At 44.1% G+C, this 57,671-nt stretch carries 53 protein-coding genes (2 of these 53 cut by a window edge); 6 read left to right on the forward strand and 47 right to left on the reverse strand.

Features of this window, described 5'->3' with window-relative positions:
- Both AC0TWI_RS15210 and corA read right to left on the reverse strand, forming a co-directional pair.
- Positions 1 to 117 carry the beginning of a MarR family winged helix-turn-helix transcriptional regulator gene (locus tag AC0TWI_RS15210; protein ID WP_488127183.1) on the reverse strand. 351 nt of this gene lie to the left of the window's left edge, so only the first 117 of its 468 coding nucleotides appear in the window; it begins with the start codon at positions 115 to 117; its stop codon lies beyond the left edge, outside the window.
- Between the two features lie 97 nt (positions 118 to 214).
- Positions 215 to 1,171, reverse strand: a complete 957-nt coding sequence (gene corA / locus AC0TWI_RS15215) for a magnesium/cobalt transporter CorA (protein WP_488127184.1) — start codon at positions 1,169 to 1,171, stop codon at positions 215 to 217.
- Positions 1,172 to 1,431: 260 nt separating this feature from the next.
- Here corA and AC0TWI_RS15220 point away from each other — a divergent pair, with 260 nt between their 5' ends.
- The gene (locus AC0TWI_RS15220) at positions 1,432 to 2,805 is read left to right on the forward strand and encodes a vWA domain-containing protein (RefSeq protein WP_488127185.1); all 1,374 of its coding nucleotides are present in this window, start codon (positions 1,432 to 1,434) and stop codon (positions 2,803 to 2,805) included.
- A 96-nt stretch (positions 2,806 to 2,901) separates the two neighbouring features.
- On the opposite strand, the gene AC0TWI_RS15225 is transcribed toward AC0TWI_RS15220, so the two are convergent.
- On the reverse strand, positions 2,902 to 3,567 hold the full coding sequence (locus AC0TWI_RS15225; RefSeq protein ID WP_488127186.1) for a hypothetical protein: 666 nt from the start codon (positions 3,565 to 3,567) through the stop codon (positions 2,902 to 2,904).
- Between the two features lie 19 nt (positions 3,568 to 3,586).
- Positions 3,587 to 4,408, reverse strand: coding sequence for a hypothetical protein (locus AC0TWI_RS15230; protein WP_488127187.1), 822 nt, complete (start codon positions 4,406 to 4,408; stop codon positions 3,587 to 3,589).
- Positions 4,409 to 4,661: 253 nt separating this feature from the next.
- Between AC0TWI_RS15230 and AC0TWI_RS15235 the strand changes: the two genes are divergently transcribed.
- Genes AC0TWI_RS15235 through AC0TWI_RS15245 form a run of 3 tightly spaced genes read left to right on the forward strand, consistent with a single transcriptional unit; the run spans position 4,662 to position 6,405 of the window.
- Complete coding sequence (locus tag AC0TWI_RS15235) at positions 4,662 to 5,147, forward strand: sigma-70 family RNA polymerase sigma factor (protein ID WP_488127188.1); 486 nt, start codon at positions 4,662 to 4,664, stop codon at positions 5,145 to 5,147.
- Positions 5,147 to 6,130 carry an anti-sigma factor gene (locus tag AC0TWI_RS15240; RefSeq protein ID WP_488127189.1) on the forward strand — a complete coding sequence of 328 codons (984 nt, stop codon included), beginning with the start codon at positions 5,147 to 5,149 and terminating at the stop codon, positions 6,128 to 6,130. The genes AC0TWI_RS15235 and AC0TWI_RS15240 overlap by 1 nt, the downstream gene beginning before the upstream one ends.
- A complete protein-coding gene (locus AC0TWI_RS15245) occupies positions 6,112 to 6,405 on the forward strand; it encodes a hypothetical protein (protein WP_488127190.1) in 294 nt (97 codons plus the stop codon). Before AC0TWI_RS15240 ends, AC0TWI_RS15245 begins: the two co-directional genes overlap by 19 nt.
- Positions 6,406 to 6,616: 211 nt before the next feature.
- On the opposite strand, the gene AC0TWI_RS15250 is transcribed toward AC0TWI_RS15245, so the two are convergent.
- The 9 genes from AC0TWI_RS15250 to AC0TWI_RS15290 form a co-directional block, all read right to left on the reverse strand.
- Positions 6,617 to 7,672 (reverse strand): sugar ABC transporter substrate-binding protein, encoded by a 1,056-nt coding sequence (locus AC0TWI_RS15250; protein ID WP_488127191.1) that lies wholly within the window; start codon positions 7,670 to 7,672, stop codon positions 6,617 to 6,619.
- A gap of 24 nt (positions 7,673 to 7,696) precedes the next feature.
- Positions 7,697 to 9,403 carry a methyl-accepting chemotaxis protein gene (locus tag AC0TWI_RS15255; RefSeq protein ID WP_488127192.1) on the reverse strand — a complete coding sequence of 569 codons (1,707 nt, stop codon included), beginning with the start codon at positions 9,401 to 9,403 and terminating at the stop codon, positions 7,697 to 7,699.
- Positions 9,404 to 9,501: 98 nt separating this feature from the next.
- A complete protein-coding gene (locus AC0TWI_RS15260; RefSeq protein WP_488127193.1) occupies positions 9,502 to 10,677 on the reverse strand; it encodes a sugar ABC transporter permease in 1,176 nt (391 codons plus the stop codon).
- Positions 10,678 to 10,688: 11 nt separating this feature from the next.
- Positions 10,689 to 12,209: an ATP-binding cassette domain-containing protein gene (locus AC0TWI_RS15265; RefSeq protein ID WP_488127194.1), complete on the reverse strand. Its 1,521-nt coding sequence runs from the start codon at positions 12,207 to 12,209 to the stop codon at positions 10,689 to 10,691.
- A gap of 81 nt (positions 12,210 to 12,290) precedes the next feature.
- The gene (locus tag AC0TWI_RS15270; protein WP_488127195.1) at positions 12,291 to 13,430 is read right to left on the reverse strand and encodes a sugar ABC transporter substrate-binding protein; all 1,140 of its coding nucleotides are present in this window, start codon (positions 13,428 to 13,430) and stop codon (positions 12,291 to 12,293) included.
- A gap of 293 nt (positions 13,431 to 13,723) precedes the next feature.
- The gene (locus AC0TWI_RS15275; protein ID WP_488127196.1) at positions 13,724 to 14,821 is read right to left on the reverse strand and encodes a sugar ABC transporter substrate-binding protein; all 1,098 of its coding nucleotides are present in this window, start codon (positions 14,819 to 14,821) and stop codon (positions 13,724 to 13,726) included.
- Positions 14,822 to 14,845: 24 nt separating this feature from the next.
- Entirely contained in the window at positions 14,846 to 16,378 is a 1,533-nt protein-coding gene (locus tag AC0TWI_RS15280; RefSeq protein WP_488127197.1) for a response regulator, read from the reverse strand.
- Positions 16,356 to 17,816: a sensor histidine kinase gene (locus AC0TWI_RS15285; protein WP_488127198.1), complete on the reverse strand. Its 1,461-nt coding sequence runs from the start codon at positions 17,814 to 17,816 to the stop codon at positions 16,356 to 16,358. The genes AC0TWI_RS15280 and AC0TWI_RS15285 overlap by 23 nt, the downstream gene beginning before the upstream one ends.
- On the reverse strand, positions 17,813 to 18,790 hold the full coding sequence (locus tag AC0TWI_RS15290) for a sugar ABC transporter substrate-binding protein (RefSeq protein ID WP_488127199.1): 978 nt from the start codon (positions 18,788 to 18,790) through the stop codon (positions 17,813 to 17,815). The genes AC0TWI_RS15285 and AC0TWI_RS15290 overlap by 4 nt, the downstream gene beginning before the upstream one ends.
- 360 nt (positions 18,791 to 19,150) lie before the next feature.
- Here AC0TWI_RS15290 and AC0TWI_RS15295 point away from each other — a divergent pair, with 360 nt between their 5' ends.
- Complete coding sequence (locus AC0TWI_RS15295; RefSeq protein ID WP_488127200.1) at positions 19,151 to 21,787, forward strand: glycoside hydrolase family 3 N-terminal domain-containing protein; 2,637 nt, start codon at positions 19,151 to 19,153, stop codon at positions 21,785 to 21,787.
- A 254-nt stretch (positions 21,788 to 22,041) separates the two neighbouring features.
- On the opposite strand, the gene AC0TWI_RS15300 is transcribed toward AC0TWI_RS15295, so the two are convergent.
- The 32 genes from AC0TWI_RS15300 to AC0TWI_RS15455 form a co-directional block, all read right to left on the reverse strand.
- The gene (locus AC0TWI_RS15300) at positions 22,042 to 22,239 is read right to left on the reverse strand and encodes a DUF4177 domain-containing protein (protein ID WP_488127201.1); all 198 of its coding nucleotides are present in this window, start codon (positions 22,237 to 22,239) and stop codon (positions 22,042 to 22,044) included.
- Positions 22,240 to 22,383: 144 nt separating this feature from the next.
- Positions 22,384 to 23,061, reverse strand: a complete 678-nt coding sequence (locus AC0TWI_RS15305; RefSeq protein ID WP_488127202.1) for an ABC transporter ATP-binding protein — start codon at positions 23,059 to 23,061, stop codon at positions 22,384 to 22,386.
- Between the two features lies 1 nt (position 23,062).
- Positions 23,063 to 24,097 (reverse strand): ABC transporter permease, encoded by a 1,035-nt coding sequence (locus AC0TWI_RS15310; RefSeq protein ID WP_488127203.1) that lies wholly within the window; start codon positions 24,095 to 24,097, stop codon positions 23,063 to 23,065.
- A 148-nt stretch (positions 24,098 to 24,245) separates the two neighbouring features.
- Positions 24,246 to 24,401: a hypothetical protein gene (locus AC0TWI_RS15315; protein ID WP_488127204.1), complete on the reverse strand. Its 156-nt coding sequence runs from the start codon at positions 24,399 to 24,401 to the stop codon at positions 24,246 to 24,248.
- A gap of 159 nt (positions 24,402 to 24,560) precedes the next feature.
- On the reverse strand, positions 24,561 to 25,712 hold the full coding sequence (tnpB, locus tag AC0TWI_RS15320) for an IS200/IS605 family element RNA-guided endonuclease TnpB (RefSeq protein WP_488127205.1): 1,152 nt from the start codon (positions 25,710 to 25,712) through the stop codon (positions 24,561 to 24,563).
- Between the two features lie 85 nt (positions 25,713 to 25,797).
- Positions 25,798 to 26,028 (reverse strand): hypothetical protein, encoded by a 231-nt coding sequence (locus AC0TWI_RS15325; RefSeq protein WP_488127249.1) that lies wholly within the window; start codon positions 26,026 to 26,028, stop codon positions 25,798 to 25,800.
- A gap of 94 nt (positions 26,029 to 26,122) precedes the next feature.
- On the reverse strand, positions 26,123 to 27,493 hold the full coding sequence (locus AC0TWI_RS15330) for a sensor histidine kinase (RefSeq protein WP_488127206.1): 1,371 nt from the start codon (positions 27,491 to 27,493) through the stop codon (positions 26,123 to 26,125).
- Positions 27,490 to 28,164 (reverse strand): response regulator transcription factor, encoded by a 675-nt coding sequence (locus AC0TWI_RS15335; protein WP_488127207.1) that lies wholly within the window; start codon positions 28,162 to 28,164, stop codon positions 27,490 to 27,492. The genes AC0TWI_RS15330 and AC0TWI_RS15335 overlap by 4 nt, the downstream gene beginning before the upstream one ends.
- 170 nt (positions 28,165 to 28,334) lie before the next feature.
- Complete coding sequence (locus tag AC0TWI_RS15340) at positions 28,335 to 29,123, reverse strand: sugar phosphate isomerase/epimerase family protein (protein ID WP_488127208.1); 789 nt, start codon at positions 29,121 to 29,123, stop codon at positions 28,335 to 28,337.
- A complete protein-coding gene (locus AC0TWI_RS15345; RefSeq protein WP_488127209.1) occupies positions 29,120 to 30,085 on the reverse strand; it encodes an aldo/keto reductase in 966 nt (321 codons plus the stop codon). Before AC0TWI_RS15345 ends, AC0TWI_RS15340 begins: the two co-directional genes overlap by 4 nt.
- Before the next feature lie 16 nt (positions 30,086 to 30,101).
- Positions 30,102 to 31,406: a PTS sugar transporter subunit IIC gene (locus AC0TWI_RS15350; protein ID WP_488127210.1), complete on the reverse strand. Its 1,305-nt coding sequence runs from the start codon at positions 31,404 to 31,406 to the stop codon at positions 30,102 to 30,104.
- Between the two features lie 18 nt (positions 31,407 to 31,424).
- Complete coding sequence (locus AC0TWI_RS15355; protein ID WP_488127211.1) at positions 31,425 to 31,760, reverse strand: PTS sugar transporter subunit IIB; 336 nt, start codon at positions 31,758 to 31,760, stop codon at positions 31,425 to 31,427.
- Positions 31,757 to 32,080, reverse strand: coding sequence for a PTS sugar transporter subunit IIA (locus tag AC0TWI_RS15360; protein WP_488127212.1), 324 nt, complete (start codon positions 32,078 to 32,080; stop codon positions 31,757 to 31,759). Before AC0TWI_RS15360 ends, AC0TWI_RS15355 begins: the two co-directional genes overlap by 4 nt.
- A gap of 12 nt (positions 32,081 to 32,092) precedes the next feature.
- On the reverse strand, positions 32,093 to 34,126 hold the full coding sequence (locus AC0TWI_RS15365; RefSeq protein ID WP_488127213.1) for a PTS sugar transporter subunit IIA: 2,034 nt from the start codon (positions 34,124 to 34,126) through the stop codon (positions 32,093 to 32,095).
- 181 nt (positions 34,127 to 34,307) lie between these two features.
- A complete protein-coding gene (locus AC0TWI_RS15370) occupies positions 34,308 to 37,418 on the reverse strand; it encodes an alpha-mannosidase (RefSeq protein ID WP_488127214.1) in 3,111 nt (1,036 codons plus the stop codon).
- Between the two features lie 52 nt (positions 37,419 to 37,470).
- A complete protein-coding gene (locus tag AC0TWI_RS15375) occupies positions 37,471 to 38,064 on the reverse strand; it encodes a DUF624 domain-containing protein (RefSeq protein ID WP_488127215.1) in 594 nt (197 codons plus the stop codon).
- Positions 38,065 to 38,091: 27 nt separating this feature from the next.
- Positions 38,092 to 38,919: a carbohydrate ABC transporter permease gene (locus tag AC0TWI_RS15380; RefSeq protein WP_488127216.1), complete on the reverse strand. Its 828-nt coding sequence runs from the start codon at positions 38,917 to 38,919 to the stop codon at positions 38,092 to 38,094.
- Entirely contained in the window at positions 38,919 to 39,857 is a 939-nt protein-coding gene (locus tag AC0TWI_RS15385) for a carbohydrate ABC transporter permease (RefSeq protein WP_488127217.1), read from the reverse strand. Before AC0TWI_RS15385 ends, AC0TWI_RS15380 begins: the two co-directional genes overlap by 1 nt.
- A gap of 100 nt (positions 39,858 to 39,957) precedes the next feature.
- On the reverse strand, positions 39,958 to 41,223 hold the full coding sequence (locus tag AC0TWI_RS15390) for an ABC transporter substrate-binding protein (RefSeq protein ID WP_488127218.1): 1,266 nt from the start codon (positions 41,221 to 41,223) through the stop codon (positions 39,958 to 39,960).
- A gap of 179 nt (positions 41,224 to 41,402) precedes the next feature.
- Positions 41,403 to 42,668 carry a glycoside hydrolase family 125 protein gene (locus AC0TWI_RS15395; protein ID WP_488127219.1) on the reverse strand — a complete coding sequence of 422 codons (1,266 nt, stop codon included), beginning with the start codon at positions 42,666 to 42,668 and terminating at the stop codon, positions 41,403 to 41,405.
- A gap of 65 nt (positions 42,669 to 42,733) precedes the next feature.
- The gene (locus AC0TWI_RS15400) at positions 42,734 to 43,735 is read right to left on the reverse strand and encodes a histidinol phosphate phosphatase domain-containing protein (protein WP_488127220.1); all 1,002 of its coding nucleotides are present in this window, start codon (positions 43,733 to 43,735) and stop codon (positions 42,734 to 42,736) included.
- A 16-nt stretch (positions 43,736 to 43,751) separates the two neighbouring features.
- Positions 43,752 to 44,633, reverse strand: a complete 882-nt coding sequence (locus tag AC0TWI_RS15405) for a metallophosphoesterase family protein (protein ID WP_488127221.1) — start codon at positions 44,631 to 44,633, stop codon at positions 43,752 to 43,754.
- Between the two features lie 131 nt (positions 44,634 to 44,764).
- Complete coding sequence (locus AC0TWI_RS15410) at positions 44,765 to 45,565, reverse strand: endonuclease/exonuclease/phosphatase family protein (protein ID WP_488127222.1); 801 nt, start codon at positions 45,563 to 45,565, stop codon at positions 44,765 to 44,767.
- Between the two features lie 211 nt (positions 45,566 to 45,776).
- On the reverse strand, positions 45,777 to 46,667 hold the full coding sequence (locus AC0TWI_RS15415) for a sugar phosphate isomerase/epimerase family protein (protein ID WP_488127223.1): 891 nt from the start codon (positions 46,665 to 46,667) through the stop codon (positions 45,777 to 45,779).
- A 23-nt stretch (positions 46,668 to 46,690) separates the two neighbouring features.
- On the reverse strand, positions 46,691 to 47,518 hold the full coding sequence (locus tag AC0TWI_RS15420) for an inositol monophosphatase family protein (protein ID WP_488127224.1): 828 nt from the start codon (positions 47,516 to 47,518) through the stop codon (positions 46,691 to 46,693).
- Between the two features lie 14 nt (positions 47,519 to 47,532).
- A complete protein-coding gene (locus AC0TWI_RS15425) occupies positions 47,533 to 48,351 on the reverse strand; it encodes a Cof-type HAD-IIB family hydrolase (protein ID WP_488127225.1) in 819 nt (272 codons plus the stop codon).
- A gap of 20 nt (positions 48,352 to 48,371) precedes the next feature.
- A complete protein-coding gene (locus AC0TWI_RS15430; RefSeq protein WP_488127247.1) occupies positions 48,372 to 49,082 on the reverse strand; it encodes an MgtC/SapB family protein in 711 nt (236 codons plus the stop codon).
- Between the two features lie 58 nt (positions 49,083 to 49,140).
- Positions 49,141 to 50,265 carry an ABC transporter ATP-binding protein gene (locus AC0TWI_RS15435; RefSeq protein ID WP_488127226.1) on the reverse strand — a complete coding sequence of 375 codons (1,125 nt, stop codon included), beginning with the start codon at positions 50,263 to 50,265 and terminating at the stop codon, positions 49,141 to 49,143.
- A 6-nt stretch (positions 50,266 to 50,271) separates the two neighbouring features.
- Complete coding sequence (locus AC0TWI_RS15440; RefSeq protein WP_488127227.1) at positions 50,272 to 52,110, reverse strand: ABC transporter permease; 1,839 nt, start codon at positions 52,108 to 52,110, stop codon at positions 50,272 to 50,274.
- A gap of 88 nt (positions 52,111 to 52,198) precedes the next feature.
- Positions 52,199 to 53,386, reverse strand: coding sequence for an ABC transporter substrate-binding protein (locus tag AC0TWI_RS15445; protein ID WP_488127228.1), 1,188 nt, complete (start codon positions 53,384 to 53,386; stop codon positions 52,199 to 52,201).
- A 43-nt stretch (positions 53,387 to 53,429) separates the two neighbouring features.
- Positions 53,430 to 54,599 (reverse strand): ABC transporter substrate-binding protein, encoded by a 1,170-nt coding sequence (locus tag AC0TWI_RS15450; protein ID WP_488127229.1) that lies wholly within the window; start codon positions 54,597 to 54,599, stop codon positions 53,430 to 53,432.
- Positions 54,600 to 54,774: 175 nt separating this feature from the next.
- Positions 54,775 to 55,791: a LacI family DNA-binding transcriptional regulator gene (locus AC0TWI_RS15455; RefSeq protein WP_488127230.1), complete on the reverse strand. Its 1,017-nt coding sequence runs from the start codon at positions 55,789 to 55,791 to the stop codon at positions 54,775 to 54,777.
- A 322-nt stretch (positions 55,792 to 56,113) separates the two neighbouring features.
- Between AC0TWI_RS15455 and AC0TWI_RS15460 the strand changes: the two genes are divergently transcribed.
- Complete coding sequence (locus AC0TWI_RS15460) at positions 56,114 to 56,869, forward strand: DeoR/GlpR family DNA-binding transcription regulator (protein WP_488127231.1); 756 nt, start codon at positions 56,114 to 56,116, stop codon at positions 56,867 to 56,869.
- Positions 56,870 to 56,976: 107 nt separating this feature from the next.
- On the opposite strand, the gene AC0TWI_RS15465 is transcribed toward AC0TWI_RS15460, so the two are convergent.
- Positions 56,977 to 57,366 carry a tautomerase family protein gene (locus AC0TWI_RS15465; protein ID WP_488127232.1) on the reverse strand — a complete coding sequence of 130 codons (390 nt, stop codon included), beginning with the start codon at positions 57,364 to 57,366 and terminating at the stop codon, positions 56,977 to 56,979.
- Positions 57,367 to 57,377: 11 nt separating this feature from the next.
- Positions 57,378 to 57,671 carry the final stretch of an inositol 2-dehydrogenase gene (iolG, locus tag AC0TWI_RS15470; RefSeq protein ID WP_488127233.1) on the reverse strand. Its footprint extends 744 nt past the window's final position, so 294 of the gene's 1,038 nt are visible here — the last part of the coding sequence; its start codon lies off the right edge, out of view; its stop codon occupies positions 57,378 to 57,380.

Consider the following 57,671-nt stretch of genomic DNA (forward strand, 5'->3'; position numbering starts at 1 on the left):
GAGGGACCTAATATCTTCTTCCACCCGCTTTTTGATGGAATCCAATGCCCGTGTCAGAACAACAAACAGCTTCAATGATAATTCTTCATCTTGCTGGTTGTGTTTCTGTATATCCATTTCATCATCCTTCTAATTTATCTCGGTTTCGAGATAATTATAATACAGTGCTATTTTGTTTGTCAAGGATTTGGCGAAAGTGCGGGAGCAGGAAGTGCTATTTGAACCAGCCGCGCCGCTTAAAATACAGAGCCATCGCCCCGCCAATGACAGCCATTATAACGAGGGAGAGAGCATAACCGAATCTCCAGTGAAGTTCCGGCATATGATCAAAATTCATCCCATATATACCGGCGATCAGTGTCAGCGGAGCGAAAATCGATGTGATGATCGTAAGGACCTTCATCACATTGTTTGTCTGATGCGAATTAAAGGAAAGATAGCTGTCTCTGATATCAGCTGTAATTTCCCTTGTAGACATCACCATTTCGGATAATTTCAGCAAATGATCATGTATATCTGCGAAGTATTCTTTCCGGTCCCTGACACCTTTGAGATGATGGGAGTTAAGCATCCGGTACAGCAAGTCGCGCATCGGGTTTACAGTATGCCTCAATTTGATCAGCACGTACCGGGTGTCAAACAGCTCTTCCATCAAGGTATTCATTGATTTGTTTTTTGTATTGTCCTCAATTTCGTCAAGCTCATCCTCAATTTTGTACATAATCGGAAAATAATTGTCGACGATTTTATCAAGTATCGAATAAAACACATAGAACGGATCCCACTTCTTAAGGTTATTCCCTTCCTCCAGTCGTTCCCATACGGATGAAACTTCAGGTGATGGCTGACGGTGGAAACTTACAATGAAGTGATCCCCGATGAAGAAGTCGATTTCTTCTGCAATCAACTCCATCTCTTCTTCTCTAACCGTATGGACGACATAAAAAGCATAGTCTCCATAATAATCAAGCTTTGGCCGTTGAAGTCTGTGTACGCAGTCCTCAATTGCGAGCGGATGGAATTGAAAAGTATCCGAAAGATGTGCAATTTCACTTTCTGAAGCATCGGCAAAATCGGCCCAGAACCATTTATAACGGGAAAAATCAATGCTGCTGATCGAGATCCCCGTTTCCAATTCATTTTTTCGTGTAACGCCAATAAAGTTAATCATGTATAACCCTCTTATCCGATTGCTTTCGTGCTATCTTTCTTCCCTATTCTCAGAGCGAATATCCGCAATCCGTATTTTTGCATGATGCTCCCAGATGCAAAAAAAAGGTGAAGAGCTTCACGGGCCATGAGTCTTACATTACAAAAGTCTCATTTTTCCACTCTCTGCCTGCCGCCCGTAAAATCGCTGTAAGTCTTATGCTACGATAAGTGTGAGACTGTTCATACGATTATTTAGGGAGCTCCAAAGGAGGAATAAGCATGAAAAGACGATGGCTGATGCTCGCTTCTTTTGCAGTGCTAGTACTTGCCAGCGCCTGCTCCGGAGGCGAAAAAGAAGAGACCGCCCCAGTAATAGCGGATAAGCCGAAACAAACGGCAGCAAACGAGAAAGATACTGAAAAGGAAAATGCGAAGGAACCTGTCGATGACACCGATTACAGCAAGTATCAGACTGAAGAAGCAGAAGAGCGTGTGCAGTTGGAGCCCGGCAAATACAGCGGAGATAACTATGATGAGGAAAAGGTAAAAAGTGCGATTGACCAATTTCCTGAAGGCAAGACAGCCGAAGAGTATTATTATCGCATGCTCGCCCTGATGGCTGAAGATTACCGCCCCTTCTATGAAACGTTCAATTCGATGGATACCTCCTATGAGGATGCGAGTGCCGAGCCCGGAGAGATGAATCAGCCGGAAGGGAAAGAATTGAATGTCCAGATTTTATTTGATGCGAGCGGCAGTATGGCAGCTCAAATCGGTGGAGAACAGATGATGAAGCTAGCGAAGGACGCAGTAAAGGACTTTGCATCGGGCCTGCCCGAGAACACGAATGTATCACTGCGGGTATACGGACATAAAGGGACGGGCAGCGATGCCGATAAAGAATTATCCTGCAGCAGCACAGAGGAAGTCTATCCATTCAGCCCGTACAATGAGACCGAATTCATGAAAGCATTGGATCAATTCTCGCCTGCAGGCTGGACTCCGCTCGGCGCTTCTCTTGAATCTGCTTATGATGATCTGCTCAGCCGGTCAGGGGAAAATGTCGAGAACATTGTCTATGTCGTTAGTGATGGAGTTGAGACATGCGACGGTGATCCAGTCGCCGCAGCGAAAAAACTGAATGAATCTGACATCAAGGCGATGGTGAATATTATCGGCTTCGATGTCGATAATGAAGGCCAGCAAGCTTTGAAAAAGGTGGCAGAAGCAGGAAAAGGGAAATACTCAACCGTCCGGAGCAAACAGGAATTCGCTGATTTTTTCAGAAAGGAAAAATCCCGCCTCCTGAATGAGTGGTATGCTTGGCAGTCAGAGAATGTGAACAAAAACTACGATTCACAAGGCAAAAGAGTGGACTTGATGTATGAAACGGAAAGAGAAATGATTGCCCTCGTCCACGCTGAGGAAGGACGTTTGCTCGACTTATCCGGGCCTGTCGCTGAGAAATATGAAGTGGATATGTATGATATACGGAGACTGATTCGGGATAACGGGTACGCGCTCAGGGAATACGCAAGAAAAACCGCTTATCACTACCGTGACGAACTGCGGACAAAAGGCTATGAAAATCGGGAAGAAATCCGAGATAAAGGATATGAAGAGCGGCAAAAATTACGAGGCCGCCGCGAGTAAAACAGAAGATTCCTCCTCTAATCATTGGGGGAGGAATTTTGTTTTCATACAACTCTATGTGACTGAGAGATGGTACGTCTTCTTATTCGTGGATCCTCAATTCTCAAATCTTACAGACTTCATAATTCTCCAAAAGTGACCCCGGATACTGTCTGTATCGGCTTTGCAGTTTGTCGTCCAGTCACTGCAGTTGTGTCCGTAGATGAGGCGCAGCGACTTATTGCTCTCTTTGTCCTTGATAAAGCCAAGATAGGAATAGTCTGGTATCTTTTCTTCCCCAACCTCTGTGATCATGCTGCCAAAATAATCGACGTGCTTGTTATCCTCTGTCCGTTCATAATCCCCATCGTATTTCATATGCCGCGTCAACTGGCGGAGGCCTGCTTCCTCTGCATCATGGCGATCCTCAAACTGGCCGAAGATGCCGTATGAAATATTCTCCTTTTCATCGATCCAGTCATAAAGGAATTGTTCCCAGGATTTCTGCCGCTTGTGGTAGTACACCTCATCCAGCGTTGCAGCGGCTGGTATCCAAAGAGAATAGGCATCTGTCCAAGTGCGCATTTCATAATGCCCAACAGCCACTTCTTTATCAGAGACGAGAAAGGATCGGGTATAGGAGTCCTCGATTGCTGCATGATTTGCTGCCTGTGCGGGCGATTCTTCCTCGGAAATTTGGGCAGGTGAAGCCTTGGAGCATGCACCTAACAGAAAAACGAGACACAGCAATTGCATATACCACCAGCCAACTTGTTTTTTCATCCAGATTCCCTCCACCTGCTCATTTCAATAACGGATACAAAGGATATTCCCATTTATGTGTGCATTCCTCAAGCATATAATAGCCCTGCTCCTCGTCACGGATCATCCGGGAACACTGCTGTCTCGGAATCGGTCCGTTATCCTGCGGGCTGTCCACTTCTATCCAGCTCTCTCCGGAAGCTTGATCAACCTCCACTTCCAATCGGTTTCCATAGACGACAATCGACTTCCCTCTCTTTTCATTAGCCGCTTCCTCCATAAACGCTTCGATGTCAGCGGCTTTCTTCTCTTTGGAGGCATGAGGAGCCAAATAGACGTCTCTCATACCTTTCCATGTTGAAAAACGGACGAGGGTATCCGTCAGCCAATCAGCGTGATCCATTCCCAATGCTTCTTCGGCTCCCTGGCCAGGCACACGCTCCGCTCGAACAATTAAACTGATGGACTGATCGTCCAGCAATCTGCCGATCAATCCGTACTTCGTTTGATAAAAAGTATACGAATATGTCGTCTCCCCCAGTGTAAAATCCCGGTACTGTATGAAAAGAGCCTGTTTTCCGGAAGGAGATTGAATTCTTTCATAGCTGTATTCCCCAAACCATATCAACAGGCTGTAGAAAAGCACGATCGGCAGGCTGAAAAGGATGAGAGCAACCGACCAGCCACGATGAAGCCGGGTTGAACGAAAGCCAATCACTGCCAGAACCGAAATATTCATAACTAGCGGGATTAAGTAACCTGTTGGTTTTAGAAAAAGAAAGTAATAACCAAAGTGATGCATGACGGCTAGAATCAGATCCATTACTGCCAGCGAAAGAATCGCCCATATACCTTTTTTCATGGCAGTCCCTCGCTTTCCTTTGCCAAAAATTCGATGGATATCCAACGAGCTACCATATAAGAGGATTCTTTTTCATTTATCGTAGCATGCAAAAATTCCGTTATCAATTTATTCTGATATGTCCACCTGAAACCATGTTATGGTTATGATTGTGGTGGTGAAAAGAGAATTTAACCGCATTTCAAAAAATAAAAACAAAAACATGCAACTTTCTAAGAAACTCATACGTGGATAGGATGAAAGGCGGGAAGCGATGGACCTTGAGGAAATCTATTTAATGCACTTTAATGACTTATACCGATATCTATATTCCTTAACCCGCAGCCACGCAGATACTGAGGATTTGATTCAGGAAACTTTTACAAAGGCACACATCGTCTTGCTTACAGGGGAGATTAGAGAATTAAAGCCATGGCTTTTCAAGGTGGGGTACAACACATTCATTGATTGGGCACGGAAACGAAAACATGACATAGTGACAGATGAGTTTTCCTGCAATGACCCTGACCTCGCTACGCCGGAAGCCATCCTTGTTGAAAAGGATTCCTGTTTGGAATTACTGAGTTATTTGGATCGGATCAACCCCCCGGAAAAGCAAGCTATCCTACTGTGCGATGTTCACGATTGGACAAATGAACAGGCTGCAAATATTTTAAACATCAAAACAAATACGTTAAAAAGCCATTTGGCGCGGGGGAGAAAGAAGCTGCGGAACATTTTACAAGAGGAGAAGATGTAATGGATCCATACGATAAATTAATCCGGCAAGCGAAAGAAACCAGTATTCGAAAAGAGCCCTATGGACCGAAAAAATTGAAAATGGCCATTAAATCTTCCAGGTGGAAACTGATACTGAGTACCATGACGGTCCTCCTTCTCATTGTTCCAACCTGCTATGTACTCACCTTTATGTATTATGCATTCGGAACAAAATCCACCACGTTAATGGACGCCGCCAGCAAGACGCTGTACATTACCGAGCCGAATACAACCTTGGAAGAAATGGAGTTTGATATGGAGTTTTCTTTGTTTTCCATGTCCCTCGGGTTTGATCAGTACAAGCAAATTGGAGATGATGTTTATCCAGCAAAACACTATGATTTAACCTTCTTGCTGGACAAACTGGTAAAAACGGAGTCTGACTCAAAATTGGAGAAAGTCTATCCAAAAAATCCGACTCAAACGAATCAATGGCTCGCACATCCAGCAAACACTGTGGAGTTTAACAGCGATAAAGAGTGGAAAACCCTCTCCGGCTTGCCGGAAGGAACGGTCGCCGAGGCATATATGTCTCTAAACGACTTGTATGCTGTGGATGAAGTGGTGAAAAGTATGAAAAACGTCGATGTAACTTGGGCCGCCATTTATACCGGGACTGAAAAAGAGATGGTCAGCTCTGACGGCGATCTGATTTCGCCAATCGGCTATCCAGTACAGCTGGACCAGACATATTGGTCCCCGTTCCGAGATTCTTCCTCGCATGAGCAAACGTTTCTGGAGATGTTAAAAGAAATCGAGCCGTATGAAGAGATTGCAGTCAAGGTTTCGTCTCATAAGAATCTTGATTTGGCAGAGCGGATTGCCTATCTCCAGAACAACGGGTTCAAGACATACGGCGTCGTCGTAACGGGACCGAAAGCGGAAATTGAAAAGCTTAAAGATTTGGAGATGGTACGCTATATGAAAGTAGGAGAGGTGAAGTTATGGAACTGGGGACGATAAAGCAAAAAGTTTTCTTGTCACTCGGCTGGCTCAGTGTGATCATTGGTCTTTCAGGCCTGGCACTCCTCAATATTTTTCTTTTGTTGAACTACGAACTGCCGATTATAAACAATATCTTTTCATGGAATATGCTCGCTATTGTGTTTGGGTTTTTGGCCTTCTTTCAAAGAGACAGCCGGCCCCTTGGCTTTTGGGGGTTCGGTTTAGGTATCTTTATCTACTTTTTCGCCATGGTCATGTTTTTCTTAGGTTGGATGGTTAACCCGTTTCCTTGAGGGTTCAAGAAAGGAGGAGCAGCCCAAATATGCTGCTCCTCTTATTTGCATACCAGGATCATTTCTTTTTCGTGGCCATTACATTTTTTAAGAACCATTCCTAGCAGCCTGCCTGGCAAAACATCTGCCCGGCTCGAAGGTTCGCCCAGCACACTCGCTCTGCGCCCGGCATGCATGTCCATATTATTCATGCGAGCGACCAAAAGACAAATTACTTATATACCTCTTCTTCAGCCAAATACCCATCCTTGATGACAGTATCCCGGATATTGTCCTTTGTCACGGCTACCGGCTCCAGCAGGACAGAAGGAACATCAATTTTACCATTGTTTATTACATGTTCCGTCTCAACCTCTTCGCCGCTTCCGATTTTGAGTGCCATATCCGCTGCTTGAGTCGACAGTGCCTGGATCGGTTTGTAGACGGTCATCGTTTGGGTGCCATCCATGATTCTTCGGATAGCGGCCAGTTCTGCGTCTTGTCCTGTGACCGGCACTTTGCCCTCCAGGCCGGCTGTTGATAGAGCTTTTACGGCACCGCCTGCAGTGCCGTCATTCGCAGCGACCACCGCTTGAATCTGGTTGCCTGTTGTTTTCAGTGCCTCTAGCATGTTTGCTTCGGCTACCGTCGGTTCCCACTCTTCCGTATACTGATCATACACTAAGCTGATTTCTCCGTTATCCAGATAAGGCTTCAGTATTTTCATGGCTCCTTGCCGAAAAAGGATAGCGTTATTATCCGTTTCTGCGCCTCCGATATAGGCAAAGTTACCGGAGGATACTTGACTTAGTATGGATGTCGCTTGTATTTCTCCGACTTTTTCATTATCAAAAGAAATATAATAGTCCACATCGGCATTTTTGATCAGCCGGTCATAAGATAGCACCTTTATACCTGCCTTATGAGCGAGCTCGACAATGGCTGCTGACACTTCGGCATCATGGGGAACGACCACGAGTACGTCGACTCCCTCTTCAATTAACAATTCAGCCTGTTTAATTTGAATATCGTCCAGTCCATTAGCAGCCAATGTCTTTACATTTCCACCCTGATTGATGATTTGAGCTTCGAACAATTCTTTATCCTTATACCAGCGTTCGTCCTTTAAAGTGTCTAGAACAAACCCGACATACACTTTTTCTTCCTCCGTTGTAAGCTTAACGTCTTGGATCCGTGCAGCAGGCTGTTCGGTAGTGCTGACTGTACATCCCGCAGTCAAAATCAAGAACGCCAGCAGAAAAATTGCCGTCCCATATTTCTTCCCCATCCTCTATCCCTCCCCTCGAAAAACTTAGAGTTGAAACTTCCTGATCATTTCATTCATTCGCTCTACCATTTCGGTCAGCGCTTTGGCACTTTTCGAAATATGGCTGACTGCTTCACTCTGCTCATGGACAGTAGCAGAAATCTCCTCAGTACCAGCTGCAGCTTCCTCTGAAGTCGCAGCAACATTCTCAATAGATTCATTGATTTCCTGACTCGACTTCTGGATAACTGTGAAGATCGCCGAAACGTTTCTGATTTTCCCCGACATTTCAGCAACCTTATTATTGATATCGATAAATTGCGTGCTGGACAACTCGATTTGCTCCGTACCTTTGTTTACCTCTGTATAGCCATCCGTCAGCTCGCTTGCAATGCTTGTCGTTTCTTCTTTTATACTGAAAGCAATGGACGCGATGTTTTCTATAGAGCGTGTCACTTCTTCGGCCAATTTTCTGATCTCAGAGGCGACAACGGCAAATCCCTTACCTGCTTCACCAGCCCTTGCTGCTTCAATTGAGGCATTTAAAGCAAGAAGATTCGTTTGATCCGCAATCGTTTTGATGACGTTGACAATTTGAGCAATAGATTGTGTTTTGCCCTCTAATGTTTTGATGTTGCCGACGGTGCTCTGGAAGATTCCATTGATCCGTTTCATTTGCTCCAGTGACTCTTGCATCTGCTTGCTTCCGCTTGTAGAAACTTCGAGAACCTCACTGGAGAACTCAACCAGTTCATGACTATGTTGATTCACTGCTAAAATTTGATCAGCTAAGCCTTGTGTATTCCGTGAAATGTTGATTGAATTCTCGGATTGGGAAGCTGTTCCAGCTGCTAGTTGTTCTACCGTAACAGCTACTTGTTCACTTCCGCTTCTTACTGTTTCAGAAGCTTTATAAAGCAGACTGCTTTGCTGGTCAACCTCCGCCGATAGCTCTGATATATTACCGATCATTTCCCGAAGGCTATGCCCCATATGGTTGATAGAGTTGGACAGTTGCCCTATTTCATCATTCCCAGCATATTGCAGGTCATTTGCATTCAATTTACCGGCCGCAATGTCCTCACTTTGATTGATAATGTTGGTGAGATGATTTTTAATGCTTCTGCTCATAAAGATGATGAAGAATAGGGATATGAGAATCGAGCCAATAGCTGAAACAAGCAGCACCAGATTCACTATTTTCAATTCTTCCTGAGTACTGTTGAGAGCCGTTCTGCTGGAATCAGATGCCCAATCTTTCAGTTGCTCCCCAAGAGCGATCGTCTCATTCTTCAACTTATTGGTTTCCTGGTGCAAAGCCTCAAACTCATTTACGTTGATCTGCTGAACATTCGGAACAACTGTACTGAAGAAATATTGATCCAGCTTATTATTATTTTCGATAATCTTATCAAACGTGTTTAACTGATTTTTTGGCAAGTTTTGCTTTAAAGCTTTTGCGGTCGCAACGAAGTCTTTACTGTGTTCCAAGTAATCGTTTAACTTATCATCCTTCGAAAGAATAATATATTCCGGGATAAGCAAATACTTTTCATGATAAAGAGCGACCAAATCACTGGCTTGTGCAGACATTTCATTCTTTTGAATGGTGGAATCCATGTATTTTCTCGAATCGTTCAAAAATGAATGGGTAATAAAGATGGAAGCGAGAAACGCAAAAGCGATAATCAAAAAAACGACGGCATATTTACCGCCTATCCTGATGTTTCTCCATTTCAATATGCTTTGCATAGGGCACTCTCCTAATCAATCATCTTGCTAAAGGCAGCTCATGTTATTAGAAAAGCCAACTATGCATATAGCTGGCTTTCCTGCAGTAAAACATACCCCTATGCCCTTTGCTTTCGGGTGAACACGTCGAAAATAACAGCCAGGGCCAGAACACCGCCGCGGATGATATACTGAGGGGCAATTCCCACGCCCATCAGGTTCATGCCGTTTGTCAAAGTCGCCATTACCAAGGCCCCGATGACCGCTCCTGTCACCTTTCCGACACCGCCCGCCGCAGAAACACCGCCGACAAAGGCTGCAGCTATCGCATCAAGCTCAAACAATGTACCTGCGGTCGTCGTCGCCGATTGCAAGCGGGATGTAAACAAAATACCAGAAAGTGCAGCGAGCATGCCCATTGAGCCAAATACAAGGAATGTAATTTTGCTTACGCTTATTCCGCTTAAATGAGCGGCTTCCGGATTGCTTCCCACCGCATAAATATGTCGTCCCACCACTGTCTTCGTTGTAATAAAATGATAAATCATGACTACAAGCAGCATAATGATCACTGTCCAGGACAATCCATTATAGCTAGCCAGGACCCAAGTAATGTAACCGATGATCGCCGAGACAAAAACCAGCTGGACAGCAAAAATTTCTTTGGAGACGACCTCGAAGTTGTATTTGATCTTCTTTCTCCGATTTGCTACTGTACTATAAATGTAAAATACGATCGCCAATGCCCCGATGATCAAAGACAGCAGATGAACACCGTTGATTGTTGCCAGAGATGGAATATATCCATTGCCAATTGCATTGAACGCATCATTGTTGATAATGATCGTACCTGACTTTTCTGTCGCAAGCAGTATCGCCCCGCGATAAATCAGCCAGCCGGCCAATGTTGCAACAAAAGCGGGAATGCCTACTTTTGCGACCAAAAAACCTGTAATCGAGCCAGCAAGAATACCGAGGATCAAAATGATAGGGATAACGACATAGACCGGCCATCCGACATGCATCAGCAATATGGCTGCAACTGCACCCAAAAATCCTGCCAAGAAACCGATCGACAAGTCAATATGCCTGATTACAATAACGAGCATGACCCCTACCGCCAATACAGCAATATAACCGGCGGAATCCAGCAAGTTGCTAATATTTCTGGACGACATAAACAGGCCATCCGTCAAAATTGAAAATGTCACCATGATGACGATCAAAGCGATGTACATCCCATAATCCCGGATATTCGTTTTAATTAAGTGCTTTGCTTCATTCAGCAATTTCATCTTTCTTCCCCCTATTGCGTAGCAAGCTCCATGATTTTTTCTTGGTCAGCATCCTCCGCTGACAGCTCACCTTTGATTTCTCCTTCAGCCATCACATAGATGCGGTCACTCATCCCCAGCACCTCGCCAAGTTCTGATGAAATCATGATAATGCTCATTCCTTGCTCTATCAGTTCATTCATGACTGAATAAATTTCAAATTTGGCGCCGACATCAATTCCCCTCGTCGGTTCATCCAAGATCAGCAATTTCGGATTGACGAACAACCATTTGCCCAAGGATACTTTTTGCTGATTGCCGCCGCTTAAATTGCCGACCAGCTGCTGCAGCGATGAAGCTTTGATGCCTAGGGAACTTTTATAATGCTCCGCTACATTGATCTCCTCATTGACATTAATAACGCCATTGGGGGAGATGCTGTTCAAATTGGCCGCGGAAATATTGTCCTTGATATCCTGCAGCAAAAACAGGCCGTCCCCTTTCCTATCTTCTGTAACATATGCTATTCCAGCCTTGATTGCCTGACTTGTATGCTTGAACTGGACGGGCTGCCCCTCAACGAATAGATCTCCTTGGAGCTTGTAAGACTTGGAGTTGCCGAAAATACCGAGAGCCAGTTCGGTCCGGCCTGACCCCATTAATCCGGCTATCCCAATAATTTCACCTTTCCTGACATAGAGATTGATGCCTTTGGATACGTACCGTCCTGCTTGGGGATCATATGCAGTCCAATTCGACAACTCCAAAACCTTCTCCCCAAAAACCTTGTTCTCACGTTTTGGATATATATCCTCAATTTCACGCCCGACCATATTTTTAATGATTGCGCCTTCGGTAATCTCGCCTTTTGCACCGTCAAGCGTACAAATCGTTTTTCCATCCCGGATAACAGTTGCTTTATCTGCAATGGAGATGACCTCTTTCAGCTTGTGGGAGATCATGATACATGTGATGCCTTGCTTTTTAAGCTCGCGGAGAAGATCTAGCAAATTTTCACTGTCGTCTTCGTTCAGGGCTGCGGTCGGTTCATCCAAAATCAGCAGCTTCACATCTTTGCTTAGTGCTTTCGCTATTTCAATCAGCTGCTGCTTTCCGACTCCCAAGTCTTTGATCAATGTTTCCGGGTTCACCCTCAGGTTTACCTTTTCAAGCAGTCTCTTAGATTCCACAATCGTTTTATTAAAATCCAGTACTCCGCCATGGTTGACCTCGTTGCCGATAAATATATTTTCATAGACAGAGAGATCCGGAAATAAAGCAAGCTCCTGATAGATGATGACAATCCCTGTCTCGACACTGTCATTGATTTTGTTAAATTGCTGGACCTCTCCGCCGAACACGATATCCCCTTCATAGGTTCCATAGGGATATACGCCGCTGAGGATTTTCATAAGCGTCGATTTCCCTGCCCCGTTTTCTCCCACAAGGCAGTGGATTTCGCCTTTTTTCACTTTGAAATTCACGTCGCTGAGCGCCTTGACTCCTGTAAACTCCTTTGTGATGTCTCTCATTTCCAGAATATATTCGCTCACTCTTATTCCTCCTCACCAATACCGGCTACTACTGTAAGGGATAGGGATAGACTTTCATCTATCCCTATCCCCAAAGTGATCCTATAGTCCGCTAAACTCGCTTTCTTCGTAATAGCCGGAGTCAATGAGTTCAGCCTTTACATTGTCTTGATCGACAACAATGACATCCGTTTGCTTTGCCGGTATTTCAGCAGCACCGTTGTCATACGAGCCGGTTGTTTCAGGTTTTTTTCCATCCAGAACATCCACTGCCATTCCAATTGCGTCTTTTACAAGAGTACGGACATCCTTAAACACAGTCATTGATTGTTTGCCGTCGATTACGTATTGAATAGAAGCCTTCTCCGCATCTTGGCCGGTAATGGTGTAGTTGGAAACATCCGGGTCAGAACCGAAAACATCTGCAATGGAGCGGGATGTTCCGTCATTTGGCGCAAGAATGGCCACATCGCCTTTCAAGTCGGCGCTGGCGGCCGTCAAGTGTGTCTGTGCTTTGTTCTTTGCTTCATTTGGATCCCAGTTTGTCGTCACTTGTCCAAGCACTTTGCCCAGTTCATCACGTGAAAGCTCCGCTTTATCCTTCAAACCATCTGCCGCGCTTGAATTGGCAATAACGAAAGTGCCATCAGCAATTTTGGGCTGGAGGACTTTCCATGATCCTTCAAAAAACAAAAATGCATTATTGTCTGACGCTGCCCCAGCATACAAGTAAAGGGGAATATCTTTACCGTCACCTGCATGATCGATCAAGTATTGGCCTTGTGCCGCTCCAACAGCAACACTGTCAAATGTCACATAATAGTCGACTGCATCTGTGTCGGTAATCAGTCGGTCATAAGCAATGACCGTTACACCATCCTTTTTCGCCGATTCCACCGCTGCACCTGCTGCTGCTCCATCATGCGGAGCGATAATCAAAACATCAATTCCCTTGCTCACCAGCGTTTCCACGTTCTCTTTCTCTTTAGCTGAGGAACCTTGGCTGAACAAAATTTCTGTCGTGTAATCTGAGTCTTTTAACGCATCCTTGAAACGAGTTTCATCCTGCACCCATCTCGGTTCATCCTTTGTCGGCAAAACGATCCCTACGTTGACTTTGCCGCCGGATTTTTTTCCGCCGCCTTCACTTTTCCCTCCAGAACTGTCGCTGCTGCAACCTGTTGCCACGAATGCCATCAGCATCACAACGAGAAAAATGGAAATTGCTTTAAACCTCTTCATATTGAAACCCCTTTCCCTCTTCATTATTTTTCTGCAACTTCAATATATCAGCTCTACACCATCGATAAAGCGCTTACTTGTAGTATTTTTTTACTATCATCTGTATTTTTTTAATATTCGATTCCTTTGTTTCTTTAAAGGTTAGCCATCCCAGGAAGGGTAGAAGGAAACGGGATGGGATAGCAGGATTCTTTTTAGAGGAAGGCAGGCGTCATACTTGTTTCAAGCGAGGTAAGAGCAGGATTTTCATTTTTGACATAACTAATGCCCGCGGGAAACCCGCGGGCAAAGAACTATTTCTTCTCGCTGCTGTATACATCTTGTTCAGAATGGAATCCGTCCTTGATGATCGTCTCATTTATATTATTTTTATCAACGGCTATTGGGGATAGAAGTATGGAAGGGACTTCCCATTTACCGTTATGGATCATTGTCTCTCCTTCTACCTTTTCCCCTCTTGCAAGCTTGATGGCCAGCTCTGCAGCCTTTTCTGTAAGCGCACTCAAAGGTTTATAGATGGTCATCGTCTGAGTATCCCCAACAATCCGCTGTGCAGCTGCTAAATCGGCATCCTGTCCTGCAACCGGTATTTTTCCTGAAAGCCCATACTCCTCCATAGCCCGTATTACTTGCCCGGCTGTTGCATCATTCGCAGAAATGACAGCATCAATCCGATCATGATTGGCTGTTAAAGCCTCTTTCATATTGGCGTTTGCATATTCGGGAATCCAATCCTTTGTCCACTGGTCGTAAACAATTTTAATTTCCCCTCTGTCAATAATGGGCTTGAGAATATTGAAGACCCCTTTTTTTAATAAATGAGCGTTATAGTCCGTTTCAGCCCCGCCTATATAAACGTAATTGCCTTTGGGGACGAGTTTCGTGATGGCCTTTGCCTGAAGTTCTCCCACCATTACATTATCGTAAGAGACATAGAAATCAATTTCGGAATTTCGTACCAAACGATCATAGGAGAGGACCTTAATCCCTTCCGCGTGTGCTTTTTTCACGATCATCGCGGTCGACTCTGCATTATGCGGAACAATGACCAACACATCAATACCTTCATTGATCAGCTTTTCCGCCTGTAATATTTGCAGGGCATCATCCCCTCTGGAGGCAAGGATTTTCACTTCGGCTCCCATTTCTTCTGCTGCTTTTCTAAAAAGCTCCCGGTCTCTTTCCCATCTTTCTTCCGCTAGCGTATCCATGGCAAAACCGATCGTGATTTTTTCTTCCTCTTGCACCGGAAGTTCACGGGTTTTTTCACCGGCAGATAAACCACGCTCCGATGTTTGTCCTGATTGGGCTTCCATCTGTTCGCATCCAGATAAGATACAAGTCAAAAGGATGATGAAAACCAGTAAAGCATATTCTCTTGCAGGCTTCATCCTCTCTCCCCCTAGCTTTGTTTATTATGCTTTGGCCCCCAACAATGTTTTCCTATACTCCGTCGGAGAAGAGCCATACATCTTTTTAAACACTCTGCTGAAATAATTAGGGTCCTGGTAGCCGATATCAAACGTAATCTCCTTTAAGCTTTTCTCGGGATCCAGCATTAATTTCTTTGCTTTTTCCAGCCGGCACTCCGTCAGAAACGCAATATAATTGATTCCCAGCTGCTCTTTGAACAGCTTGCTGATATAGATCGGGCTCAGTTTGAATTTTTGGGCAATCCATTCCAAAGAGATTTCTTCATGGGAGTTTTCTGTAATGTATTGCTTTATCTGCTGAATGACATCCCCTTCAATCCCTTTATGGCGTTCATTAAAGGATTTCCACATCTTGTTCAGCAACTTGTTTGTTTCCGTCCGCAGCTGTTTAAAATCCTGCAGTTGGATTGAAAACAGCGGAGTTTCAGGCTCAACCCCCAATTCATTTAACACCCGGGAAGCAATCCAGAGCAGCTCCAAAACCCGCTGCTGGGATTCAATCAGACTGGCCCCTTCTTTTTCCGAGAAATCAATCAGCTGAGAGACGTTGCTTGATATTTCCTGCCATTGGCCATTCCTAATTTGATCAAACAATCTATTTTCTAATTTTTTCACATCATATTTTACATTCGTTGCAGGTATATCAGCATAAAAACGGTACTTGACCGGAAGGGAGGTGTCCTTCGTGGCAATAAGGGACTCCTGGTAAGATGTCCTGATGCTGTCCAAAGAGCTGCACTCATTACCGATTCCGATAAACCATCCCGGCTTCTCTTCCATACTCGCCAAAGATAAAACACTCCTTGCCAGCATGATCGCCTGGGAGCGGTAAGACTGGCCATGTTCACGGAAGACGATGATAGGAATCTGGCGGCCGTACAAAGCGCCTACCCACACACTTCCTGTTGTCCGTACTCTCCTTTTTATGTCCCCATACAAACGCTCGGACCCTTTCGGCAGTAAAATACTCATAACGAAATGCTCATTCGTCTTCGGAGTGCCCAGCATGTCAACCAACTCGTCCATGTGAATTTCATGGACATGGTCGAACAATAACTGCGTGACGATATCCGTCTCCACAATGGTCATTACCTTTTTAAAGTTCTGCTGCTGTTGTGCACTCTCCTGTCTGGATTTTCTCTCCTCATCGATTTGACCGATCACCTTTTGTACAGTCTGGACAACTTCACTTGCTTTGCTTGGCTTGAGCAGGTAATCCTTCACTCCAAGCTTCATCGCTGACTTTGCATATTCAAATTCAGCATACGCTGTGATCATAATGAATTTGGTTATCGGGTTTTTCTCCAGCATTCCCTCGACTGCTTCGAGGCCGCTCATCCCCGGCATTTTGATATCCATCAAAACCAGATCCGGGTTGAACAACGCATTCAACTCCACAGCTTCATTGCCATTTCTCGCTTCTTCAATTACAAGACCAGGAATATTTTTTGACAAAATTGCCCGGAGGCCACTCCTTACAATCTGTTCATCGTCAACGATCAGAAGCCGCTTCATTGTCTTCTGTCCCCCTTTTTGGGATTTTCAAAATCACCTTCGTACCGCTTCCATATTTGCTTTCAATCGAAAATACATCGTCGCAATTGTAAAATAAATTCAGTCTTTTTACGACATTATTGATGCCAATTCCGGTAAAATGGCCCTCTCCCTTTTGCTGATTCACTTGGAGAATCTGTTCTATTTTTTCCTCTGTCATGCCCGGACCATTGTCCTCCATTTCAATTCGTACATGGTCGGTTCCATCTATTACATAAAATCCGATTGTGCCGCCATTTTCATTAGGCTCTATCGCATGGATGACGGCGTTTTCCACAATTGGCTGCAGCGTCAGCCGCGGAATGTTTACATCCAAACAGGAAGGATCGATTTCCGTATGAAATTGCAGGCGGTCCATAAACCTTGCTTTTTGAATATCCATATACTGCTTTAGTACTTGTACTTCTTCAAAAAGAGAGGCTGAATTTTCCAACTTATTAAGATTATAGCGCAAAAGTCCTGCTACACTTACTAAAAGATCGCTTGTTTCTTCGGATCCTTCCAAATAGGCCTTTTTCGATAAAATATCAAGTGTGTTATACAGAAAGTGAGGATTGATCTGGCTTTGGAGGCTTCGAAGCTGGCTCTCCTGCAAAAGCAGCTTGCTCTGCTGCAGCTCGTTTTCCAGCTGGGCCTTTTGTTTGATCTCAGACAAATAGTTATTAATATTGATCCGCATCTTATCAAACATTTTGGCTAGAAATGAAATTTCATCATTAGAATCGACTTCAATTTTCAAGTCAAACCTACCGAGCGATAATTCATGTGCCGCCTGTGTCAGTTTGTTGATCGGCCGCGTAATTTTCTTGGAAAACCAGGTGGCGGATACTAACAGCAGGAGGGTAATAAATAGCAAAAGCCAGAGGCCAAGCACTGTCAGGCTTTCGGATCGGTCAATCATACTCCGGTAGAATCTGTCATACGTTTTCAGCTCTGTATCAATCAGAATCAACGTCATCTCGGATATGTACTTTGAAATCCGGCTGGCCTCAGTAAAGGCGCTTAAATAGTCTTCAGGCTGCTGCTCGGTCCTTGCAAGAACGGATTGATTCGTTGTCTCGGCCAGACTGTCAATCAAATTCTCATAGTTGGTCAGGGCAAAGTCATTATCACTATTCCTGAACTTTGAAACTTCTCTTTTTATACTCTCTACCTTCACCTTATTCCGATTCAGCTCTTCTAAATTTGCTTTTGATGGATTGATAATATAATTGTTGAGTGCAGCAACAATCCGTTGGCTTTCAGCAGTCACTTCATTCATGACCAAGTAACGTTCCAATATTTCATTATATTGATTTTGCATTTTTTGATTATAGTACGTTAGGGAAACCCAGATCGCCGCCATGATAAATAAGACAGTGATAACGAGGACCAATATTTTTTTCTGAATGCTGTTCATTTTTTATCCAACGCCTTTACAATCCGGATATCTGTTTGATAACCGTTCAAGTCAAGAGGCACACTTTCGTTGTTTAGCCAGGCCAGCATCTGCTTTACACTGATCTTCCCCATTTCTTCCGGGGATTGTTCGATAATTCCATCGATCTTCCCAAGCTCGAGCAGCGATTTTGATTCATAATCATCATCAAAGGAATATATATAAAATGGCTCGAGTTGCGCCCTGCTTTCGATCTCTTGAATCATTGAAGCCAAAATATCCGCATTGATGGCAATGAACGCATCAACTTCCGGATACCGGTTCAGCACTTCCTTTGTCATGGCGATGACCTGCTCTCTTGCCTCTGGTGTCTCGATCTCATATATTTGCAAATTGGGATATTCCGCTAGTGCTTCCTTGATCCCCGCTAATCTTTGCTCCTGAAAATACTGATGCTGGATGTCGATCATGATTGCCACTTCCCCTTCGCTCCCCATATCGGCAACCAACTGATCACCGATCATCTTTCCAGCCAAAAACTGGTCAGACCCTACATAGGATTTTCGAAGACTTTCCCCCATCGGAACATCATTGGCCACTGTAATAATCGGAATCCCATATGACGCAGCCTTTATTTTTGTCAGCGCTTTAAATTCATCTGTATCCAAGCCCTGCACGATAATTCCATCGACTTGAGAATAGATAGCGATTTCAATTTTTTTCAGGAAGTCTTCTTGGTTGTTTCCATAACTCCCCCAGACCTCGAGGCTGGCTGATTCGCTCTTCGCCTGGGCGATGGCCCCCTTCGCCACTTTATCCCAAAATGGCGTTTCCAGCTCTTGCGTAATCAAAACAAGCCGATGCTTTTCGCCAAGCTTTTCTGGGTATTCAGGCGGATCCCAGCTTGCGTTTAATACTTTGCTTCCAGAAACAATGATTGAATACAGGAGAAACACGAAGCCCGCGCTTATGAGGATAAATACGAATCTACGCATAGAACGAATCAACCTTTCTACTACCAACCTTCTCTTGATTTTAGCATAACTGGAAATAGCAGGTGGATACCTTCTGAAATTTTAATGACCTGATCCTTTATACCGAATCAACTAGTAAGTGGTACGTGAAAATTGTTCGCTTTTTCTCAGCCTGCTTGCTTAAAACATACCTCTCTCTCCGGGCTTCTCTCACACTTACCTTTTCAACGGGCAGTAGGATAAAAAAGTACAGAACATTCACAATTTAATCCAGAGAATGCTTACAAAAGTTAACCTATAATTAATATAACTAGCAAAAAAGGGGGTGTACTAGTTCCGCACCGAGATCTCTCACAAATAAAAAGTAGGGGGAATGATTTTATGGCAAGAAAAAGGAAAAGATTTTTTGCAACGGTGTTGGCACTTTCTCTCATTATCCCAGCGGTAAATAGTAACGCAGTCGCATCCGAAAAGTCAACAGTCGAATCAGATTCCCTTCGTTTAGTGAAAAATGCGGAAGGGCCCACTTTAGGGTACTCCTCTCTATCCGGAGTCAATATCCTTACAGTAGATGGTGGTAAGTTCAAAGACCTGAATAAAAATGGGAGATTGGATCCTTATGAAGATTGGCGACTGCCTGTAGAGCAGCGCGCCAAAGATTTGGCTTCCAAAATGTCAGTTGAGCAAATAGCAGGATTAATGCTTTACAGCTCGCATCAGTCTCTCGGGAATGAAGATAGCGATCAGCCTACAGATACACAGCTTAAATTCTTAAAAGATGATGAAGTAAGGCATATCCTGATTACGAATGTGTTCTCTCCTGAAGTCGCTGCAAAATGGAATAATAATGCACAAGCATTCGTTGAAAGCCTCGGTCTTGGCATACCGATCAATACAAGTTCAGACCCTCGGCACGGAACAATCGCCGATGCAGAGTTTAATGCAGGCGCCGGAGGAAAAATCTCCATGTGGCCGAACTCTCTTGGCATGGCAGCGACCTTTGACCCTAATCTTGTGTTGGAATTCGGAAAAATAGCCCAAAAGGAATACAGGGCACTCGGCATCGGTACTGCACTTTCGCCGCAAATAGACATGCCCGGCGACCCTCGCTGGTACCGGTTCAATGGTTCCTTTGGAGAAGATGCTCAGGTAGCTGCCGATATGGCTCGCACCTATGTAGATGGTTTCCAGACATCAGAAGGCGAAGCAGAGATAGCCGACGGATGGGGATATGACAGTGTAAATGCGATGGTGAAACATTGGCCGGGAGGCGGAGCCGGGGAGGCTGGCCGTGATGCCCACTATCCTTATGGAAAATATGCCGTCTACCCAGGGAATAATTTGCATGAACATATGGTCCCTTTTATTAACGGTGCATTTGACTTGGAAGGCAGTACGAAAAGGGCCTCTGCTGTCATGCCTTACTACACGATTTCCTATAATCAGGATGATAGTAGAAATGAAAATGTTGGAAACGCATTCAGCAAGACGATTATTACCGATATGCTTCGCAACGGGCAGCAATATGACGGGGTCATTACCACCGATTGGGGAGTCACAAATGATCAAAGTGAGAACTTCAACCAAATCGGGCGCTCTCCTTGGGGAGTGGAACACCTGACGGTAGCCGAAAGACGTTACAAAGCGTTGATGGCAGGGGTCGACCAATTCGGCGGTGCTAACGATAAGGCGCCTGTAATTGAAGCTTATCGTATGGGTGTTGTAGAGCATGGCGAAAAGTTTATGAGAGAGCGATTTGAACAATCCGCTGTCCGTTTGCTGACAAACATCTTCAGATTGGGCCTGATGGAAAACCCATACTTGGATATCGGCCAGACAATCGATACGGTCGGGAATGCCGAATTCATGGAGGCTGGTTATAGAGCTCAGCAAAAATCCATTGTCATGGTAAAAAACAGAGAAAGCAGTTTGCCAGTTCATAAAGATAAAAAGGTGTACATCCCTAAAAAGGCGGATGGCTCCTACTCCATGAATCTCGACGTAGTTAAAAGATATTATGCGGTTACTGATAACCCTGCAGAAGCCGATTTCTCCTTAGTCCTAATAGAAAGCCCGAAAACAGGAACAGGTTATAATGCCGAGGATAGAGAAGCCGGAGGGAACGGTTACTTCCCAATCAGCCTACAATATGAAGATTATACTGCTGAATTTGCCCGGCAGGAGAGTGTGGCTGGCGGGGATCCTCTCGAGGACTTCACTAACAGGAGCTATAAAGGAAAAACGGTATCAGCGAGCAATAAAGAAGATACTCTGGATCTAGTGTTGGAAACAAGGAAAGTGATGGGCAAGAAGCCAGTGATTGTCGCACTGAATATGGCAGTCCCTACCATTGTCAAGGAGTTTGAAAACCAAGTGGACGGTTTGCTAGTTACCTTCAACGTACAACAGCAGGCAATCCTTGATATTGTTTCAGGGACTGTCGAGCCATCCGGCTTACTGCCTATGCAAATCCCCGCTAATATGAAAACTGTTGAATGGCAGTATGAGGACCTATCACATGATATGGATTCACATATCGATTCAGAAGGCAATATTTACAATTTTGCTTATGGCCTGAATTGGGATGGGATTATCGTGGATGAACGGACTGAGAAGTATGCCAAAGAAGCTGGAGTTATGCTTACCGGAAAACCTGAAGTCCCAACAAATAAACAGTTCAACATCGTCTATACGCTGACTGGTGTCGACCAAAATACGGTCAGGCAAGAAATTCAAATCAAGTACGACTCCAAAAAGGCTGATTTTATTTCTGCAGAAACGCTGATGGATGATCTCTTGCTTTCGGAAAAACGCACCGATGGAGAAATCCATTTGACCGTCGAAAAGAAAACTTCAGACACCGTTGTAACAAACGGGCCGAACTTACGGTTGAATTTCAAAGCAAATGATCCGGAGAAGGATAGCTCCGATATTGTTGTTACAAGCACTATGACAACAAAGAACGGTCAGGAAATACCATATCCGAGTGCGACGTATCAGTTTAAAATTGTAGAATAACCATTTCTTCTAAATGAGGACTGCCCATTCCTCCCTCATGCAATGAAGCGAAAGAAGGAAACAAGCTGAAATTCCTGGTAAATGGGAAATGGGAACAACTGAATTTGAACGAATGATTCCCTCAGATGGAAATACGAGATTTATCTATCGTCAGCAAATAATTGAAGTACAACCAGTTTGCTGCTAGAAAAAAGGAAAAAGTGAATTTGAGCACGCTCTATTTCACTTTTTCCTTATTTGAAGGTTGTAGCGGCTTAGGGCCTTCTCTTTTTCATGATCGCTATCACATCTCTTGATGTTCCTTGCCCGAAACTTGTATCAAAGCAGGAAACAAGCTCCCAGCCATCCTGTCCGTATGCATTAAGCTCATCCTCCATTTTCTCCCCACCAATTTTGCCGCCGAGAAATCCGCTGGTTTTAAAGCTCAATGTTTTGTACTCCCATTTTTCCAACTGTGCTGCCTCCTCTTGTTTCCAAAAACTTGTCTAATTAGTATACGAGCGGCAACTTTGCCAGGTTTCGTTTTGATCATCGAAAAGGACTCCACCTGAAGTTTTAGATCCTCTGATACCTTTTTTAGCCTCGCCGTCTTTTTTTCAATGCAGCACCAACCCGTCCTTCATCGTAATTACCTGGTCTACGTAGTCCAGCATTTCCTCATCATGGGTCACCATCAGTGTCGTAATATCCAATGTTTTTGTGAGCTTTTGCATAAGGAGCATGACATCTTTGGATCTTTTAGAGTCGAGACTGGCAGTCGGTTCATCGGCAAAGAGAAGTTTTGGCTTATGAATGATTGCCCTCGCAATCGCCACTCTCTGCCGCTCGCCGCCTGACAAAGAAGATGGATAGGCATCCTTCCGATGATCCATCTCCACCAGCTTTAAGATTTCATCGATTTCTTTTTGCTGTGCCCGTTTGCTCATGCCGGTCCCCGCTACATCCAGCATCAGCTTCAGCTGTTCTTCGACGGTGAGAAAAGGGACAAGATGGGCGGATTGGAAGACGAAGCCGAACTCGCTCGCCCGGATTTCACGGATTTTCTCCTGGCTCATCCCGGTCATATCTTTTCCGTCGAAAAAGACGTGACCGCTCGTTGCCGGTTGAAGGCCTGCTGCGATGGTGAGAAGTGTACTTTTTCCTGATCCTGAGGGACCGACTAAAGCGATGATCTCCCCTTTTTTCAGGGACAGATTAACTCCTTTTAAGATTTCTTCAGATACTTCCCCATTGGTAAATGTTTTCTTGACCTCTTCTATCGCAAACATTGCCATCTTACATCTCTCCTTGCTGAATCGCCTGCAGCGGTTCGACCTTTTTTATTTGAATGCCCGATAGGGTGGCACCGATAAATCCAATCACCAAGAATACAACTGAAAGCAGGATCGTCGTTTGGATGGTCAAGCTGAACGGCATTCCCTCAGGTGCGACAAGATTGAACAGTTGGCTGAGAGCAATCGATAGACTAAGTGCGAGGATCGTGATTAAAATCATCTGCGTCCACATCATTTTAAACAGGGCGCTCGTTTTAACGCCAATCGCTTTTAAGATGCCGTATAGACCAATCTTCTGGACGTTCATCATGTAAAAGAAAATGGCGAACAGCATGCCGCTGATCACAACTAAGAACCAGACGATCATCGTAAGCGACAATTGCTCGGCGTTATAGCTAGGGAGTGTATTAAGAAATTGTTTTTTTGTAAATGGCTCCAGTCCACTGATGGTCTGCGCATCCTCCTTGTCTGATATAAACAGCATTTGCATTTCATTTACTCGGTACATTTCTTTATAGTTCTCCATATTGATATACGCAACAGGGGCATGGCTGAATTTAGCATGGTCGACAAATCCTTTTACTGTGAACTCGCCGCTAAACTGGTTATTTGTCAGCTTGTCCCCCACTTTTATACCTGTACCTTCCAATGAGCTGTCCAGCAGGACCTCCCCTTCTTTCACTTGCTTGAACCATTTCGAATCCGTCGAGGTGACGAATGCAACGCTACGCTGCTTGTCCTCTTTGTCATTCAAAAAACCCATCTGGATCGATAGTGCTGCAGAATCCGGATATTTATCCAATGCCTTTTCTTGGACAGCCAGATCGACCCTCGACAAATTATAGGTTTCTTCTGCTTCCTTGTTCATATAAAAATGACCTGCCGGCAAATCTTGGATGAGGGCCGCGTTATCCCTTGAAAGCCCATTCGCCAGGCCGGAAATGATAAACGTTAAAAAGCTGACAAGAAATACAATAGAACCCAATATCAAAAATCTCGCTTTATTCTTTTTCATTTCTTTCCATGCCATATTCATGTGGATTCCTCCGTTTTGCTTGATGCCTCTATGTTAGCCGACCTAGATGAACGGAAGATGAACGGCTCTTTTCAATCAAGAAAAAGCAACTAATCAATCGTTTGATTAGAAAAGGCAGCGGATTCTGCCCGCTGCCTTTTTGTTGCGTCTATTCTTTTTTCGCGCTATCGATGAAGAACGTGGTAAGCAGAAAGAAAGCAAAGCCGAGCAGCAAGATCGACCCGCCAATAATATAAATGAGCAATGTAACGATATCAGGCAGTGAAAAAGGCTTTACAAACTCCAGCCACATGCCAACAGTCAAGCCGATACTGCCGATGAGTGCAGTATTGACATGGAGTGCGGCGAGCTTCTTTGCCCTGATTGTGAAGACCCGGTATTGAACTACTCACCGCTTAACGCCCTGGCGGGCGGTTTGAAGCGGGAGATTCCTAAGTACAGGAGCCCAGCGGCCCCTAGTTGATTAGGCGATCCCCGCAGTCCCTGCGGTTCGAAGCCGAATGGCTTCCTTTTCAAGGTTCCGTCCCGCGTTCACATCCCGGTCGTGGCGGGTGCCGCAGGAGGGGCAGTCCCAACCACGCAGGCTGAGGTTCCTTGTATTCCCGTTCCGGTACCCGCAGCGGGAACAGAGCTGGGAGCTCGGAAAGGTCCTGGAGACCGGGATGACTTCCTTGCCATACCATTTCGCCTTGTATTCCAGCATGGTCCGGAAGGCGGACCAGGATGCGTCGCCGATCGACTTCGCCAGCCTGCGGTTCTTCTGCATGCCGGCCACTTGCAGGTCCTCCACTCCGATGACATCGTGTTTTTTGATGAGCTCGGAGGAGAGTTTCTGCAGGTAATCGATCCTGGCGTTCGTGATTTTTTCATGGATGCGGGCGACTTCCCGCTTCTGCTTCTGGTAGTTCTTCGCTTCGGTCAGCCTGCAGTTCCGCTTCAGGGCGGCTTCCCGGCGCCTGGCAAGGATACGCTGCGCCCTGGCCAGTTTTTTCTCCAGCTTGCGGAACCAGCACGGGTTGCCGAATCTTGTCCCATCCGACAGGACAGCGAAATCGTGCAGGCCAAGGTCGACACCGACGGAGCGGCCGGTCTTGGGCCATGCCTTGATTTCCGTTTCGGCAAGGATGGAGACGAAGTAGCGCCCGCTCGGATTTCGCCTGACGGTGGCGGAGAGGATCCGTCCTTCGACTTCCCGGCTGTTGGCGAACCGGACCTTTCCAAGCTTCGGCAGCTTGATCCTGTTGCCGAGGAGGGCGATGTTTCCATTTGTCGCTTTGGTGGTGTAGGATTGGACGGTGTTCCGTTTGGTTTTGAAGCGGGGCGGCTCATTCTGCCCTTCGAAGAACCGGGCAAAGGCGTCCGCCAGGTTTTTCAGGGAGGACTGCAGGGCGATGCTGTCGGCCTCCTTCAGCCAGGTCAATTCCTTCTTCAGTTGGGTCAGTTCAGCGGAGCAGGCGGCATAGGTCAATCCCCTGCCGGTCTCTTTGTATGTAAGGTTCCATTGATGGAGGAAACGGTTGAAGACGAAGCGGCAGCAGCCGATGGTTTTGGCGATGAGGACTTCCTGGGCTTTCGTGGGGTAGAGACGGAACTTGTACGCCTTATGGACGAGCATCTCGTTTCACCTCCAGGGAATGTATGTTCTTATTGTATCATTGACAGAACATTTTGACCACCCCCAACCGGCATTCATCTCCCCCTTATCGCTGGGCTGCGCCCTTCATGCGATTGAAGAGGGAGTTTTCTGCCGGGAAATGATAAACACCCCAAGCGAACAGGGAAAGCCAGCCGACAACGAGAATATGGGCGTGAATCGGCCGAAATTGATAACCGCCCGAACCGGCCATATGAGCCCCCAGTCCAGCACCAACCAAACCAAAAACCGCTGCCGTGCGAATCAGCCTCTTGCTCCAAATCGATTGTTGTTCCATTTCATCTTCCCCCAATTTAATGTTCGTACCAATAGAATATATTACGAACATGAACGGAAGATGAACAAACCGTTTCATCGCCAGGAAAGCAGCTCTACATCAATGGAAGCCTCACTTTGATGGTCGTTCCTTCTCCTGGTGCGCTTGAAATATCAATCTCCCCCATATGCAGGTCGATGATTTCCTTTACGATTGAAAGACCGAGGCCCGATCCCTTGATTGAGCGTGACCGTGCCTGGTCTGCCCTGTAAAAACGATCAAAAGCATGGGCAGCTTCTGCAGAGGACATCCCGATTCCCTCATCGCAAATTTCTACCGTCAGCGTTTGAGCGGAGTCAGACATGCGGACTTCGATTGATCCGCCGGGCTCGCTATATTTGATTGCATTCGAAAGCAGATTTTCCCAGACTGTCTGCAGCAGGACCGCATTGCCCCTGACATTTGCCTGCTTCAGGTGAACCGAAATGCCGAGCTCTTTTTCGTCGAATGCATAACGAAGATGGGTAAGGGCGTCTCCTAGCTGCTGGTCGACGACCACTATTTCATCCGGATCGAGTGCATCCGCATCGAATGAAGCCAGAGTCAGCAGTTGGTTGGTCAAAAGTGAAATACGTGATGTCTCCTCTTGAATGATCGCCGAGTATTCTTTTTTCTCTTCCTCTCCAAGCCCCTCTTTTTGCAGCAGAGCAAGATAGCTTTGAATGGTATGGAGCGGTGACTGAATATCATGGGAAACATTGTGGACGAATTCCTTCTGTTTGAGAATGGACTGTTCAATCCGGGTGCGCATTTGTAAAAATTGGTCGGCTAAGCGTCCGATTTCGTCTTTCCGGTCAATCGACAGCGGCACGTCAAATGCTTCAACAGCCATCTTTTCTGTTGCTTCGGTCAATTTCATAATCGGCTGAATCAGTAAGCGGGCAACAAGCAGCATACCAATGAAACTTAATAAGATGATGCCGACCGCCAGTCCCCCAAATAGCAAGTGCAGCTCTTTAAACAGCAGCTCAATATTCGGCCGCAAAAAAAGCGCATATTTCTTTCCATCGAATTCAATCGGTACCCCGACTGTATTTTTCAGCTCATTCGCAAAAAAACCAGTTACAAATGTCTCCTTCGGAAAATCGCGGATACCGTTGTAGACTTGACCGTTCAGCACTCGCTGGATGCTTGCATCATCAATGGTCACGTCCCGATATTTGCCGCCGTACGTGAAGGTTTCCTGGCCATTAGTAATATAAAGCTGGTACCCTGCATCGCCGAGCAGGCCAAATGTTTTCTCCTCCTCAGATGAAGGCGTTTCTTTTATATAATCTGCCACCGATTGGGCGATTTTCATGTTTTTATCGTTGTTTTTTCCTTTTAAATACTGATGATAGTAGGAATTCATCGCAAAAAAGGCAATTAGGCTGCTAATGAGCATCGTAATGAATGTGAACCAGATGAATTTTACATAGAGGCTCATGAGACGGCCTCGATTTTATATCCTACACCCCGAACCGTGACAATCTGAACATCGGGGGCAAACCGTTCCAGGCGTCCCCGCAGCCGTTTAATATGAACATTGACCGTTTGCTCGTCCCCCAGGAAATCTATTCCCCAGACTTGCTCGATTATGATATCCCTGCTCAATACCTGCTGCGGTCTTGATGCCAGCAGCGACAATAACTCAAATTCCTTCAGCGGGATGAGCAGTGTCCCTTTTTCCGACCGGATTTCATAGCTCTTGCGGTCGATGATCAGCGACCCGATGGAGAGAAGATCGTCCTTCGGATGATTATAACGGCGCAAAATGGCTTTCACTCGGAAAAGCAATTCTTTCGCCTCAAACGGCTTTACCATATAATCATCTGACCCTGCCAAAAAGCCTCGTTCCTTGTCCTCGATATGATGCCGGGCCGTAAGCAAGATGACCGGCAAATCATAATCCTCTCGCAGCATCTTCGTCAGTTCAAACCCGTCCATGCCGGGCATCATGATATCGACTATCGCCAAATCAACCGATTCCGACTCAAGCAAGGAAAGAGCTATCTCTCCTGATGTCGCCTGCACTACCTCATATCCCGCTTGGCGCAGCTCGCCAGCCACAAAATTCACCATATGTAAATCGTCATCTACTGCTAAAATTCGAATCATCCTGATCACCATCCCTGACCGTATTATAGCGAGTATGGACGGAACTTTTCCAGATTGACTCTCGGATTTAACAAACCCACAAAGTTTTTAAAGAAAAAAAAGGGGCTGATACGTCGGGAACCAGATGTTTTACCACCTGACTGCCCTTCCCATCAACCCTAATAATTCCTTCATGTATTCAGCCCATTGCCCACACTGCTTACATAATCAAATCCTACTTTCAAGCTTTCAAAAATCCCGATTCTCGAGTAATCCTGTTCAATACAATAGTATTCCACGCCATTTTCTTCTCCCCACTGAATGATGGCCTTCATATCGATTTCACCGGTTCCGACCTCGGCCAGGTTATTCTCCATATCGGTGCTTTCAAAGCCGGACCGATAGTCCTTCAAGTGGACAACAGGGGCTCTGCCGCTGTATTTCTTAAACGATTCAACCGGATCCTCACCGGCAATCCTCATCCAATAGGTGTCCGGCTCCGGATAAACACAAATTCCATTGCATGGATCCGTGATATAATCCATTACCTTTCGCCCGTCCACCTTGTTGTTATAATCATATTCCGGATTATGGAGGCCCACTCTGAATCCAAGCGCGCTCAATTTTCGTGCAGCTTCCAATAGAGCATCCTTTGTTTGCCGATATCCCTGCTCATGCTGCTGCTCATCATCAATATACTTATCAAAAATCGTTTTACAGCCAAATAAATATGCCTCTTCCACGATGCCGTCTAGATCGTGTAAAAAGCGATCGTGTTTAATATGCATTCCTGCTATTTTAAAGTCATATTTTTTTATCAGCTCGGCAACATGCAAAGGATCATTACCTCGCATTCCATCCAGTTGGATTGCTTCAAAGCCGATATCTTTTAACCTTTTCAACGTTCCTTCACAATCCTGTTCGAACTCTTTTCTGACAGAATACATTTGCGCTGCAATCTTGCTTTTGAAGTTCGTCATGACCTGTTCGCCTCTTTTACATCCAGCCAATTCATTTCTTCAAGGGACAGCTTAATGTTCGCTCCCGATAACGAGGAAACCAATTCCTCTTTATTCTCCGAACCGATAATGGCTGCTGCAGGAAAACTTTGATTCAACACGTAAGCCAAAGAGATCTGAATCGGGCTTACACCTTTTTCTTCAGCCAGCACCCGAGCCCGGCGAAGTCTCTCCCAGTTTTCCTCGCAATAATATACTTCTGCCATTTCTTCATCTTCCAGATAATCAGGAGCAAATCGGCCTGAGAAAAAACCTCCTGCCTGACTGGACCAAGAGAATAGCGGCGTTCCCGTTTCAGCATGCCAGCGGATCATCTCTTCATTTGCAGAAACACAATTTTCCCATCTTGGTTTCAATGGCTTGGCCAGGCTTAAATTCGGGCTGGTGAAGCTTAGACGGGTTAAGCCATTGTCCTTCGCATATTGATCGGCCTCTATGATCCGGTCAATTTCCCAGTTTGATAGGCCGATTGCATATATACGTCCTGCTTCCACATGCTGATGGAGTGCTTCCATGATCGGGCCAACAGGTTTGGTCGGATCGTCCCGATGAAGAGCATACATTTCAACATGATCTGTCTTTAAGTACTCAAGGCTCGTGAGGAGATCTTCCTCGATCACTTCAGGTGTTACGCGGGGCTGATTCGGATTTTCCCTGACAGGGTGGCACCCTTTCGTCAAAATATTCACTTGGTCCCGATTGCCGCGCTTTTCCATCCAGGCACCGAGGGCTTTTTCGCTATGACGGTAATGTCTGGCAGTGTCGAACGTATTCCCGCCTAACCGAATATATTCATCCAGTACAGGGGCAGCAAACTCCATATTATCCAAGCGCAAAAAGTCTCCGGATCCCAGTACGATATTTGAACATTCGAGAGAAATTGGTTGTTTGTTATTCGTCCCTTGAACAGTAATCTTCTTCATTCTCTTGACCTCCTGCTTAAAAATCTAGATCCAGCTCATCATATTTATCATCTTTGTTCTGTTCTTCGCTAAGAATACTTTTCTCATATAGCTTGAAAAAAGGATAATACATCAGAATCGCTGCTATATAGACACCCATGACGAGAATGATGGCCCGCCAATCCATTGTCGAAAGAACTTGGGCTATCGGTGTAGGAGCGTCTGCCATGTGAACGACAGGTACATTGACAAAGCCCCACTTAAAAACAAACCATTGAAGTGTTGCTAAAATTGGTGTACCAATCACGAATGGGATAAACAAATAAATATTAAAAGTAATCGGCAATCCATAAAGAATCGGTTCGGAAATGGAAAAGATGCTGGGGATAAATGCAACTTTTCCTACACTACGGATACTTTGCACTTTACTGAACAAAGCCAAAATCACGAGAGCTCCAACCAATCCGGAACCCGATAGACTTGCAAAATAATCCCAGAAATTCGGCGTAAAAATATATTCAGGCTGGCTCCCGGACAAAACAGCGGATACATTCTCCCCTAAATAGTACGTAGCAAAAGGAAGGACAAATCCCGCCAAAACTGCGTATCCATTGATGCCGACAAACCAGAAAAGCATTTCCAGAAAAACAATGATAAAAACCATCACCGGCGTATCGATTGAATCAATACCCCAAAACAATTTTGAATAGAACCACTGTACGAGAGTGGCCTGCTCAGTAAACCTCATCACCACATAGTTGACCATATACAAAACGATCGACAGCAAAGCAATCGGTGTTACGATTTGAAAAGTAAGGACACTTCCCTCAGGAATCGCCTTTACTTTTTCTCGGATATTGATCGAAACAAATCGATTCAACCATTCAACCGTCAGTAACGTGACAAGAAGGGCAATGAGCAAACCGTTTGAGCTGAAGCTTTCGATATTGATCCCATCCGCGGATATGCCGCCTACAGCAATCGAAACGGTGAACATGCTTGCGAACACAGATGGAATTAGCGGAGCATTGATTTTCTTTGCGTGCCTGTACGCAACAGAGAGGGCTGTGTATAAAGAGAGCATCCCGAATGTAAGCTGTACAGGCAGATGAAAGAAATTAAATGAAGTCCCCTCAAACCATCCTGTTTTATTTTGCATGTACTGGAGAAGGATATGGAAAATAAGAAAGAAGGAGCCGACCAGAAGGATAAAGGTCAGGTCCTTTATCCCGCTTTTAATGGAAGCCAGGTATTTATTTTGCTCCAATTTCGTGGCAAGCGGAGCGATTTTCTTTTGAATACCTGTTAACCGCTTTTCCAGATTACTGAAAAATAGACTCATGGCTGTAAGCTCCTTACATTACCGTTTAACACTCATCAAAATCGCTTGCTTAACAATATTTCCGCCATTTAAAGTGCCGTAGTCTTTCGTGTCGATGATAGCAATCGGCTTTTGATGGGCGTCAGCGATTTCCTTCAACTCATCGAAACGGTGGCCAATTTGCGGTCCGAGAAGGAGGACATCAAAATCATTTATATACTCGTCCACTTCTCCCGCCGGACGTGCCTCAATTTTCATTTCCTTGCCTTTTAGCTTTTCACTATTGCTGACAATCTCCCTCATCTTCGACACTAGGATTCCTGTGGAAGCTCCGAGATTGCATAATAATAGGATATTCAGTCGGTCGTTTGTCATTTTGCCGTCATTCCTTTCTTTAACGTATTGAACATCAGTGCCATTTCTTTCACAATGGTCGACATTAAAATCGTATTCATCAGCGTGTCCTGCGCATGGATCAGCAAGACCGAAAATTCATTTTTCTCACCGCCGGCCTCATTTACGATAAGCTGGGTTTGCAAATTATGAGCCTCGTTCATCAGCTTTTCGGACTCTTTTACGAGTTCATGGAACTTTTCTTCCTGGCTGTTTCTCAGATAATCAAGAGCCTTTACAAGTTTAGAGAATGCATCCCCTGCTTTTGCAATGATTTCAAACGATATTTGTTCAGTTCCCATAGGACCACCTTCTTAGTTATAGATAGTTGTCGTTACCAGGTCGTAAATCTCACTATGTGAGCGCAAGTCCACAATTTCCTTTATCCTCTCGTCATCGAGGGCCAATTTCGCAATGTTTTCCACAAGGAGATTGGTGTTTTTTGATTTAAATGCAAGCGTGAAAATAAGCTTAACGGGCTTCTCATAGCGGTCCTTTAACCGGATACCATTCGGGAGAATTGTCATCCACATCGAATCCTCGATTACTCCATCCTCCATGCCGGCATGGGCAATCATGACACCCGGAGCAATGACCATATATGGACCGAACTTGCGCAAATTCGATATGATTTTATCTTCATATTGCTGGATGATATGACCTTTTTCGATCAGGCCCTTTGTTCCAACTTTGACGGCCAAATCCCACCTGTTCTGGGGCACGTCTCTGTCATTCGTAATGTATTCGCGCGAGAAATGGATTTTGGGAATATTCCTTTTCGGAGCATTCATGTCATCCTTCGTCAGGATATTGATTAAATCCAATTCCAGCTTGCTTAAATTGGTAATACCGCTCGTATTTTCACGGATCGTTTGCATGATCATGTTGAACTTATCAATTTCTTTCTTTTCATTAGCCATGAGTTTCAGGCTGAGTTTTTTGCCCAGAAACTCTAGATCCTTCTTCTGCAGATAGTTATTGATCCGTAATATTTTGGGAGACTGAATGTCCGGAATATCGATTGTCGTAATAACGAAGTCATACTTCTCCAAGTGCTCTACCTTAAATTCACGCACAGGCATTGTTTTCACTTCTTCATACTCAAATATCTTTTTGATCTGAGTCATGATCATTTGTGAAATGGCCAAGCCTTCGACACAGACAATTAATACCCTTGCTTTTTTAACCTTTTGATTTTCCTGCCTCCGAATCTCTGAAGCTAAGTAAATCGCAATAAAAGAGACTTCTTGATCGCCAACTTTTATATCCAATATGCTTTCAGCGACACTGCATGCCTCTTTTGTGGCCAGGAACAATTCTTTATACTCTGAAACGAACTCATGAAAGATTGGGTTTTTCACATGAATGGATTGATGGACCCGCTGAGCCATTGCTTGCAGATGGGCCTCCAACTGCGAAACAAACGATTCATTTGCGGCAAAGTCCACATGATACAAATTGCCAACTTCATTTAGTATCTTCCGTAAGAATTCTTTGATTTGGCCAACAGGGGCGGCAATTCCCCCATTCACTTTTCCGATAATATTAAAGAGAAGGGACTCTTGTTCCGAATAATTTCCTCCTTTTGTTAACCTCTCATTGATATCCCATGTTTTGTTCCCATCCAGGATCTTCATCACGACCGTCAGCAAAAGTAGAAATGTCCGGTCATCCAAAACCTTCCCGATATAGCGTTCGATTTTTTGGCATTCGACCAATGCCTGATGAAGCTGATCGATATCTACCAGATTAAAAAAGACGAGTTCGGCTTCCTTTGAAAAAACCTTCTCATTATCGATTAAGAAACTATATAATTCCCGAATGTTGATCAAATCCATAAGTACTTTTGTGAACAGAAGATATTTCTTATACTTTGAACCAGACACTTCGTAGCCGATTCTTTTGTGATGGATCAACTGCAGTTCTTCCAGAAGCAAGTCCGTCTTAATTTCCGATAGATTATTCAAGACGGTGGTCCTCGAGACAAATAAAGTATTTTCGAAAGTCGAGACCGGAACCGCCTCATCAGAAATCAACAGTTTTAATAATATGAAGCTCTGTATTTCCTTTTTTGAATACTTATACTCATGAGGAGTCGTATATTGCTTAAAAAACTTCAACTGCTCTTGCAGTTCTGCCTTCTCGATAATCATGATGCCGCGTTTGTGGTTCTTCCGGATAATATCCAGATTCTTTTTAAAAAGGTATTTCTCAACATTATTCAAGTCATATCTGACTTGTCTTTCTGTTAAATCGAGCTGATCAGATATTTCTTTGTATGTGATGAACCGGTCTTGATCAAGTAGGAACTCCAGCATTCTAAGTTCTCTTTGCTTCAATCTGATCATAGGATGCGCCCCCGATATAAACTTATTAAAAATATCACTTCTTCACCATACTGCTTATGACATTTTTTGGCGTTTAAAAGTGTTGGATTAATTACTTGATATCAGAGAGGAATTACAACTATGAAAAAAGAAGGGGGGTTCACACAATGAACGACCGATCCCCCACTCTTCTTCAAAGGTTTCACTTTAACAGTATGGTCTTGATTTCATAAGGCTTGACGTTCAACTCAATGACATCCGAGCGTTTTTCTTCTTCAATCGGATTTTCCATTAAGTCTGTTTCCATCCAGGTTTCAAATGGAAATGCAGGTTTCAATGACACCTTTTGAGTTCCGCCAGAGTAATCATGGAACCGGACAATCACGCCGCTGCCTTCCTCCGCTTTCTTGATCGCATCTACAAAAATATACGGATTGCCCGTAAACTCGATGAACTGATTCAGTTTAAAGTCTACTGCTCCTTCGTATACCTCAAATGGGTTGTTTAGAGCCCAAGCTGCCTGGACGGTTTCCGCTTGTACAAAATCCCCCTGATGCGGGTACAAGCTATACGTAAACTCGTGCATGCCGATATCGGCAGCCGGATCCGGAAAAACTGCGCCTTTTAACAACGTCAGCCTCATGACGTTATCCCGGATATCATATCCGTATTTCGACTCATTTAAGAGGCTCACACCGTATTGATATTCCGATAAGTCGGCCCACTGATGCCCAACCGATTCAAAGCGGGCATAATCCCAGCTGGTGTTCCAATGCGTCGGGCGCTTCACGTTGCCGAATTGGATATCATATGTTGCTTCTGTGGAACGGATGGTGACTGGAAAGGCAACCTTCAACAATTGCTGGCATTCTTTCCAATTCACTTTCGTTTTAAAATCGATCCGTCGCGTTGTCGAGTATAGGATCATGTCTTGAGTGATAGAAGAATCACCAAACTCGTACGTAAACTCAATTTCTGCAGCTAAGTGATTCACTGCTTTTACTTTGATGGACGAAGCGGGAATTTCTTTCATCTTTTGCTGATAATAAATATCGATATCCCAGGCATCAAAGTTCATCGGCTTGTCTTCGAACAGTTGGAATGCATTACCTTTGCCTGCCAATACTTCTTTCTCTGCCTCTTTATCAAAGATGCTGACCAATTGGCCTTCTGTATTCCATTGGATTGTATAAAATGGTGTTTCCACAGTGTCCCCTGCGACTTTGAAAATTTCATTCGTATTTTTGTCAGCTTCGTCTCTCATCCCCCGGATTACTTTAAATCCTAGACTTGGAACGACATTTACGTAGACAAGATAACCGTCCGCCAGTTTGACAGAAGGCAGCTTCTCCCCGTCAGCATCAACAAAATGCAACCCTTGTTCAGCTTCCTGGATAAAGGTAAAATCGCTTCGATTCCAGCTGGCGCTGTTAAAAACAGTCCAGGTCAAGGGGCTCTTGACCAATTCCTCTTCGCCAAACGTGTCTTTCACTTTCTTCACTAACTCCACTGCTTGTCCATATTCTTCTTTCGCATCCTCATATACTTCATGAATGGAGGAACCCGGAATAATATCATGGAATTGATTTCTCAAGACGATTTCCCAGCCCTCACGAAGCTCCTCCGCCGGATAGGTGTGTCCGCCTTTTTCTTTTGCAGCCCAAAGTCGCAAAAACTCAGCCTCACGAAGCGCAATTTCCAGCTTACGGTTCAGCCTTTTAACAAATGCTTGAGACGTGTAAGTTCCCCTGTGATACTCAAGGTAAAGCTCGCCGTCCCAAGTATGGACATATTCATCAGTATTCTTTACCGTGTCATTCAGGTGGTCAAAGTATTCTTTGGCAGACCCGGTCTTAACATGGGGAAGCCCTGGAATCTTGTCCAACCGGCGTCTTTGTTCGAGCATTTCACGGTTTACGCCGCCACCGCCATCTCCATGTCCGTAAGCGAGCAATAAATCAGAGTTAATGTTTTTGTCCGTATAGTCATCATATATGCCTTTTACGGTTTTTGGCTCAAGCACGCCGTTATATGTGTAATGAAACGAATCGGTGTCATAATCCTCAGGCTCAGGCGTCGTAATCATGTGGGTGAGTATTTTGCTTCCATCGATCCCTTTCCACCAAAATGTGTCATGAGGTATGCGATTGTATTGATTCCAGCTGATTTTCGTTGTCATGAATGTTTTCAGGTTGGACTTGGTCAGAATTTGCGGCAATGCCCAAGAATAACCGAACACATCAGGCAGCCAGAGGAAATTCGGCTTCTTTCCGAACTCACTTTGCATAAACTGGGTTCCATGCAGCAATTGGCGGACTATCGATTCACCGGATGGTATATTGCAATCGGCTTCCAGCCACATGCCGCCGTCAATTTCCCACTTTCCATCGACAATCTTTTGCTTGATCTGCTCGTAAATTTCCGGATAATCCTTTTTTATATAGGCATACAATTGCGGCTGGGATTGCAGGAAATAATAATCCGGATAGCGCTCCATCAGCCTTAAAACGGTTGAAAAAGACCGTGCGGCTTTTTCTCTCGTATGCTTCAATCTCCATAACCAGGCAACGTCAATATGAGTATGACCGATCGCTGTCACTGTTACCGGAGTGTGTTTCTCCATCTTTTCCATTTCAACTTGCAAGACGTTATTCGCTTTTGCACAGGATTCATAGAACGATGAGCTTCCCGGATTGGCCCAGTCCAACTCGTAAAATGTCTTTTCCAATGCTTTTTCCAAAATATATTTATTCGGATCCTTCTCATGAAGGATTTCCGCTGTTTCCAATACCATTTTGCTCGTAAAATAGAGATCATCTACAGTGGGGTCCAGTACTGCGATGTCACTATATTTAAAATGATGCCTGCTGATCTTCGGCGCACCGCCGCCTTCTAATCCAGACCACAGCTTCAAACTTAAAGAAATGGTCTGGCCATAAAACTCTTTGTTCAAAAATACTTCCCGATGGTTTCCATCTACGCCTTGATAAGGTACACCGTTAATGAATAGCAACGATTCAAAACCGGAATTCGTCCCTCCGTCTGTCTTTCCAAAATCGAACAGCAAAACGAGATCTTCATTCTTCTTATCCGGAACAGCAAGTTCGGTCGTCAGCCAAATATAGTAATCTCGGCCAGACCAAGTGACCCCCTGTTCAAATGCCTCCCATGATTTATCTTTGGCAGGAGGATATTTCAAAGCTTTCGTTTCATCTTCTTTGTGATACCAATTTTGTATCGCATTTCTTTCTATATAGCGGTATTGATTAAGCTCTTCAACCCGGCTTTTCAATTTTTCAATCGTATAGAACATGATTCCACCTCCAGGAGTGAGTAACAGCAGGGAAAAACAACGTTATGCGCACTTATATATTTACAGGGGCCAACGAAATCGTTTTCCATGTTTTGCTGCATGTTTTGTAATGGGTCTTCACGATCAATCCCAATGTTAAAATAAGCAAATAAGGGAAAAACACCGTAATTGCTGCGAGCAGCCCATAGGCAACCAATAAAAGGAGCATTTGAGGCAGCTTAATGAAACTTAATAGCATGCTTTCTCTTAAAACAGTCTTGATCGGCACATCTTTATCTTGCAGTACAAACATCCAATTCATCACAGTCAACGTTAGGACAAAGAGGAAGAATGCAGTTAAAGTAAAAACAGCAAGTCCGATCACAGGGCCGCTATTTTGTGCAATATCAAAGTTGACTAAGCCGATACTATAAAAAACCACCAGAACCAGCTGAGCAAGAGAACCTTTGAGGAACCCTTTTTTAAAAGACTGAAAGAAGAGGAGAAAAATGCTGTCAGCCCTTCCTTCAGCCTTCAACTGGAATACCTTGATTCCGGCAGCGAATGACGGAATGATGGTGAAGAGAGGCAGGGAGAATGTCAGCACCAATATACTGACAATCACGACATCCATCAGTTGATCCAGCCAAGAATAAAATGTATCCATCAATCTACCTCTCCTCTCAAAGTTCTCTTACTCTTTCACAGCTCCATCTGTTATTCCGGCCATTAACTGTCTGCTGAAGAAGATGAAGATGATGACGACCGGCAATGTTGTCAATAAAGTTCCTGCAATGACCAATGGATAATCTGTAAAATACAACCCTTGCAGGCGCGTCAGGGCAAGAGACAATACATACTTTGTTTCGTCATTCAAAATGATCAACGGCCATGTATAGTCATTCCAGGCTCCGATAAATGAATAGATTGCCAGAAACGAAAGAGCCGGACGCAATATTGGCAAGCCGATCCTCCAATACGTTCCAAACACACTGCATCCATCAATTTTCGCCGCTTCTATCAAACTGTCAGGAATGGCACTTTCACAATATTGCTTGACCCAAAAGATACCGAAAGCGTTCGCCATACCGGGGATGATCAAGGCATTATACGATCCGACCCAGCCGATTTTATCCATCATAATAAACTGTGGAATAATATTGATCTGTCCAGGTATCATCATTGTGGCCAGCAGCATAATGAACAAGATGTTTTTCCCTTTGAATTTCAGCTTTGCGAATGTATAGCCCGCCAATGAATCAAAGAACAGAATGAGCACTGTTGAAACGACCGCATAAAATACGGTATTTCCGAATGCTTGGAAGAAGTTCGTTTCCGTAATGACGACTTTTGCATTCGCTAACAGGTTTCCTCCGACTGTAAAAAACGGAGGGACAGAAAAGATTTCGGCATTCGTCCGGCTCGCCATCACAATCATCCAATAGAATGGAAAAATCGAGATAATCGCGCCGATGAACAATACGAATTTGACTAATATATTGGATAAGGTTAATTTTTTCATCAATCATTCTCACCCTTTATTCTGTAAGTCGTTAAATACCAGTTAATCAAGGAGATAATAAGGATGATGCCAACTAACCCCCAAGTGATAGCCGAACCATACCCATAACGGTTCTGGATGAAAGCAGTATTGTAAATATAGTAAACAATCGTCAAGGAGCCGCCTTCAGCCGTTGCGTTATTCGGCACCAGAACTTGTGCTTCCGCAAAAACTTGAAGACCGCCGATCGTCGACATTAACACTGTAAATAAGATAATCGGCTTCAATAGTGGAACCGTGATCGCTGTGAAGATCTTGAATTTTGAAGCTCCATCAATAATTGCCGCTTCATAGTAGTCATACGGAATTTTCTGCAGACCACTATAATAAATGATCATATTGTAGCCAAAGTATTGCCAAAAACCGATCAGTGCGATGACAATTCTCACCCAGAATGGGCTATCGATAAAGGCAATCGGCTCTTTCCCCATCCATGACAGCAGGGCATTGATCAACCCCGACTGGCTTGAGAAAATCAAACCGAACAATATTGTAACAGCAACAACTGACGTTACATATGGCAAGAAATAAATCGTTTTGACCGTTTCCTTGTGTTTGATGATTTTCAAGTTGATTAAAAATGCAAATGCCAGAGAGAATACCAGCATCGGAATCGTCTGGACTCCCCAAATGATCAATGTGTTTTTAATCGACAGCCAAAAGTCAACATCGCTCAGCAGCCTTTGGAAGTTTTCCAATCCGGTAAACTGAATTTCACCAATTCCATCCCACTTACTAAAGGCCAGAACTCCCGAGAAAATAATCGGGAATAGCCCAAAGGTCAGAAACAGAATGTAAAACGGCGAAATGAATACATAGGGGGTCAAAAGATCAATTATTCTACGATATTTATTTTTATCACTGATCGTCGTTTTGGCTGCTTCCGTTTGAGTAGACAACGTATTTTCACCTCTTCACGTGAATGATAATAATGGAAAAAAATCTCGAGTAAAAAGATTGAGATTAGGGATATACATCACCTAATCTCAAATCCTCCCTTTAGAGACCTTCTGCTTTTTTCACTGCATCCGCCCAGGCCTTTTCAGGGTCTTTACCCTGGTACTCGACTAGGCTGATCTCATTTTCAAAATAACTGAAAGCACTTGTGTCGCGTGAATCTCTATAGACATAAGGGATTTTTTCCGCTGCATCAATGAAATACTCGTTGATTTCCTGTCCGCCAAAGAAGTCATCCTTAGCTTCCATTTCTGGCATATCGTAAACGGTATGCAATGATGGGAATAAGCTATTTTCTTTCAAGTTAAGGATTTGGCTGTCTTTATTCGTTAAAAAGATCGCTACTTTGGAAGCTTCTTCAGGATGTGCTGTATTGCCTAAAACCGCCAAATACGATCCTCCTTGGTTCGAGTAGCCGCCTGGTGCTTTTGCAATCCGCCATTTTCCGGCAGATTCGGCTGCATCCTTGACATCCATTACACCCCAAGAGGCGCCAATATAGGATCCGAACAACCCTTGATTCATCGCGTTAACGCCATCAACCGTATTTGACTTGGATCCAAGTGTGTAGCCGTTCTCAATTGCTGTTACAACGTAATCCCAAGCATCCTTCAACTGGCCATCAGCCAGGATCAGCTTTCCGTCTTCGTTATACATCCCGGCATCCAGCTTATTGTATTCCTCTGCTAGAATGTCAACGGCCGCTCTGAACATCGGCTTGTCCAATTTTTCTTTCATTTGTTTAGCCGCTGCCAAGTATTCTTCACTCGTTGAAATTTTTGCTGAAACCTCTTCCGGATCTGTAGGCAGGCCTGCTTCTTCAAATAAGTCTACACGGTAGAAGAGCGCAGTCGGTCCAATATCAAGCGGCATGGCAATTAACGTCTTTTTATCTGGAGTCATGGCCGACTCTAATTTCCAAGGAACAAAGTCGTCCTTGATTTCCCCTGCACCATGATCAAGCAAGTTTACAAATTTATTCGCGTAGGGCAGAAAGTCTTGGATATTGCTGTTAATCGTTGCAATGTCCGGTGCTGATTTTGAGTTTAAAGCGGTTTTCAGCTTAACATCATAGTTGTCATCCGCTGGAAGCTCGACAAATTTCAAATCATAATCAGGAAATGCCTTTTTCGCGGCTTCAATCGATCCTTTACTAATGGCTCCGATATAATATTGAATCGTCAACGAAACTTTTCCGTCATCGGAATTTTTCTTCCCATTGGTTGATGAACCGCCGCAACCTGCCAAAAGAAGCATGACAACTAGTAAAGCACTGACCAAACTGAGAAAGCTTTTGTTTTTCCTCATAACTGTTCCCCCATTGCTCTTTTTTTGAAATCAGGTTTTATCTCTATATAAATTCTACCTTCCGGGTGATACCGTTTACAAAGCGACTACTAACTTTTTTTGTCACCAATTAACGTGGTAAAAAGCGATTAATGCAAATTGGTAAAACCTTCATATCACTGTCATTCCTTTAGAAGCCTTTATTTATATTCCAGGCGGTATCCGCAATAATCGAGAACCAATTCACAGAACATTGCATTCGACCAAGAGAACCATTCTCTAGTAAACGAGAACGGATTGTCACAGTCAAAGGATTCATGGGATTGCATCGTATCAGCGTCATTTGTGCAGATCAGTTGGATCTTCTCCCATTTCTCTTTTTGGCTGTCAGTGGTAAGCCCTTCAACGGCTATGGCAATCGGCCAGACATGGTTCGAAGGGGTATGAGGGCTTCCAACCCCTTTTGCGTATGCGCCTTCAAAAAAGTAAGGGTTGTCTTTGCTTAATACAAAATGACGTGTGACAATGTAGAGCGGATCCTCATTTGTCATATCCGTCAGCAAGGGCAAAGAAAGCAGACTGGGCATATTGCTATCATCCATCAGTTCATAATTTCCGAGACCATCTGTTTCATATGCCAGGAACTTCTGGCCGCTTTCCGTAGAAACGACCCCAAAATGTTCGACTCCCGACCGGATTTCCAGCGATAAGTCCAGTGCTGATTGTTTTGTTCGCTGGTCAGAATAGATCTCTCCCAATATTTCCGACAGGATTTCTAAAACTCTGACCGCGAATAAGTTGCTTGGGATTAAGTAGTGATAGTTACAGGCATCATCACTTGGCCGGAAACCGGACCAGGTCATCCCTGTATACCCCACAGGGGTGCCCTTTCCTCCGTGACTCAGTTCTCCCGTCTCCGGCCGATAGAAACGGTAATCGGAATTTGCATGGTCTTGTTCTGTTTTCCATAAATCCATAACCGCCAAAGAAGCTTTTTTAAAGTCTTCCGTAAAGATGCGGGTATCCCCCGTGTATTTCCAGTATTGATAAGCGAGCTGAAACGGAAAGCATAAAGAATCTATTTCATATTTCTGTTCCCAAATGCCGGGATGCTGCAGGGGCACATCATCATCCCAGCGATTGCCGTTATCCTGTTCATTAAATGCATTCGCATAGGGATCTTTCAAAATAAAATCAATTTGCCGTTGTATGACACCTGCCACCAAAGAATCGAGCGCTTGGCTCTTTCCTAAAAAAAGCAGATAGGGCCGTAACTGCAAGGCGGAGTCCCGCAGCCACATTGCCGGGATGTCCCCGGTTATCAGGTAGACAGAACCATCCTCCAAATGCTTGACCGTTTTGGAGAGAGTGTCGCCAAAGCAATTTTTAAACATATCTACTACTTTTTTGTCCTTTATTCTCTCATTAACAATCTGATTAGCCTCTTCAATAATGTCTCTGTACAAAAAAATCACTTCCAGTTATAGAGTACTCGCTGCTCCGTATCGGCAATCAGCCTGGCAGCAGCAGATCAGCGATGAAAAGACTGCATCTTCCTTTTCCGTTTCTCGAAGGTGGCTACTTCCATTACGTTCCGATCCATCAGCAATTGTTTGATATCGTCTGAAAAAATGCCGATGTCATTAGGGAAATGAGAATCAGAAGACGTTGTGAACTTCACATTGTGCTGGACCAGTACATCCAGAAATCTGCTGCTTGGGCACATTTCCTTTACAGGATAACGATAGTACAGACCCGGATTGATCTCCGTTGCTACATCACAATCCGCCAATGTCTTTGCTACATCTTCGTATAATGGAATGAGCAACTGTTCATCCGGCCGATAATTAAAGACCTTCAGGTTGTCCAGATGGGCGATAAAATCAAACAGTCCGCTCTCTGCGGCTTTTTTCACGGTTTCAAAATGGTCTTTGTAAAGCTCGACCAAATCATACTCGAGGAACTTCTCTTGAAGCTCCGGATTATCGAATCCCCAGCCATGGTTAAAGTGGACAGATCCAATCACATAATCGAAGTCATATTGGTCGAGAATCGCTTTTAACTCCTTTTCACCGCCAACAAAATAATCCGCTTCCATTCCGAAGCGCAGGAGGACTCCTCTGGATTTCCAATGCTCCTTTGCCTCATTTATTACAGCCGCAAATTCATCGAGGCTTCTCACCATCACTTTGTTCAACCAATCAAGCTGCCTTGAGCCGATATCAGCCGATTCGACATCGATATATTTCTCGAAGTATTCTCTCGTTTCATGGAATCTATATAAATGATCCACTATCCCTACCTCTGTCAGCCCCTTGTTCAGCGCTTCCTCCAGATAAAAATCCAGCCAATACTTGGAGTATTCGGTCTCCTTTAACCGCGTTTGCAACCGATCCATCGATTCCAACAGCCATTCTTTCGTGTGACGCTTTTGAGTAATCGGGTTAACATGATCCATCGCTCTCAATGTTTTATCGACAAATGACAATGAGTATGGGCCTTCCTCAAGATGAATATGATAATCTACTTTCATCCCTTACACCGCCTACCTATTTTTTATCTTCTGTTTCAACAATGTGTGTATCGAAGTTCCGGTCGTTATGGAGGGTAATAATCCGGGCTCCGCGTGTCAGCTCGCCATAGCAGTTAAAGCCGCTGACTCTTCCAAACCCTAACTTTATTCCATGCCAATCTGCGACAAAGTCATTATCATGGTCATGCCCGCAAAAAACTCCCCCGACCTTCCCATCAATCAATAAGGATGTAAATAGCCCGGTATTCACCAATGGTGAGGAGATTTCTTCATATCTGTATCCAGAAACCTGGCCTTCCATAAATCCTTCTTTGTATTCAGGCAGAGGGATATGGAGGAAAAGAACATCCGGTTTGTACTCCGCTGATCTTGAAGCATAGTTTTTTGATACCTCGTTAAACCACGTTACATGGTCCGGATGAACATACTCATACTGACCGATCTTAAGCGGATCTTCTGCGCCGCTGTCAATGATATAAATAACATGGCTTACTTGGGCATCCTCATTTTTTATTTCTAAACAATAAGATTCTTTATCTTCGACAATGCAAGAATGCTTTTTTTCTGCCAGCAAGTGAATGCCGTTTTCCAATTCTCTTAATTCAGAACGTGATATCCCTTCTTCTGTATCATGGTTTCCATACGTTATCGCCACCGGAATCTCCAATTCGTTTAACGTTTCGACAATCCTGGCATAGCCCTCTTTAGGGTTCGGCACACCTTCGGACCACACTAAGTCTCCACTAATCACAATTAAGTCAGGTGCTGCTTTACCGGCCATCTCTTTTATATGGTCGAATGTACGAATATCCTGTTCATTAAACGGTGTAGAACCAACATGTAAATCGGTTAATTGCAGAATGTTGAATGAACCATTCTTCTTCATCTGTAATTCCATGAGAATCCCCCTAAGAAGAGTAATCTATCTGGTTTATAGCTGCTTCATTTTAAAAATATCACTGCATTTTCCCTAATACTAGAAACAAAAAATGGAATTGCCTCATTAACAAAACCAATCTGAATATCGTGTCATTTAATCACTCTGTCCCGGGTGTTTCCCGCTTCAATAACCGCCCAGACAGGGTAATGGTCGGAAGGATAGAATCCATTGATTTTTTTACGGTAAATGCCTCCCTCAGTCAAGCGGACTTCTGGCGAAACAAAAATATGATCGATTGCCTCTCCCAGTTCCCCGCCTGAAAAATCATGGAAGGTTCTCGTCATTCCAGTCTCCGAGCCTAAAGCGGAGAAAACGCTTGCAAATTTCTCCTCGCACTCCCATAGACAAATTTCTTCACTGTCCCTCGTATCGTTATTAAAGTCTCCCATTATAACGGTCGGAAGGTTATCGCTTTCATTTGCTCTTCTGATAAAATCCCTGATTACCTTTGAACCGTTGATTCTTGCAGATTCGCTTAGATGATCCAAATGCGTATTGAACACACGAAACCTTTCGGCCGACTGAAGCAGCGTGAACTCCCCCCACGTACAAATACGCGGCAAAGCTGACCCCCAGCTTTTGCTGCCAGGTTCAAGGGGCGTTTCAGACAACCAAAATGTTCCTGACTTCGAAAGCTGGAGTCTTTCATGATCATAAAAGATAACCGTATGTTCATCATTCGGCAATCGGGGTACGCCAATCCAGCGATAGTTCCCCAGTTTTTCCTCTAACGTCTGCAGCATCCCTGGGAGCATCTCCTGCGTCCCAAGAATACTAGGCCTTTCATCAGCTATGACCTGAGCAACCAACTCAACACGGTTCGCCCAACGATTTACACCGTCTTCCGGATTGTCGTATCTCATATTGAAGGTCATCATTTTCAATTTCATTTCTTCACCTGCTCCATTCATCGACTGGGGTTGCTGCCCATTCTGGCTAGAGTCTCGATATTTTTATTATAAAGCTGGGCTTTTATCATGACTGCTTGCTTTACGATAAAAAATGTTAGGCCTGTTGCGAAAATTTGTTATTGTTTTTTCCTATAAGCAAAAAAAGATCCAATCCTTTTTGGACTGGACCACTGTATCTGTTCTTTTGTTGTTAGACCCTCTCTAAAACTGATTTTTTTAAACTTCTGATTGATTGAACCACATAGCCACTCAACGTACACTCGCTGTCAAAACGTTCCATAGACAACTCTAAATTATAGACTCCCTTGTATTCTTTGTCCTGCAAGGCTGACACGTATCGGTCCAGTGGAAGGTTTTCACTTTTGACCAGTGGATGATGGGTACGGCCGTTCGTCCCAATTCCATGGATATGTGTATGGTAAACCCGGCTGATAAAATCTGATGGTGGCAAATCGTCCATGACTTGTTCCGGAGGAGTACTCATACCCTTTTCAACCATCAAGTTCGAATAAAAGTGCCCCATATCCCAACAAACCCCAACTTTAGGACGATCTATTTCCCGGACCATTTCTAATACTTTCAATGTATCATTTCCTGGATCGATGACATCGCTTTTTTTCCGGTTGTTTTCTAAAGCAAATTTAACAGGTTCATGTTCAAGGAGCTTTGCCCACTTTTGCAGCATTAGAATGGTTTTTTCTCTCCATTCTTCTTCAGATCCTTCGTGTCCCGAACAGGCATGGGTCGTAATCACCAATTCCTTTTGATACTTTTTATATTCATTTAAAATAAATGAGATTGACGGGTAAAGCTCTGTGAAACTTTCTCCGTTTATATCCGTCACTTGACCATGCACAGTTAACTCCATTCCCCTGTCCCAGATGGATTGAATTACATTTCTGTATAATCCTTCATCCGCACTAGGAGACAGGACACGAAGCTCTATGGAGCTTATTCCTTCTTCTTGTAAAATGTCCAACAGAGAATCGACCGAAGAACAATGGGCGATTAAGTCATTTTTTGTTGCCAGATGGGGCTCCCCTAAAAAGACTTGGTGCTTTAATGAAAATCCAAGTTTCATAACGATCACTCTCCCAATTATATTTAATTTGTTGTGATCTTTGTTTCAGATTGAGCTATATATCCTAATAGATCGTTATGGATATGTTGATTGCTTCCAAGGAAATCTCTTGTACGTAAAGTAAACTTCTCTCCCTCAGAATTTGACACTTGCCCTTTTGCCTCGTTTAAAATTGCTACCCCTGCAGCTGTATCCCATATATTTAGCCCTGGCTGCCAATATCCATGCAATCTTCCGCAAGCAACATAGGCAATCTGGAGAGCGGCCGACCCGTACGACCGAATCGTACGGCAATGTTCCGCCACATCTCCGACAATAGAAAGAACTCGGTTTCTCGCTAGCTTATTGGAAGAGGGAAACCCTAGGCCAATGGTGCATTGGCTGAATTCCTCAGTAGGGGAAACCTGAATCGGATCCCCGTTCAGAAATGCCCCTTTCCCCTTCTCAGCATAGAACAACTCATCTCTCGACGGGTCATAAATTACACCTAGCCTGAACTTCCCGTAACATGACAGTGCAATGGAAACGGCGTAACCACTGCCGGTCTGAACAAAGTTATTCGTCCCGTCTATTGGGTCGACAATCCAAAGGAAAGGTTCGGACTCCCCTTCCATCAACCTTGTGTCAAGAAGGTCCTTTTGGGCAAAAGATTCCTCCTCACCAAGGAACTTATGATCGGGAGCAAGCTCACTGATCCTGTTTCGGATAAAATCTTCTGCCATGCGGTCGACTTCTGTCACAATATCATATACTGAACTTTTTTCAGATATGGAATAAGATGTGCCTTCATACGATTTAATGAGTTCCCCGCAATCCTTCGCTATTCTTTTCGCCATTTCTAAATAATCCAAACTTCCTTCCCCCTTTACTTTACTATCTTTTCTTCGAGCATCTCCTCTGACAACCGTTGAATGATTTCCTGTAAGGCATGCTCTTCATGATGGACTGTAATTGTCTTTGCCAAACTTTTCAGCAGAGGATGTGCATTCTTTACTGCAATTCCCCTGTCGGCCTCCTCAAACATAGAGATGTCGTTTAAGTTGTCCCCGACCGCAACTACATGCAGCTCTTCTTCCCCGGTTAATGCCCTTAGTTTTTTCAAAGCATTCCCTTTAGAAACACCAGGCGGCAAAATCTCCAAATAGTTTCTTTCTGAATAAATCGTTTCACACAAGATATCCTCTTTTACTATTAGATCCTCAATCTGAGATAATTTTGCAACAGATGAACTTATGATCAATATTTTGGTTACCAGCCTGTTATACAGTTCTTCGGTGAATGGCCGGCAAACAACATTTTCTTTGGCCTCGTACGCCCCACGAACCTCATTATCATGGGGTGAGTACACATTGCCCCTTTGGTAGACGAAGACAGCGGTATCTTCCCCTGCCATTCTCAGAAGTTCCTTCCAAAAGCTTTTTGGGAACACCATTTCCTGGTCAAATAAAGCGACACCGGTGACAGGATCATAAATTTTTGCTCCATTATACAGGATCATCGGGATTTTTAACCCCAGCTCTTCTATAAATGGAGCTACCGCTTTCTCCATTCTCCCGGTAGCAATGGTAAATTTCCCGCCCAGTGCTACAAAATCTTTTATAGCTTTTTTGTTTTCTTCACTAATGCTGTGATTTTGATTAAGAAGTGTTCCGTCAAGATCGGAAACAATCATTATTTTTCTCATAGCCACCCGCCTATTCTTCTTTATATAGACACTTCTTGTTCAGGGCTCTCATCTGCCACCTTTACAGGATTGGCATGCCGCGTTTGCAGGGAGAGGACAGAGTCTGTATTCATTAATTCATCAAAGAGGAGCATGACATTTGAATTATTCCGTTTGATGAGGCTTAACACGATTCTCAGTGTGTCTCTTTGGTCGAGCCTTTTTGATTTATTCATCTCAATTTTAAGATCCGCCACTTCAAACCCGTGCTTTTCCAACTTGGACATTAAATCTTTGATTGAGCCGCTTCGATCTTGCATAATAATCTCGATTTCATCTATTCTCTTGTTTTTCAGCATGAATCTTTCCCATTTATTTAAAATATACAAACTGATCAGCACCATGGAGGTACATATGACCGCTGCAACAAGGAAACCAGCACCGACGCAAAGGCCGATAGCGGCTACCACCCAAATAGAGGCTGCGGTCGTAAGCCCCTTAACCATGTTTCCATTTCTCAGAATTGCGCCGGCACCTAAAAAACCGATACCACTTATCACTTGGGCAGCCAATCTTGCCGGATCTATCCTCACATTCTCTTCATCGACAAATTGGCTGAACCCATATATGGAGAGAAGCATGATTGTAGCGGAGCCAATACATACGAGAATATGCGTTCTAAACCCCGCAGCATGGTTTCCCCATTCTCGCTCGATCCCAATCAGCCCGCCCAATACGCAAGCAAGGACCATTCGAATCACTAAGTCGTAGTAGTTGATGACCCATACTGAATCGCTAAAAAATACCAACTTACACGATTGCCCTTTCCACATTTCTCTCCCTGACAGAAATGAGTTTTGCCGTTTCCTCATCATAAACATTAATTTTTTCTAACGGGAAATTGATCCAAACCTGTTCGCCGGCTGGCAGGTCAAGCTCTCCGATTAGTTTGGCCAGCAAAGTATAGCCGTCTTGCAGTTCCAACTGCACAAGCGTTTCCGACCCTGCAGGCAAGATCGAATAGATGCTGCAAGGAATGGAATTGGCCGTTTTCTTTGTGTGGATTTGAATGTCCTCCGGGTAGATTGCTAACTTTGCCTTGCCGGCATAATCACTTATCAGTGGAAGATCCAGCTGACCCAGCACTGAATATGTCGCCAAGCAGTTCATCGATGGTTCACATGTGGCGTCGATCAGATTGATTTTCGGATTACCGATGAAATTGGCAACCCTGAGATCCGCAGGGCTATGGTAGATATCTCTTGGCGTTGCTACTTGAGCAAGCTCTCCTTCAAAGAAAACCGCTATTTTCGTCGACATGGTTAGAGCTTCTACCTGATCATGGGTTACATAAATGATCGTTGTCTTTAATTCTTGGTGCAGCCGCTTTAGTTCTGCCCGCATATCGAGCCTCAACTTTGCATCGAGATTGGATAAAGGTTCATCAAGCAGGAGGATTTTCGGTTCTGTTACGATCGCTCTCGCAATCGCTACCCGCTGCTGCTGGCCGCCTGACAGTTCAGATGGATAGCGATCCTTTAAATGGAGGATTTGCATTTTGTCCAATGCCGCTTCCACTTTTGCTTTGATTGCATCCTTTTTCATTTTTTGAATGGACAAGCCGAAGGAAACATTCTCAGAAACGGTCATATGCGGCCATAACGCATAACTTTGAAATACCAGGTTTAATCCCCGTTTGGAAGAAGGCACGTAATGATGCATTTCACCGTTTACAATTTCCTTGCCATTTACCGTGATAACACCCTTTTCGGGATTCTCCAAACCGGTAATAATTCTTAGAGTTGTGGTTTTTCCACAGCCGGAAGGCCCGAGCAGCGTCATAAAATCCCCTTCTTCAATAACCAGATTCAGGTCTTTCAACACATGATTGCTATCAAAATACTTATTAATACCTTTCAGTTCAATTCTGCTCATAACGGATCATCCTCCAATTCCTTTTGTAATATCTGCTTTTCCAAATTTCGTGGCAAGGTAATAGACTAGAACGATCAACGTAATGATGATCACCACAATGGCATCTGAGTATTGATGAAAACCCTGGTCGGCATAACGGAATGTCAGGGTTGTCAATGTGCCGGTTTTCGGCGTGACCAGCAGCAAGATCAGGTCAAGCTCCTTCATCCCGCTGATGAATACAAGAAGAAAAGCACTGAATACCCCCTGCTTGCTTAATGGAACCATGATTCTGAAGAATCTTCTGAACCAAGATGCACCGGCAAGTGTTGCGGCCTCTTCCAGTTCACCGCCGATTTGATACATCGTACTCGTGCCAGAACGCGTTGCAAAAGGCAATTCCTTTACGATTGTGATCAGGATGATCAAGAACAGCGTTCCATACAAACTAGGCAAAAAGAAACTTGGTTTTGCAAACATGCTTAGATAAATAGCAGAGAAGGCGATACTTGGCACCAAATAGGGTAAAAAGGAAAATTGGTCTGTAAGCTTGGAAGATAAGCTGTTCCTCCCTTTACTGATTACATAACCGAGAATGAGCCCGATAGCAGCTGCCACCACAGCAGCAACTAAAGCGATTTTCAGTGAGTTGAAGGCGGCATCCCATAAAGCCGGATTCTTTAATACCCCAACCTCCCCTGATGCAATGGCGGGATCCGAGTTTCCAATCCAGAAATGTGCCGTCAAATTGCTTAAGCTATAGTCTCCGTCTCTCAGCATGAATGACTGAAGAAGAAGAAGGAAGAACGGGAAGATAGCCGCTGAACCAAGAAAAAGTATGACCCCCGAAAAGAGCGGTATTTTCCATTTTCCCAGCGGTGTTACCATCTTTCTTGAATCCTTTCCTCCAATAGTTTCAAAGCTTTTACGCTTGCCAATCGCTTTTTGATTGATAAATATAACTACAGAAGAAATTAGAATGAGGATGATGCATAGCACATACGCATCGGTGACCATTCTATTTTTCATAGATCCGTATAGCATTGTTGAAATGGTGTAGTATTTAACTGGCAGTCCAAGGAAAGCTGCAACACCGAAGGTTCCCAATGTTTTGGAGAACGTCAGGATGATGGCAGATAAGATAGCGGGCAGCACCAGCGGAAAGGTCACTTTCCTCAATATCGTGCTGCGGCTCGCTCCTAATAGACTGGCACTCTCCTCCAAGTTTCCATTTACAGACTTCAATGCGGCGGCTACAAGCAAGAAGAAAAATACAAAGTAGTGGGCGGATAAGTTTATCGTAATAGGCAAGAAGCCATATGAGAGCCAATCAGGGGGATTGATGTGAAAAACACTTTGAAGTAAGCCCTTTGACCCGCCAATTCGGTCATTTTTAAAAACAATGATCCAAGCAAGGGATTTGATCCAAGACGGCAACATATAGGGGACGATGGTCAGAAATGCTATCGTCTTTTTGTAAGGGATATCTGTCCTGGTAACGAGCCAAGCAAGTCCTCCGCCTAAAATCATGGTAATGAACGTTACTGTAAAGGCAATGCTCAGCGTATTAAGCAGTGGTTTGTAAAAGATGGATTGGCTGATGTCACTTGCCAACACCTTTGCCCAGTGAAAGAGCGTCAAGCCGCCAGGGTCCGCTTTATCAGATATGAGAATATCTGAATCCTGCCAGATAACCGTATTCTTTACAATTTCAAACATCGGGATGATGATTGTATAAATCAGAAAAATAATCGAGATGATGCTAATGATGTGAAAAGGGTTCGTTAACATACCTTTTATGATATTTTTAACCTTGGTCATTTTTCCGTAGTTAGCTGTCGGGTTTCCTAGTTCATCCGGTTTCACAGATTTTAACCTCCTCGCAACCCATTAACCGGAACGACCAGCCCTATTCCGGCTAATGGATCTTTATAGTGAAAATATTAGTGTGAAGTTATTGGTTTTTCATCCAAAATTCCCTGAATTTCGCGGCATTCTTGTATACGAATTCTCCGTCATAATCCCAAATATTCAGTGAATCAAGAGGCTGTTGATCTTTTCGGGCGATATCTGGCCTTGTTACCCACGAACCAATTACATTAAACGGTTCGATTCCTTTTCCGGATCCGTCAGCTTCCCCCGCCACCCAGCGGATGAATAGCTTTCCGGCGTTGGTATGGGGAGCCTTATTCACCATATAAAGATACGATGGCTGAGCATTGGAAAGCCGTGGCTTTAAATCATATATGACAGCTGCGTTCAGAGCCTTTTGGTCGAGCTCTCTTTGTTTACTTGAGGCGGAAATACCGACCGGAGGGTCATTTTGCCCAGGCTTCCCGATTGCCTCGACTATTTCGCCTGAGCTCTTCATGAAAATAGGGTCATTTTCCAGGATCCGCTTAAAGAACTCGTATCCTGCATTTTCAGTTCCGTTAAGTTCAATCTCTTTACCGAATTTCTCCTTGTAACTTTCCGCCATTTCATCGGAGTTCTGAATCATTGTCAGATAGTGATCCAAATCATCTGCATTCTGCATTGGATCGCCGAGGAGAATTTTCCCTTTCCACTTTGGCTCTGTAAGATCCCAATAGTTTGTGACAGGCGGCTCTTTATACGCTTCCGTATTGTAGTACAGCACCCGCAGGGAAACATATGGAGCCAAGCCCAAATTTGTACTTTTATAAGGCTCTACCATCTGTTCCGTTATGTCCTTAGGCATATACGGATGGACGAGGCCTTTTGGTAAAATTTCACCGGATACAGAACCGCTCGTGTCTTTGATGAAAGCCACATCAGCATTGAAGATGCCGGCTTCTTGTTCTCGTATGATTTTTTCAATGATTTCACCGGTGTCCATGTCATACCCTTCAACTGTGACTCCAGGGTATTTTTCCTCAAAGGAGGCCTTGATGGCACTAATCCGGCTCGATTGGGAGTAGACAACGACTTTGCCTTCCTCTTTTGCCTTCTCATATAACTCATCCACAGTTTCATCTGCCTTCAGATTGGCTGATTCAAGCCACTCTTCCCCGTTGTCCTTTGAAGTAGTCTTATTCGTTGAACAGGCCGTAAGGGTTAAACTTAGTATAAGCACCAAAAATACAAACGCTGCATCATGCTTTTTCAATACTGATAATCGCATCACTTTTCCCCCTCTTTTGTTAAGGGTGCAGTACTCATGCTAGTTACTGAAGTTTAAGCCAGAAATCCCTTAACTTCCTAGAATTTTTATAGTTAAAATCAGCATCATACTCCCAAAGCTTCATCTCTGAAAAAGGAATTTCCTCTTTTTGAGTAATGTCTGAACGAGTCAGCCAGGCACCTTCTACATTGAACGGTTCCAACCCTTTTCCTTTGCCATCTGCTTCTCCAGCCATCCACCGGATCAGTAATTTCGCTGCATTTGGATGAGGTGCATCTTTTCCCATAAAGAGGAGAGATTCCTCTGCCTGTGAAAGTTTAGGTTCCATTTTATAGCTAACCCCCAACGAAAGCCCCTGTTCCTTCGCAACACGAAGCTTACTCGAAACAGCGACACCGATTGGTGGATTGCTTTGCCCCGTGGCTCCTACAGCATTTACAACATCAGTACTTGAGTTTTTTAAGATCGGATCGTTTTTCAATAATCTCTTGATGAACTCATAGCCTGCATTTTCGGTATCTGAAAGTGTTAGTTTTTTTCCGTATTTTTGCTGATATGCGTCCTCCATGTCCTTGGGATTCTGTATCATTGCCAGAAATAGATCCATCGTATCGGCTGCCTGGAGAGGGTCGCCGATGATGACGCGCCCTTTCCACTCTGGTTCTACTAAGTCCCACCAATTGGAAACAGGAGGTTCAGAATATGCTTCGGTATTATAGTAAATCGCCCTTGCCTCCACATAAGGGACTAGACCGTTCATGTTCTGATAATGCTCAGGCATACTCCCTGTTAAATCCTCAGGCATATATTTTTTTAGATAACCATTATGATAAAGTTCTCCAGTGAAAGTCCCGGCTCCATCTTTCGCAAAGACAACGTCCACTTCATTCAGACCCGAATCACTTTCACGTATGATTTTCTCGATCATATCTCCTGTATCTATTTTGTATCCTTCGACAGTAATGCCCGGATATTCTTCCTCGAAAGTTCTTTTGATATCATTCCAACGTGAGGACTGAGAGTAAATGACTACCTTCCCTTCCTCTTTTGCTTTTTCATAAAGTTCTTCTGTTGTTAATGTTTCTGTGTCTTCACTATCCGCTAGTACTTGACCTCCTTTAGCGCTTTCCTTCTGACCGCATCCCGCGATAAGCAGAAGAAGGATTAGCATCGCTATCAAGCCAGTTGATTTTCTTTGAATAACACCTCTCACTGTTTAAGACACCCCCCTGAAAATATAATTATATTTGAAACCCCTTACATTTTATTGACTATCCCTTCACTCCCCCTCTCGCAACCGGTAACGTTACCGGAAACGTTACCGGAAACGTTACCAATTAGCTATATGGTAAAACGAATAGTTTAAATTGTCAATAATATTTACCAATTCAAACAATATTTTTTTCTGGCTTTGCTGTTCCTGTAGTGTTTCTGACTACAAGCTCCGTATTCATGATCAGAGTGTTCGTAGGAAGAACTTCTTTCTGAAGTAAAAGAAGGAGCATTTCTGCAGCATGTCTTCCCATTTCTCTTCTAGGCTGCGATACAGTTGTAAGTTTAATCCAATGGAGATCCGAAATTTCCAAGTTGTCAAACCCTATCACACTCATTTCCTCAGGTACAGCTATATCGTGTTTAGCCAACCACTCCAAAGTGCCAATGGCAAGCTGGTCATTGGCAGCAAAGATTGCCGATATGTTGGCGTGGGATTTCATAATGAGGTCCATAGCCTGATAACCGGATTCGATGGTTTTGGTCTTTGCCATTGTACTGATAGGGTCGATCTGGTTCTGTTGCAGGGTATCAACATATCCTCTATTTCTTTCTTTTCCTGTACTTGAATGTTCCGGCATGCCAATAAAACCAATTTCCCTATGACCTAGTGAAAGAAGATGCTCTACTGCTTCGCAACTACCGTGGTAATGATCTACATCTACAAAGGGAATATCAAGTCCTGCTGGCGGGCGTCTTCTTAAATAGACCACCGGGATTTCCGCCCGCATGATAGACTTTAATATCTCTTTATTAGGGTGGTCAGGAGTAATGATAAGTCCATCCATTTTCCTTTCTAATGCACTTGACAAAAAAAGACTTTCCTTTACCTGACTTCCTCCCGTATTTGAATAAACTGTTTGATAACCCTTCTCTGACAAAACATCTTCTACATCATGAGATATTGCTGAGAAAAAAGGATCTGTAATGTCAGGAACCATTAGTCCGACAGTGAAAGTCTTTTTTTGAATCATACTCCTGGCAAGTGCATTGGGTGTATAATCAATTTTTTTCGCCAATTCCATAACCTTTTCTCTCGTTTCCTTTCGAATATCCGGATGGTTATTCAACGCACGTGAAACTGTGCTGACAGAAACACCGAGCTGTTTCGCAATATCCTTGATTGTAACCATAATCTACTCTCCCCATTTAATTTTAGTTTAAATATGTCCTCTATTTCTTTCACATTCTTTTAGGTCTCCTTTTTTCCTGGCGGCAGCCTTTAGCACAATTGTAAAAAGTTTTAGCAAGATTCCTTCAGGGACTATGATACTACATTTTACCCTAATTTCCTTCGACTTTATATGTCAGTATTTATTACAATAAAAACTATAGAGTAATATCCTCTTGATGCATAACTTTTGGTTACTTTTGGTTACTTTTTGATAATATTTGCTGTATAATATAGATAAAAGCGTTTCCAAATTGGATTATAAAAAGGTTAAGGTGAACCGTATGATAAAAGAAAAGCGGATAAACAAGATTGCGGAGTACGTGACGGAACAGCAATCAGCCTCGCTCGATGAGCTTGTGACAGTGTTCAACGTCTCGAAAAATACGATACGCAGAGATGTACAGGAGCTCGTCGAAAGCGGCGCATTTAAAAAGGTGTATGGCGGTATTTCGGTAGGACAGAAGAAATTGGAATCCTTTCAGGAACGGAAGGTGCGATTTCAAACGGAGAAGCTGATGATCGGCAAAAAAGCTGCGAGTTTTGTTGAAGATGGAGACGTCATTTTCATTGACTCCGGAACAACTACAATCGAGATGTTCGAAGGATTAAAAGAGAAGAACCTGACGATCGTGACAAATAACATCGAATTCATCGTCCGTTCTCTTCCTTATAACAACCTGAATATCATTTCTGTCGGCGGAATTCTGGAAAGGAAGACAAATTCGCTAGGAAGCCCGCTTAATGGCGACTTATTGAGGGCCTATAATATCAATAAGGCTTTCATGGCGACGACAGGCATTTCCTTGTTGAACGGCGTGACCAATTCCTCGCCTCTAGAGACAGAGCTGAAACAAACAATCGTGAAAAGAAGCCAGCAGGTGTACCTCCTGTTGGATCATGACAAGTTCGATAAGTATGGATTGATGACCTATTGTCAGTTGGACGAGGTTGATTGCTTGATCACGGACTCGCTGCCGAGGGAAGAATTTTGCAAATATGCAGAGGATCACGACGTTTCTTTGGCTGTTGCCGATTGAATAAAAGCAGAGACAAAAAGTCTCTGCTTTTTACTTTTCAAACATAAAAATGAGCTGCTCCCCAGCGATAAAACACCTCTATCAGGGAACAGCTCATCTTTCTTTTTTTAGAGTCGGCCCGTGAGGAACTGGGCTTCGCCAAAGCCAAAACTCCAGTCGCCCGCCCCGTTTGTGACAATGGACACCATTATATCATTCGGTGCAATCTTGCATTCTTCTTGCAAACGATCTGCAAGTATCTTGTAAAACTGTTGTTTCTGCTTTTCGCTTCTTGCAGAGCTTGTCACTTGGATGACCACCACATCATTACTCCGTTCAAAGCCCAAACCGGTATCTTGGATGACCATTTCATGTGCCGGATGCTGGTGGACAACTTGATAACGATCCCGTTCCGGTACATCGAATGCTTCGACCACGGAATGATGAATGGCATCAAGCAGATTCACAATTTCTGCTTCATCTCTTCCTTCAATCACATCTATTCTAAGAAAAGGCATTCCTGTCCCTCCTACTTTATCTTCTCTCCAGGCAGCTCCTGCAGCTGCTTGACTGCTACCGGAAGGCCGGTTTCAAGAGATTCCTTTGCAGCCATTGCGATGCGCTGTGCCATGATTCCGTCTTCAAACTTGCATGTACACTCTGTATTCGAATCGATAGCCGAGAAGAAATCCCCTACCTCCTGCTTGTAAGCCTCATTGTATCTCTCAAGAAAGAAGTGAAGCGGCTTCTCTCCAATCCCTCCATCCTTCGTCAAGATGGAGACTGTAGAACCGGTTTCATTTTCCGCACTCGCTGAGCCATT

Source organism: Lederbergia sp. B243.17 (assembly GCF_057657925.1).

Excerpts from the sequence above, each read along its gene's own strand:
- corA (WP_488127184.1), bottom strand. The coding sequence starts at position 1,171 with ATGATTAACTTTATTGGCGTTACACGAAAAAATGAATTGGAAACGGGG.
- AC0TWI_RS15220 (WP_488127185.1), top strand. The coding sequence starts at position 1,432 with ATGAAAAGACGATGGCTGATGCTCGCTTCTTTTGCAGTGCTAGTACTT.
- AC0TWI_RS15225 (WP_488127186.1), bottom strand. The coding sequence starts at position 3,567 with ATGAAAAAACAAGTTGGCTGGTGGTATATGCAATTGCTGTGTCTCGTT.
- AC0TWI_RS15230 (WP_488127187.1), bottom strand. The coding sequence starts at position 4,408 with ATGAAAAAAGGTATATGGGCGATTCTTTCGCTGGCAGTAATGGATCTG.
- AC0TWI_RS15235 (WP_488127188.1), top strand. The coding sequence starts at position 4,662 with ATGGACCTTGAGGAAATCTATTTAATGCACTTTAATGACTTATACCGA.
- AC0TWI_RS15240 (WP_488127189.1), top strand. The coding sequence starts at position 5,147 with ATGGATCCATACGATAAATTAATCCGGCAAGCGAAAGAAACCAGTATT.
- AC0TWI_RS15245 (WP_488127190.1), top strand. The coding sequence starts at position 6,112 with ATGGAACTGGGGACGATAAAGCAAAAAGTTTTCTTGTCACTCGGCTGG.
- AC0TWI_RS15250 (WP_488127191.1), bottom strand. The coding sequence starts at position 7,672 with ATGGGGAAGAAATATGGGACGGCAATTTTTCTGCTGGCGTTCTTGATT.
- AC0TWI_RS15255 (WP_488127192.1), bottom strand. The coding sequence starts at position 9,403 with ATGCAAAGCATATTGAAATGGAGAAACATCAGGATAGGCGGTAAATAT.
- AC0TWI_RS15260 (WP_488127193.1), bottom strand. The coding sequence starts at position 10,677 with ATGAAATTGCTGAATGAAGCAAAGCACTTAATTAAAACGAATATCCGG.
- AC0TWI_RS15270 (WP_488127195.1), bottom strand. The coding sequence starts at position 13,430 with ATGAAGAGGTTTAAAGCAATTTCCATTTTTCTCGTTGTGATGCTGATG.
- AC0TWI_RS15275 (WP_488127196.1), bottom strand. The coding sequence starts at position 14,821 with ATGAAGCCTGCAAGAGAATATGCTTTACTGGTTTTCATCATCCTTTTG.
- AC0TWI_RS15280 (WP_488127197.1), bottom strand. The coding sequence starts at position 16,378 with ATGAAGCGGCTTCTGATCGTTGACGATGAACAGATTGTAAGGAGTGGC.
- AC0TWI_RS15285 (WP_488127198.1), bottom strand. The coding sequence starts at position 17,816 with ATGAACAGCATTCAGAAAAAAATATTGGTCCTCGTTATCACTGTCTTA.
- AC0TWI_RS15290 (WP_488127199.1), bottom strand. The coding sequence starts at position 18,790 with ATGCGTAGATTCGTATTTATCCTCATAAGCGCGGGCTTCGTGTTTCTC.
- AC0TWI_RS15295 (WP_488127200.1), top strand. The coding sequence starts at position 19,151 with ATGGCAAGAAAAAGGAAAAGATTTTTTGCAACGGTGTTGGCACTTTCT.
- AC0TWI_RS15305 (WP_488127202.1), bottom strand. The coding sequence starts at position 23,061 with ATGGCAATGTTTGCGATAGAAGAGGTCAAGAAAACATTTACCAATGGG.
- AC0TWI_RS15310 (WP_488127203.1), bottom strand. The coding sequence starts at position 24,097 with ATGAATATGGCATGGAAAGAAATGAAAAAGAATAAAGCGAGATTTTTG.
- tnpB (WP_488127205.1), bottom strand. The coding sequence starts at position 25,712 with ATGCTCGTCCATAAGGCGTACAAGTTCCGTCTCTACCCCACGAAAGCC.
- AC0TWI_RS15325 (WP_488127249.1), bottom strand. The coding sequence starts at position 26,028 with ATGGAACAACAATCGATTTGGAGCAAGAGGCTGATTCGCACGGCAGCG.
- AC0TWI_RS15330 (WP_488127206.1), bottom strand. The coding sequence starts at position 27,493 with ATGAGCCTCTATGTAAAATTCATCTGGTTCACATTCATTACGATGCTC.
- AC0TWI_RS15335 (WP_488127207.1), bottom strand. The coding sequence starts at position 28,164 with ATGATTCGAATTTTAGCAGTAGATGACGATTTACATATGGTGAATTTT.
- AC0TWI_RS15340 (WP_488127208.1), bottom strand. The coding sequence starts at position 29,123 with ATGACGAACTTCAAAAGCAAGATTGCAGCGCAAATGTATTCTGTCAGA.
- AC0TWI_RS15345 (WP_488127209.1), bottom strand. The coding sequence starts at position 30,085 with ATGAAGAAGATTACTGTTCAAGGGACGAATAACAAACAACCAATTTCT.
- AC0TWI_RS15350 (WP_488127210.1), bottom strand. The coding sequence starts at position 31,406 with ATGAGTCTATTTTTCAGTAATCTGGAAAAGCGGTTAACAGGTATTCAA.
- AC0TWI_RS15355 (WP_488127211.1), bottom strand. The coding sequence starts at position 31,760 with ATGACAAACGACCGACTGAATATCCTATTATTATGCAATCTCGGAGCT.
- AC0TWI_RS15360 (WP_488127212.1), bottom strand. The coding sequence starts at position 32,080 with ATGGGAACTGAACAAATATCGTTTGAAATCATTGCAAAAGCAGGGGAT.
- AC0TWI_RS15365 (WP_488127213.1), bottom strand. The coding sequence starts at position 34,126 with ATGATCAGATTGAAGCAAAGAGAACTTAGAATGCTGGAGTTCCTACTT.
- AC0TWI_RS15370 (WP_488127214.1), bottom strand. The coding sequence starts at position 37,418 with ATGTTCTATACGATTGAAAAATTGAAAAGCCGGGTTGAAGAGCTTAAT.
- AC0TWI_RS15375 (WP_488127215.1), bottom strand. The coding sequence starts at position 38,064 with ATGGATACATTTTATTCTTGGCTGGATCAACTGATGGATGTCGTGATT.
- AC0TWI_RS15380 (WP_488127216.1), bottom strand. The coding sequence starts at position 38,919 with ATGAAAAAATTAACCTTATCCAATATATTAGTCAAATTCGTATTGTTC.
- AC0TWI_RS15390 (WP_488127218.1), bottom strand. The coding sequence starts at position 41,223 with ATGAGGAAAAACAAAAGCTTTCTCAGTTTGGTCAGTGCTTTACTAGTT.
- AC0TWI_RS15400 (WP_488127220.1), bottom strand. The coding sequence starts at position 43,735 with ATGAAAGTAGATTATCATATTCATCTTGAGGAAGGCCCATACTCATTG.
- AC0TWI_RS15405 (WP_488127221.1), bottom strand. The coding sequence starts at position 44,633 with ATGGAATTACAGATGAAGAAGAATGGTTCATTCAACATTCTGCAATTA.
- AC0TWI_RS15410 (WP_488127222.1), bottom strand. The coding sequence starts at position 45,565 with ATGAAATTGAAAATGATGACCTTCAATATGAGATACGACAATCCGGAA.
- AC0TWI_RS15415 (WP_488127223.1), bottom strand. The coding sequence starts at position 46,667 with ATGAAACTTGGATTTTCATTAAAGCACCAAGTCTTTTTAGGGGAGCCC.
- AC0TWI_RS15425 (WP_488127225.1), bottom strand. The coding sequence starts at position 48,351 with ATGAGAAAAATAATGATTGTTTCCGATCTTGACGGAACACTTCTTAAT.
- AC0TWI_RS15430 (WP_488127247.1), bottom strand. The coding sequence starts at position 49,082 with ATGGTCCTTGCTTGCGTATTGGGCGGGCTGATTGGGATCGAGCGAGAA.
- AC0TWI_RS15435 (WP_488127226.1), bottom strand. The coding sequence starts at position 50,265 with ATGAGCAGAATTGAACTGAAAGGTATTAATAAGTATTTTGATAGCAAT.
- AC0TWI_RS15445 (WP_488127228.1), bottom strand. The coding sequence starts at position 53,386 with ATGCGATTATCAGTATTGAAAAAGCATGATGCAGCGTTTGTATTTTTG.
- AC0TWI_RS15455 (WP_488127230.1), bottom strand. The coding sequence starts at position 55,791 with ATGGTTACAATCAAGGATATTGCGAAACAGCTCGGTGTTTCTGTCAGC.
- AC0TWI_RS15460 (WP_488127231.1), top strand. The coding sequence starts at position 56,114 with ATGATAAAAGAAAAGCGGATAAACAAGATTGCGGAGTACGTGACGGAA.
- AC0TWI_RS15465 (WP_488127232.1), bottom strand. The coding sequence starts at position 57,366 with ATGCCTTTTCTTAGAATAGATGTGATTGAAGGAAGAGATGAAGCAGAA.